Raw genomic sequence first — 56,926 nt, forward strand, 5'->3', positions numbered from 1 at the left:
CACCGGGCGGGCGTCGAGATCGTGGTACGCAGCTGCCCTCAGGCGGGCCGATCCGTACCACGATCTACTGGGACGATCCCGATCGAAGTGTCGATCATGGGATCGTCGCGGTCGCCCGGGATGCACCGTCGGCCGACCTTGATCAACTCAAGCTGACTGGCGTTGGGTCCGGACCGTTGCTCCCGCGACCTCAGCCTCCGCGCTAGGCGACCGCAACCCACCCGGCCCCGACAGGCCCGCCCGAGGCGTCAGGTGGCACTGGCCGTCGGTCAAGGACCGAGTCTCTGCTCAGCGGTACTGGAAGTACGTTATGGCGGCCTCATAACGTACTTCCAGTACCGCTGAGCGAGCCCACCCTTGGAATAGATCATCTAGGGGTAGGGGCTTGTTTGCCCCGGTCCGTGCCAGCTGTGGACCGCTCGCTCCCGCGGGCACCGCTGCGGCCGGCGGCGAGCTGGCGCTCGCCGAGATCCCCGGCCTCCACTGCCGGCTCCGCGACACAAGCCCACCCGGCGCCACCCCCGCGTCGAAGTCGCGGTCATGCCCGCGGTGGGTGCGTGGAAGCTGTGCGGCCGCACGCACAAACGGGGCAGCTCGAGAGCTCCCCGAACACACGTCCGCCCCCGGCCGCCGGCGCGGTGGCGGGGTGTCGTGGACACACGGACCGCCAGGTGGCCACCGGCTCCCCGCGGGGGCCGGGGTGAGATCGCCGGCCGCGGAGCCGCCAGCGGCCGAAGCCACCCGTGATCAGGTGCGTAGCGACCGGAAGCCGGCGCGGACCTCGTCGGCGAACAGGTCCGGCTGCTCCCAGGCCGCGAAGTGCCCACCCCGGTCGAGCTTGTTGTAGTGCACGAGGTGGGGATAGGCCTGCTCCGCCCAGCTGCGCGGGGCCTGGTAGAGCTCGTCCGGAAAGGCGCTGACCGCGGCGGGTACCGAGACGTTCTTGGCGCCGAAGAAGCTGAACTTGTTCTCCCAGTAGAGGCGGGCCGCGGAGATCCCGGTGTTGGTCAGCCAAAAGAGCGTGATGTTGTCGAGGATGTCGTCCCGGCTGAGCCCTTCCTCTTCGCCACCGAAGGCGCGGGCGATCAGGTCGTAGCTGCGGGCGTCGTGGTCGAGCATGAAGCTGGCCAGGCCGACGGGTGAGTCGGTCAGGCCGTACAGCGTCTGCGGGCGCGAGCCCATGATGCCCGCGTAGCCGACGTGCGTGTATACGAAGGCGAGCTGGTCCCAGGCCCGCCGCTCCTCGGCCGTGAGGTTGGACGGCGGCGCCTCGCCGGCCTGGATCGCCTTGTCGACGTCGGGCGGCACCGCGCCGGGCATGTTGGTGTGGATGCCGATCAGCTCCGGCGGCGCCGGCTCGGCGGGTGCGGGCGCGTCACGGCCACCCGCCATCACGTCCGTGATGATCGCGCCCCAGTCTCCGCCCTGCGCGACGAAGCGCGAGTACCCGAGGCGGCCCATCAGCTCCACCCAGGCCCGCGCGATGTGCGGAGGGTCCCAACCGGTGGTGGTCGGCTTGCCGGAGAAGCCGTAACCGGGCAGCGACGGGATCACCAGGTCGAAAGCGTCCGACGCGCTCGCGCCGTACGCGGTCGGGTTGGTCAGCCGGTCGACGATCTTCAGCTGCTCGATGACGGACCCGGGCCACCCGTGCGTGACGATCAGCGGCAGCGCGCCGCCGTGCTGGGACCGGACGTGGATGAAGTGGATGTCCAGCCCGTCGATCTCCGTGATGAACTGTGGCATCGCGTTCAGCCGGGACTCGACCGCGCGCCAGTCGTAGTCGTTGGCCCAGTAGCGGACCAGCTCCTTCATCGTCTCCAACTGCACGCCCTGCGACTGGTCGGCGACGGTCTCCCGTTCCGGCAGGCGGCTGTCCGCGACCCGAGCGCGCAGATCCTGGAGGTCCGCCTCGGGGACCGCCACGGTGAACGGCCGGATTCCGTCGCCACCCACCGGGACCTTGCTCTTGGCAGCCATGTGGGTCTCCCTCTCGTTGGCTCTCGCCACTCACGCTGCCCGTCCGCCGGGTGAGGCGCAGCCGCCCGGTCCGGGTGATATCCCCCCGCGCTGGAGGACCTCCCGGAAGTGATCAAAGCTCCCCTCAAGCCGTTAGAACGACGTGAGGGGAGCTTTGATCACAGGGGCTGGACGAGGCCGGTGCGGACGGCGTAGAGGGCGGCCTGCGTGCGGTCCTGCAGGTCGAGCTTGCCGAGGATCGCGCTCACGTGCGTCTTGACGGTCTTTTCCGACACCGCCAGCGCCTTGGCTATCTCGCGGTTGGAGCGGCCGCGCGCCACCTCGATCAGCACCTCGCGCTCGCGCGCGGTGAGCGGGGCCGTGGCCGGCGGCGCGTCACCCGCCGCGAGCAGCCGCGCCACGTCGGGGTGGAGGAGCACATGACCAGCGTGTACGGCACGGATCGCGGCGGCCAGCGCGGGCGGGTCGACATCCTTGTACACGTAGCCGGAGGCGCCCGCGCGGACGGCCGGGAGGACCGCGGTCGGCTCGGTGAAGCTGGTGATCACCAGTACCCGCGGCGGGTCGTCCAGGTCACGCAGCCCGTGCAGCGCGGCGACCCCGTCGGTGCCGGGCATGCGTAGGTCGAGCAGGACCAGGTCGGGGCGGAGCCGCTCGGCCTCGGTCACGCAGGCGGCGCCGTCCTCGGCCTCGCCCACCACCGTGATGCCCTCCTGCACGTCCAGGAACGTGCGCAGCCCCTGCCGCACGACCGGGTGGTCGTCGACGACAAGTACGCGGATCGGCTCAGCCACCGGTGGGCACCTCCAGCCGTACGCTCGTGCCGGCCCCCGGCGCCGACGTGACCTCGAGGACGCCGCCCACCGCCGCGGCCCGTTCGCGCATCGACGCGAGGCCCAGCCGGCGCGCCGCCCGCACCGGTGCGGCGGTGTTGAAGCCGCGGCCGTCGTCCTCCACCCGCAGCACCACCTTGCCGCCCTCGGCGCGCAGGTCGACGGTCACCGACGAGGGGGCGCCGTGCCGCAGCGCGTTGTGCAACGCCTCCTGCGCGGTGCGGTAGACCGCCTCCTCCCGGGCGGCGGTCAGGCGGGGCACGCAGGAGCCGGCGAAGCGGACCGACGCCGCGTGCACCCGGTCGAGCAGCTCGGCCTGCTTGCGCAGCGCCACGTCGAGCCCGTCGCCGGAGAGGTCCACCGGGCGCAGACCGTCCACGATGGAGCGCAGCTCGCCGGCGGCGTCCGCGGCCAGCCGGCGTACCGTCGCCAGCTGCACGGCGGCTGCGGCCGGGTCGCGGTCGACGACCGTCGCGGCGGCGTCGGCGGTAAGCCGCAGGCTGAAGAGCTTCTGGGCGACCGCGTCGTGCAGCTCCCGGGCGATCCGGTTGCGTTCCTCCACGATGGACAGCTCCCGGCTGCGCTCGTAGAGCCGGGCGTTGACCAGCGCGATCGCGGCGTGCGCGGCGAGCAGCCGGAGCAGCTCCTCGTCGTCCGCGGTGAAGCCGCCGGGCTCGGTCTTGTTGGCCAGGAAGAGCTCGCCGAGGATCTCGTCGCCGTCGACGATCGGCATGCCGAGGAAGTCTTCGAGCACCGGGTGCGCCCGCGGCCACCAGCCGAAGCGGGGATGCTCCCGGATGTCGGCCATCCGCACCGCGTGCGGGGAGCGGAGCATCTCGCCGAGCACCCCGTGCTGGCGCGGCAGCGGCCCGATCGCCCGCCACTGCTCGTCGCTGACCCCGTCGGCCAGGAACTCGGCGAAGCCGCCGTCGCTGTCCGGCACGCCGAGCGCGGCGTACCGGGCGCCGAGCAGGCGGCGGGCCGAGGTGAGGATCGTCCGCAGCACCTCGCGCACGGACAGGTGCGCGGTGACGGCCAGCACGGCCGCGCTCACCTCGCGCAGCTCACCGCGATCGCACACACTCTCAGGCTACCCACGGTGACGCTGTTTCGGATCGGGCCGTGGTCCTAGGACCAAAGACCGAGGCCCGGCCCGGCCAGGGCCCGATGGCAGGGGAGCCCTCGCTACCTAGCGTCGACTCTGTGCCTACCAAAACCATGCCTGTCGCAATCATCACCGGCGCCTCGCGGGGGCTCGGGCTGGCGCTCGCCCACGGACTGGCCGAGGCCGGCTGGGACCTCGTGCTCGACGGCCGGGACCCGGCCACGCTCGCCGAGGCCGCCGCCGGCGTACCGCGGGACGTGACCGCCCTGCCCGGCGACGTCACCGACCCGGCGCACCGGGTGGCCCTGGTCGCCGCCGCGGACCGGCTGGGCGGCGCCGACCTGCTCGTCAACAACGCGGGCATCCTCGGCCCCAGCCCGCAGCCGCGGCTGGCCGACTACCCGCTGGACGCGCTCCGCGAGGTGTACGAGGTGAACGTCGTCGCCCCGCTCGCGCTGGCCCAGCTCGCCCTGCCCGGCCTGCGGGTACACGCCGGCGCGGTGGTGAACGTGACCTCGGACGCGGCCGTCGAGGCGTACGAGGGGTGGGGCGGCTACGGCTCGGCGAAGGCCGCGGTCGAGCAGGCCAGCCGCGTCCTCGCCGCCGAGGAGCCGGCGGTACGGGTGTGGTGGGTCGACCCCGGTGACCTGCGCACCCGGATGCACCAGGAGGCGTTTCCGGGCGAGGACATCAGCGACCGCCCGGAGCCGCGGACGGTGGTACCGGCGTTCCGGCGGCTGGTCGAGAACCGGCCGCCGTCCGGGCGGGTCCGCCTCACGGACCTGCTGACCGGGGCGCCGGCATGAGCGTGCGGGAGTTCACGCTCCCGGCCGAGCTGGAGGCGCACGAGCCGCCGGAGGCGCGCGGCCTGGCCCGGGACGGGGTACGGCTGCTCGCCGGTGAGGTGTCCACCGGCGCGACCGCCCATCGCCGGTTTACCGACCTGCCGCGCCTGCTCCGGGCCGGGGACGTGCTCGTGGTGAACACCTCGGGCACGCTCCCCGCGGCGGTACCGGTCGTGGGCACCGCGCTCACCGTCCACTTCAGCACCGAACTCGACCGCGGCGAGTGGCTCGTCGAGCTGCGCGAGGCGGCGGGCAAGGCGAACCGGCCGTACGACGGGGGCGTCGCCGGGCAGCGGTATCCGTTGCCCGGCGGCGGGTCGGTCCGCCTGCGCGAGGAGTACTCGCGGGGTCGACTCTGGACGGCCACTGTGGACACCCATGGGCCGGTGCCGGGGTACCTGCGGGTGTACGGGCGGCCGATCCGGTACGGGTACGTGCCCCGGGCCTGGCCGCTGTCGTACTACCAGACGGTCTTCGCCACCGAGCCAGGGAGCGCGGAGATGCCGAGCGCGGCCCGGCCGTTCAGCGATCGGGTGGTCACCCGGCTCGTCGCGGCCGGCGTGCTGCTCGTACCCGTGCTCCTGCACACCGGTGTGGCGTCGCCGGAAGCGCACGAACGCCCGTACCCGGAGAGGTTTGTCGTGCCGGAGACCACCGCGCGGCTCGTCACCCAGGCCAAGGCGGGCGGTGGCCGAGTGATCGCGGTCGGCACGACCGCGGTCCGCGCGCTGGAGACGGCGGCCACCGGGAACGGCGTGGTGGCCGCGGCGCGCGGCTGGACCGAGCTGGTGGTCACGCCGGAACGCGGTGTGCGCGTGGTGGACGGCCTGCTCACCGGCTTTCACGAGCCGCGCGCGTCGCACCTCGATCTACTGGAGACGGTCGCCGGGCGGCCGCTGCTGGACCGGATGTACGCCGAGGCGATCGGGTCGCGCTACCTGTGGCACGAGTTCGGCGACGTCAATCTCATCCTGCCGTAAATGCGTTGCCCGGCCGGGCCTTTACTCGGAGCATCGATGCCATGACCGTGCTCGAGGCTGTGTCGCTGACGAAGCGGTTCGGCCCCGTGACGGCCGTCGACGGGGTCAGTTTCAGCGTCGGCGAGGGGGAGATCGTGGGGCTGCTGGGGCCGAACGGCGCCGGCAAGACCACCACACTGCACATGGTGCTCGGCCTGACGACGCCGGACACCGGCACGGTCCGGATGTTCGGGCGCGATCTGGCCCGGCACCGAGCCTGGACGCTGTCCCGGGTCAACTTCGCGGCCAGCTACGTGAGCCTGCCCTGGGTGCTGCGCGTCGACGAGCTGCTCGACGTCTTCGCCCACATGTACGGGTTGCGTAACCCGCGCCGCCAGGTGGCCGAGGTGACCGAGCTGCTCGACCTCGGCGAGCTGCGCGACCGGCGCTACGGGCAGCTCTCGTCCGGGCAGCAGACCCGGGTGCAGCTGGCGAAGGCGCTGCTCAACGAGCCGGGGCTGCTGGTGCTCGACGAGCCGACGGCCAACCTCGACCCGGACGTCGGCGACCGGATCCGCGAGCTGCTGCTGCGCGAGGCCCACCGCACCGGGCGGGCCATGCTGATCACGTCGCACAACATGCCGGAGGTGGAGCGGATGTGCAGCCGCATCCACTTCGTGTCCGGCGGCCGGATCGTCGCGACCGGCAGCGCGGTGGAGCTGGCCGGGGCGTACGGGGTCGACGATCTGGAGGCGGTCTTCCTGAGGGTGGCGCGGGGATGAGTTCGTTGGTTCTGGACGGGGCCGCGGCGCGGCGGCGGCGGATCGCGAGCGTGCTCCGGCGAGACTTCTTCGCGTTGCGCCGCGACCCGCCGCGCATGGTCGACATGGCGTTCTGGCCCACGACCGAGCTGGTGCTCTGGGGCCTGGTCTCGATGTACATGCAGCAGAACCGCGTGCACATCGCGGTGGCCATGCTGCTCGGGGCGGTGCTGCTGTGGCAGGTGATGCACCGGTCCCAGGGCGAGCTGGCGTTCGGCTTCCTCTTCGACGTGTGGAGCCGCAACCTGCTCAACGTCTTCGTCTCGCCGCTGTCCACTCTGGAGTACGTCGCGGGCCTCGTGCTCGCCAGCGTGGTCAAGGTGACGGCGACGATCGGCGTGATGGCGACGCTCGCCTTCGTCTTCTACGGCTTCGGCCTGCTCACGATCGGCCCCGGGCTCGTACCGTTCATGGCGGTGCTGATGGTCATGGGCTGGGCGCTCGGCGTCGTGGCGATCGCCGCCGTGATCCGGTTCGGGCAGAGCGCACAGATCGTCGCGTTCATCCTGGTGTTCGTGTTCCAGCCGTTCGCGGCGGTCTTCTACCCGCTGTCGGTCCTGCCCGGCCCGGCCCAGGCGGTCGCCGCGCTGGTGCCGGCGAGCCACGTCTTCGAGGGCATGCGCGCGGTCCTGACCGGCGGCGGCGTCGGGTGGGGCGGGCTGGCCGTGGCCGCGCTGCTCGACGTGGCGTACGTGGCGGGCGCGCTCGCCTTCCTGCTGTACGCGCTCCGCTACGCCCGCCTGAAGGGCAAGCTGTCGCGGTTCGGCTCGTAGCGCGCCGGCTCACTCCTGGTCTCCTCGTGGCCGGTGCGGGTGGCGAGGGTCGCAGGCAGCCGGCTCAGATCCCTCGGCCTCTCCGGTGGAGGGCGGCCAGCACGTTCTCGACCTTGACGGCGCCGCTCATCGCGGCGAGGGCGATCGCCGCGCGCGGCTCCTTCCAGTTGGCGCGCATCGCCTCGCGGGTCCAGCGCCACGCGTCGCTCCGGTTGCCGCTCGCCGCCGACCAGCAGGCGAGCTGCCCGTACACCCGGGCGGCACCGGGCGGGCTGCCGTGGATCTCCGGGTGGCGCTCCATCATCCAGTGCAGCGAGGAGATCTTCGTGTCGTACTCGTAGGCGTAGTGGGAGGTCCGGCCCCAGAGCACGCGTACCAGCGGCTCGTCCACGTGCACGATCGGCGATCGGCGGGCGGCCCGGAAGAGCAGGTCCCAGTCCTCGTTCTGGCTGCCCGGCGCGTCCTCGGCGACCAGGCCGAGCTGGGCGGAGTTGACCAGCGTGCCGCGCCGGACGAGAAAGCTCGACGAGTGCAGCATCGCCATCCGCGACCGGGCCAGCTGCTCGACCGTCACCCGGTCGCAGCCGGCCAGCCGGGGCGTACACCGGTCGCGAAACTCCACCTCGATCGCGCAGGTGGCGAAGTCGCCGGCGCCGAGCGCCGCCACCTGCCGGCTCAGCTTCCAGGGTGCCCAGCGGTCGTCGTCGTCGCAGAACGCCACCAGGTCGCTGTCGAGCGCGAGGATCCCGGTGTTGCGGGCGCCGGCGAGGCCGGGCGTGCGCCAGTTCGCGACCACCATCACGGGTACGCCGTCGGTGCTGGCCAGCAGCAGGTCCGGCTGGCTCTGGTCGAAGACCACGACGATCCGCAGCGGCCCGGGGTAGTCCTGCTCGCGCACGCTCCGGATGGCCCGGCGCAGCAGCTCGGGGCGGTTGCGGGTCGGGATCACCACCCCGACCGAGGGCATCACGGCAGCCTCCGGCTGCGCAGCGGGTACCCGTAGGCGCGCAGCAGCGGCGCGCAGACCGTGCCGACCAGCCGGCGCTGGGCCGGCGCGAACGCGTCGCGCCACGCGTCGTCCCGGCGCAGCGGCACCCGCCCGACCGTAAACCGCATCGGGTTGCCGGCCGCGCTGTGCCCGAAGCGCAGCTCGGCCTCCTCGCCGTCGATGAACTTCAGGTCCGACACCGCGACGTCCAGCCCGGCGAACGCGGCGAGGTCGAGCAGCCCGGTCCGCGGGTCGTTGACGAACTCCTCGTACCGGATCCGCCGCACCGGGACACCGCGGCGGCGCAGGAGGCCGAACGCGGCGTTGTGGGCGTTCCAGAGAAGGGCGGAACGCGCCGGCGAGTAGCGCGTCATCTCCGCCGGCACCTCGGCCTCCGGACGCACCACGGTCTTGGTCCAGGAGTACGCGACGCCGCGCGCGTCCCGCACGACGTGCACCACCCGCAGGTCGAGACCGGGCCACCAGCGCAGGCAGTGGGCGAGCGCGCTGTGCTTGGAGGAGTCGACCACCACCTCGGCGCCCGAAACGGCGGCCGCGGCCTCGTAGATCGAGGCGTAGTAGCCGGCGTACTCCTCGATCAGCGCGACGTGATCCTCGGGTAGCCGGCTCGCGGCGAGGCGCGGGATGTAGCGGGTCCGCTCGACGGCGCGCTGGAGGGCGAGCACGCGGTACACGTCCACCTGGTGCCAGCCGCCGAACGCCCGTTCACCCACCGCGTCCCAGAACTCGCACGCCGAGAACCGGGCCCCGCAGCCGCACCGCTCGTCGTCGCGTACGTCGCGCTGCCACAGGTGCACGACCTCGCCCAGCGCGCACACCCCGGGCAGCTCGCCGAGGAGGCGTTCGACCAGCGTCGTTCCGCTGCGCCCCAGGCCGCCCAGAAACAGCACCCGTGCCACTTTCCCCACCTTCGCTCGTTCTGTCCTAATAACGAGCGATCAAGTTATAGGACCCCTATGCCGGAACGAATAGTGCTTGACGGTGTCTCCGTGGACGCCATCACCGAGTCGGAGGTGGTGGCGACGGTCCGGGCTGCCCTGGACCGGGGCGAAGGCGGCCGCATCGTCACCCCGAACGTCGACATCCTGCGCCGCGCCCGCCAGCATCCCGAGGTACGCGGCTATCTGGACGACGCCACTCTGGTCGTCGCCGACGGCGCACCGCTGGTGTGGGCCAGCCGCCTGGGCGGTACCCCGCTGCCAGAGCGGGTGACCGGATCGGACCTGATCTGGTCGCTCTCGAAGGGGCTGGGGCAGGACGGCCGCTCGGTGTACCTGCTCGGCGGCGAGCCCGAGGACCCGGGCTGGGTGGATGGCGCCGGCCGGGCCGCCGACCGCCTGGCCGCCGAGTGCCCCGGCCTGCGCGTCGCGGGGTGGCGCAGCCCGGAGTACGGCTTCGAGGACGACCCGCACCTGCTCGGGTCCGTCTGCCGCGACGTGGTCGAGGCCAAGCCCGACCTGGTCTACGTCGGCGTCGGCTTCCCGAAGCAGGAGTGGCTGGTGTCGCTGCTCCGCCCTGAACTCCCGTTCACCTGGTTCCTCGGCTGCGGCGCGGCGATCAACTTCGTCGCCGGGGACCGGGAGCGGGCGCCAGGGTGGATGCAGAAGTCCGGGCTGGAGTGGGCCCACCGGCTGGGCAACGAGCCCAGGCGCCTGGCGAAGCGCTACCTGCGCCACGACGCCCCGTACGCGCTCCGCCTCCTAGCCACGAAGGCCGTCCGCCGCTAGCAGACCGCAGGGGAGATGAAAGCCGGACTCTATTCCGATACCTCTGCTCGAATCGGAAGGAAGGCGCTGATAATCGCACGGTTGACCCGGACGAACCGTCCGCGACTCCCAACCCTCCTTATCAGGCCCATCGACGTCAGTTCATTGATGTCTCGGCTCACCGTCTTTTGCTGTTTTCCGGCGTATTCTTCGGCGAGGCGCGGGCTGATATGCCTAACTTCGTTGAGGGCGATTTGCTTGTCTGGGGGAAAATCCAAGACAAGATGCTTTTGTCGCCGCTTTGCGGGTGTTTCTTGTGTGCGGAACACGTCGTGGATGAAATTTTCCCACGTCACGTGCATCTGTTGTTCCCGAATGTAGTCGATTTGATCTCGCAGTTCGTCGACGAAACCTTCAATCGCATACTTGATGAAGTCTTGCACCGGGAAGTCGCCTTGGCTGGTACTCCCAAGGACCTGATAGTAGCGATCTCTGGTCTTGTTGTAGTGGTTGGACAGTAGCTGAGCTGCCGGCATCGGCACTCCGGCCTGAATCAAGAGTTGAAACTCGATGAGCCGTGCCGTTCGACCGTTTCCGTCCGCGAAAGGGTGTAGCCATGCGATGTATAGATGCGCAAGAATCGCGCGAAGAATTGCGACTACAAAGCCCATGTTTCTTGCTGAACCGGGATCGAAATCCTTGTCGATCCATTCGCAGAACCGGTCCATCAGGAAGGGCAGGTCCTCTGCCGGCGCACCTCGATAGTTTGCGACGACGACGGAGTGATTCCGCAAAGCGCCGGGCGTAACTTCACCGCTCAAGGGAAGCCCGTTTAGTATCCTTCCATTAAACTCAGATATGCGCTCCGGAGTTAAGACAAGGGGCTTTCCGGCGATAACGTCATCGATGATTTCGTTGCAAATTTCGAGAATGTTGTCAACCTCACGGCCCAAGTACTCGCGTGACGGTGGAAGCGGGAGATCACCGCTGACGCGCGCCAGTACCTCTCCCTCGGACAACGTATTTCCCTCAATGCTGGTCGTGCCGTGAATTCCTTTGCTCAAATAGATCCTGTTCATCTTTTCGGCGATGTCGGGTCGTAGCGGTACGCCAGCGATGTGCTCACACTTTGACTCGGCCTCTCCGAGGAGCATCCAAGTGGTGTAGTCCAGCCTCTTGAGCTGGAAGCTGAAGTTGATCCAGGGATGGGTGCGCTCGAACAGCCGGTTCATTGTCTCCTCCATCGACCACCAAGTCATGGCATCCTACCTGGAAGAACAAAGATCATGTCCCCCCGATCTCGGCGGTCATAGCAGGGGTCACTGTCCCGTAGACTGTCCGCTGGTTTGTCCTGGCGAAGGCGTGAGGCACGAACGGGTGCGGTGCCGTGACGGAGGAGTCACGAACTGCCGCGCGGCAGCGGATTCACGGTTGCCGGCTGGCGCCGCCAACTACGGCAGTTTGTGCGCCCGGCTCATCCTGGGCAACGTGTCAAGATTTATTCGTATTTGTGGAGATGTTCTTCAAGATTGGCGTGTTCGACGAAGTGCGCTACCTCGGGTTGAACCAGCTGTCGTTGCTCAGCTCGACGAACGCCGCGAACGCTGGCGGGTCGTTCGCCAGGCGGAAGTGGCCGGTCGGGCCCTTGTCGTCGTCGGACTCGAAGTAGGAGACGGCCTTGATCTGGGGGTTGGCCTTGAAGGTGCGGGCGGCGTCCCGCAGCCACTCCACCCGCGCCGCCGAGCCCCACGCCCGGGCCACGCCGAACTCGCCTACGATGATGGGTTTGTCGCGCGCGGCGGCCCAGCGCAGGAACGGGGCCATCAGCTCGCCGATCGGGCGCAGGTCACTGCCCGCGTACACGTCGACGCAGGTCCAGTCGACCACGTCGTCGCCGGGGTAGAAGGCGGGCGCCTCGCCGCGCTCGAAGCCCTTCGCGGTCGGGCACCAGACCCACGAGGCGTTGCGCACACGTTCCTCGTCGAAGATCCGGCGCACGTACCGCCAGGCGGCGATGTAGTCCTCCGCCGACCACATCGTGGCCCGCAGGTTCGGCCGGTCCATCTCCCAGCGGAAGCGGAGCAGCACCGGCACGCGGGCCGCGCGCACCCGGCGGGCCTGCGCCCGGATCAGGTCGTCGTGCCGGCCCGACGTGATCGACCGCGTGTCGCCGGAGGCCCAGCTCAGCATGATGGTCAGGCCCTGCTTGATGAACTCCCGGTCCGACTCGGTGCCGAAGTCCTCGTCGAAGCGCCGGTACGTGTTCACGATGTCCAGCCGGCGCCCCAGGTCGCGCTGCAGGCCCTCGATCGCCGCGAGCCGGCCGGGCTGGCTGTAGCTGTCCGGCTTCACCCACGCGCCCAGCAGCGCGCCCTTGGCCGGCGGGACGACCGGGCCGGCGGCGTACGGGCCGCTGTGGGTCGCGGACACCGTCGGGGGTGGGGGTGGGGGCGCCGGTTGCGGCCCGCCGCACCCCGCCAGCGCGAGCAGCGCCAGCAGCATCGCCCTCCTCACCATGAGCGGGCCAGACCCAGCCGGTGGCGCATCCGCCACGCACCGGCCCCGTAGCCGGCGAAGGCCAGGGCCGCCGCCGTGGTCACGGCCGCCGGGCCGGTTCCGGCCGTCGCCGCGACTATTTGCGGGAGTACGCCGAAACAGGTGACCGCCAGGCCGGCTGCGGCTACCGTTCCGGGCCCGAACGGGTGAATGCCCAGCGCATTCCCGACCTGGACGAGCGGCGCGATGTTGTTGACCAGCACCGCGGCGGCCAGCCCGATCGCGGCACCCACCGCGCCGAACGGGGGGATCAGCGCGAGGTCGAGCACGACCATGACGGCGAGGGCGGCGGTGACGTTGCCGAGGTTCCAGCGGGTGCGCCCGGCCATCGACAGCACCATGTCGACCATGCCGCAGCCGGTGGCGACGAGCATCGCGCTGGCGAGCACGACGACCACCGGGCCGCCGGACTGGTACTCGTCGCCGAAGAGGCCGAGGTAGACCGGCGCGTACGTGATGACCATCAGGTAGAGCGGCCAGGTGACCAGCACCAGCCAGCCGGTCGCGATCTGGTAGAGGTGGTTCGCGGTGAGCCGGTCCCCGGTGGCGAGTGCCTCGGCCAGCCTGGGCTGCACGCTCTGCGAGATGCCCTGGTTGGCGAGCTGGCCGAGCACGACGAAGCGGCCGGCGACCGCGTACACGGCGGCCGCGGCGAGCCCGCCGAGCGCGGCGACCAGCAGCACGTCGACCCGCTGGAGGGCGAGCTGGGCGACGCTGGCGACCGAGCGCGGCCCGGTGTACCGCCAGAACTGCGCCCGCAGCGCCAGGTACATCTTGTGGCCCGGCCGCCGGGCCGGCGTGGGCATGGAGAGGTAGGCGCGGCGCAGCGCGTACCCGGCGAGGAGCGCGACCGGCAGGTACGGCCCGACCCAGGCGGCCGCGTACGGCCCGGGGGTCGAGACGGCGGCGACGGCCAGCGCGCCGATGGTCAGCACCTGCAGGGCCGGGCGGGCCAGCCGTTCCAGCATGAGGGTCGGGCGGAGCTGGCGGTACCCGCGGGTGCCGGCCAGCGCGGCGTCGGAGAACGCGGCCAGCGGCAGGAAGAGCGCGAGGGAGTCCAGCGGTGCCGGCGCGACGAACCACAGCAGCGCGGCCAGGGCGACCGAGGCGGCGGCGACCGGGATCAGCGCGATCCGCAGGCAGGCGCCGAGCAGGTGGGTCCGCTCCTGCGTGCGCAGCCGCGCCACCCAGTACACCAGCCCGGTCTGGGTGCCGAGCCGCACCACGGCGCCGGCCAGCACGAAGCCGGCGGTGGCGGCGAAGAACGTCCCGGCCGAGGCGGCGCCGAGGGCCCGGGCGACCAGCAGGGTGACCACGACGCCGGCGGCCCCGCTGAACCCGGCGGCGGCGATCCCGGCGAGCCCGCGCCGGGCCATCCCCTCGACCGGGCGCTGGGGTCTGGGCGGGGCGAGCGTGGTCATCGGCGCCAGCCCGGGGCGCGGCCCAGCCAGGTGGCGAGCGCGGCGTCGTACGGCTCGTAGTATGCGGCGAGCTCGCGGCGGAGCCCCGGGTCCATGCCGGACGGGCGGGGGCGCGCGTTGTGCCGGGCGAACGGCGGGTCGCCCAGGTGCGGCAGCCCGAGGAAGTCGAGGACCTCGCCGTACACGGTGGACGGTTCGGTGAAGAACCGCTCGCTCTCCACCACGTGGATCCGCCCCCGGTCGATGTGGGCGGCCATCCGCGCCAGGTACGTGGCGTACTCGCCGCGGCCCCGGTACGCGTGGTGCTGGTGGGCGAAGCTGTACGCGCGCGGGTCGCCGCGGAGCCGCTCCTCGGCGCCGTGGAGCCGGGCCGGTTCCAGCGCCAGCGCCTCGGCGAACGACGTCTCCGGCTCGAAGCCGCGGGCGACCTCGTGCGCGTGCTGGGAGTACGCCCGCTCGACCGGGTCGCGGACCAGCGCGATCAGCCGCACGTCCGGCAGGTCGCGGGCGATCCGGGGGGCCGCCTGCGGGTGGTAGAGGTAGTACGGGCTGGACTCGAACGCCTGCGCCGGCACCCCGAAGCGCTGCTCGACCTTGACGGCCGTACGGTGCAGCGGGAAGTGGCCGCGATACCACGCGGTCCCGCGGTGGTACGAGGTGTCGAAGTAGTGCACGCCCTTGTGCAGCACCGCCTTGAGCACGACCGGGTGAGCGGCGAGCGCCCGGTAGAGCGAGGTCGTGCCGCAGCGCTGGCCGCCGCAGATGAGGAACGACGGCAGCATCCGCGCCGGCGCGGTGATCCGGCCGTACGACCGCGATCCGAAGTGGACGACGCGCTTGACCGGGGCGGGTACCCGTTCCCGCGCGGTCACGAGAGCCCCTCCACCCGGCGGACGAGCACCGGCAGCAGCCAGGTGCCGAGCACGCCCAGCCGGGCGCCGGCCTCGGCCTGGCGGTCGGCGAGGTAGCGGGCGGCGAGGTCGACCAGGTAGAGCAGGGCGGTCAGCCGGGCCGCGGCGCCGGTCACGCCGAACGGTTCGAGCAGCGCCGGCGCCGCCGCCAGCGTGGCCTCCACCGCCGCCTCGGCGTCCGATGTGGACTGGATCCGGCGCTGCAGCTCGTAGTGCACCGCGTCGAAGCCGAGCGGCACCCCCATGGTGAACCGCTCCCAGTCCCAGATCAGCAGCGTGCCGGCGAGCGATGCCATGTTCCACGGCGCCCAGTCGCCGTGCCACGCGCCGTACCGCAGGTCGACGTCCCCACCCCGCTCGACCAGCGACCGGGCGGCGGCGCCCAGCGCGGCGCCCTCCGGCCGGTCGGCGACCTCGTCCAGCCGTTCCCGCAGCTCGTTCCAGTACGGGCTGGTGGCCAGCCAGCTCCGGGACGTGCCGCAGCAGCCGGCGACCGCGCGCATGGCGGCGGCGAGCCGGTCCGGCGGGAGCGGCGCCCGCGGCAGCCACACCGGCAGCGCCGACTGGACCAGCACCTGGTGCCCCCGCCACTCGCCGGCGTTCAGCACCCGGGGCACGGTCACGTCGGGCAGGCCCACGTGGGAGAGGGCGGTGAGCGCGGTCGTCTCGGCCCGGACCAGGCGGCGGGTCAGCGGTCCGGTGCCGAGCTTGGCGAAGCCGAGCGTCTCCCCGTCCGGCGCGATCAGCTGGAGCACCGGCTTGCGGTTGGCCCGCGCCGGTCCGATGTGGACGCTGACGGCCAGGTCGGCGCCGAGCGCGTCGCGCAGGTAGCCGTCGATCGTGTCACCGGCCGGCCCGCAGACGCGTACCCGATGCCGGAGCAGGACCCCGGCGGCGCCCGGCGTGCGGAGGACCGCGACCACCGCGTCCCGCTTGAGGCGGGCGATCCGCGACTGCGGCTCGGCGTAGCGGCGGACGGCCGCGGCCGCGACCCGGCGGGAGCGGGTGGGTACCAGCAGCCGCGGCCGCCGGGAGTCCGGCACGACGATGTACTCGGCGACGATCGGCGCCTTGCCGGACCGGTTTTCTGGAGCGGGCCCTCGGGGAGCGCTCGCGCGAGCCGATGACCCGCGCGGGAGCGAGGTCGTGCAGGGCTCGGGATAGAGCAGCCGCAGCACCTCGTCCAGGTACTGGGCGCGCAGGGCCGCGTCACCCGCGGTCAGCCGCGCGGGTGCCGTTCTAACGGGACTCACACTCGTTCCTCCACAAGAGGGCATATGCCAGGAACATGAATGCGAGGGGTGTGACCAGCGTGTTGTACCAGAGCATCGCCGCGAAGCCGCCGAAGATCGCGCAGCTCGCGGCGATGCCGACCGGGCTGCGGTCGCGGCGGAAGCGCCACAGCCCGTACGTGAAGAAGCCCAGGTAGCTGGCGGTGCCGACCAGGCCGTGGGCGAAGAGGAGCTGCCAGAGCTGGCCGTTGCCGCCGACGGTGAAGTTGCCGCAGCGCTCGCAGGCCGCGCTCTCGCCCACGGTGATCGAGTTGCGCCCGCCCATCGTGGTCCGCGTCGACCCGAACCCGACCACCGGCGACTCGGCCATCCCGGTGACCGCCCGCTCCATCAGGAACGAGCGGACGCCGTTGGACTTGCCGTCGTCCAGCCGAGCGCCGACGACACCGCCCAGCGGGGTGAGCGCGAGCGCGGCGGCCAGCGCGGCCGCGGCGACCGCCAGCCCGCCGATCGCCCAGACCCGGCCGGCGGCGGCGAGGCGGACGGCCACGTACACCGCGGCGACGCCGAGGCCGATCCAGAGGCCGCGGTTGAGGGAGTGCACCACCGGTACGACCGAGACCGCGAGGCAGGCCAGCGCGAGCATCCTGGTGCGGGGCTGGGCCGGGTAGCCCCACGCCCAGGCGACGAACCAGACCACGAGCAGGCAGAAGTTGTTGCCCCAGGTGTTGGTGTACCCCCAGGGCGCGGCGGGCCGCGGGTGCGAGTCGCGGACCACGTCCATGATCTGCGCCGCGTACGGGTGCACCAGCGACTGCACGAAGCCCTTGTTGCGTACGTGCGAGGGGAGCAGCAGCTCGACCGGCGAGGTGAACTCGAAGTGGCCGGCGAAGACGCCGAGCAGCCCGCCGGCCACGGTGATCGCGAAGAGCCAGGCGAGGAGGCGGACCAGCCGGCGGCGGGAGAGTTCGGCCTCGCCGAGGTTGCCGGCGTAGACCAGCAGCACGGTCAGCGCGGCGTACTGGATCACCCGGTACGCCGCGCCGACGATCCGGCTGCCGGCGTGCTCGTCGACCGCGCCGGCGGGTTCGGCGCCGAGTACGGCCACCCCGATCAGGACCGTGGCGAGGAACACCGCCCAGAGCGCGAAGCCGGGCGGGAGGCGTACCGGACGGCCGGAGACGTGCGCCCGGAGCAGCAGGACGGCCATGGGTACCGCGACGAGCGGGAAGATCAGTACGCCGAGGCCGAGCGCCCACCACAGTGGATAGAGCAGCAGCACCCCGGCCAGCGGCCAGGCGGGCAGCGCCTTGCGGGTGGGGGCGTGCGGCACCGCCGGGGCCGCCAGCAACGCGGTCATCTGCGCGGGCCCAGCCCCGGAGGTAGCCGGATCACGGCGGTGGACGCGTCCAGGTCGACCTCGGACAGGCCGGCGGAGCTGAGGTCCGCCCGTCCCTTGGGCGTGGTGGCTTCCTTGGCCGGTGCGGCTTCCTTCGCCGGGGTGGCCTCTCCGGTCGGGGCGCCTTCCCTGGCCGGTACGACCTCCTTGGCGGGGATGGCCTCCTTGACCGGGACGACCTCCTTGACCGGTGCGGCTTCCTTGGCCGGGACGGCCTCTCCGGTCAGGTCGGCCGGGAGTTCGAGGACGGCGGTGGGAGCCGCCGACAGGGCCCGCTGCGGGGCCGGGTCGGGGTCGGGCGCTGGTGGGACGCCGGCGATCCGGGGCACCACGACCGCACCCAGCAGCGGCGTACCGACCCGGCGCAGCTGCTCGGCCGCGTCGCTCACGTCCGGCCGCCGGGTGCGGCGCAGCTCGACCGCGATGATGGCGGCATCGGCGAGGCTGGCGAGGCTCTGCGCGTCGGCGCTGCTGGACGTGGCGGGCGCCTCGATCACCACGTACCCGGGGCGGGCACTGAGCAGGTCCAGCGCGTCGCGCAACCCTTGCGACTGCATCAGCCCCGCGGCGCTGGCGGTACCGCCGTTGGTGATCACCCGCAGCGACGGGATCCGCGGCGCGTGCTGTACGGCCCTGGCGAGCCCCACCCGGCCGGCGAGCACGTCCGACAGGCCCGGCGTGGGCGCGACGCCGAAGATCGAGGCGAGCGGCGCGGCGTCCGCGACGCTGTCCGGCAGGTGGGCGCCGACCAGGACCACGTCGCTGCCGGTACGGGCGAGCGCCGCGGCGAGGTTGGCCGCGACAAGCGTGGAGGCGACGCCCCGGCTGGCCCCGGCCACCACGACCACCTTGTCGTCCGGGCCGAGGCTGGCGACCACTTCGTTGCGCAGCCGGTTGAACGTCCGGCCGCCCTCGCCGTGCGCCGGCAGCACTCCGTCGAGCCGGGCCTCCTCGCCCCGCGCGAGCTCGGCCAGCACGGGTACCCGGGTGCGCCGGGTGACGTCGGCCGCGGCCCGTACCACGCGGTCGAGGCGCTCGCGCAGCAGCGCCGCGCCGAGGCCGAGCAGCAGGCCGACCATGGCGCCGGTGGCGAGGTTGAGCATCGGGTCCGGCTTGATCGGCGCTTCGGGCAGCCGGGCGTCGCTGATGATCTTTCCGCCGGTCACCGTGGCGGTGGTCAGGTCGTTCAGCTTGCCGCTGAGGCTGTTGAGCTGGTTTTGCATGGTGGCCCGCTGGCTCTCCAGGTTGGGGCGGAGCGGGCTGCTGCTGGAGAGGTCGGCGAGGCGCCCGTTCACCTGGGTGAGTGACCGGCTGAGCTGCTTGACCTTGGTGTTGAGGGCGGTGATCTGCGCGTTCAGCTCGGCCTTCGCGCTCTCCTCGCGGTTGCGCAGGTAGGCCTCGGCGAACGCGTGCGAGCCGGCCTGCGCCGACTGCGGGTCGCCGGCGGTGAACGTGACGACGAGGACGGCGGTGTTCGCCGGCACCTCGACCGCGACCTGGTGAACCAGCTCGTCCGGTGCGGCGCGGAGCAGCTCGGCGGCGCCCACGGCCACGGCGGTGGAGCGGACGAGCTGGGCCTCGGTGTCCAGGTTGATGTCGCCCTTGGTCCGCCCGCCGACCACGTTCGTGTCCTGGCCGGCCGGCTGCACCAGTACCGAGGTGGCCGACTTGTACACCTTCGGCTGGACGTGCGTGACGAGGACCGCGCCGCCGACGCCGGCCAGCACGAGGGTGAGCACCACCCACCAGTGCCGCCGGAGCATGCCGAGGTAGTCGGAGACGTCGGTGGAGGAGTCCATGGGCGGGGCGGGACCTTTCGGCAGTTTGGGGTCTCAAGGCTCAACGGCCGGCCGCCCTGGTTTGTAACTGGCGGGCCCGTTCCGCCATATCTGAATAAAACCCATGAAACGGGCTAAAGCCATATAGCGTATCGGTAGGTGTAAGCCGCCACGGCGGCACCACCCCACACACCTGCCACGCGGCACGGGAGGTCCTTTCCCATGGCCAAAGCACACGTATCAGGCGTCACCGGGATCGCGGTTGGCGCCGTAACCATCGCGGTAATGGCTGGCAACGCCGGGAGCCCCCTGGGGCGAGCACCCGACAGGTGGATTGCCGCCAGCGAGGACACGTACATGACCACGAGCGACCCGCACCGCGGCGGGGGTACCGGCACCGAGCTCGTGGCCGGCGGCATCGGCGGCGGTGCCGCGGTGACCTACCTGAAGTTCACCGTCGAGGATCTGCGCGGGGGCAAGGCGCCGACCCGGGCCGAGGTGCGGCTGAGCCGGCGCTCGGGAAAGCTGCCCAGCCGCATCGAGCTGACCCAGGTGCCCGCGACCGGCTGGCTGGAGCGCACGCTCGACGCCACCTCCGCGCCCCCGCTCGGCGTGGTCGTCGCGAGCGCCACCCCACGGCCGTACGACGACAGAGTGAGCTTCGACGTGAGCCGGGTGATCCAGCGCCCGGGCACGTACGCGTTCGCGGTGACCGTGCCGGCCGGCGACGGCCACGCGACCTTCTGGGCCAAGGACGGCGAGCGGTCGAAGGACGAGCGGGCCCGGCCCTCGCTGTGGCTCTCCTGGATCGGCAAGCCCACGCCGTGGTGGACCGTACCCTCTCCGGTGCTGCCGTCGCTGCCCGGCGGCGTACCGTGGCCGCCAGCCTGGCCGCCCGGGACCACCTCGCCATCGCCGACGGTCTCGCCTTCGCCCACTCCCACGGTCTCGCCCTCCCCGACGACGTCGCTTTCGCCCACGACGTCGCCTTCTCCGACGACGTCCCCTTCGCCCACGACGTCCCCTTCGCCCACGACGTCGCCTTCACCCACGACGTCGCCGTCACCGACGGATTCGCCTTCGCCCACGGCGTCGCCGTCACCCACGACCACGCCGCCGGACCCGGACCCGGTCTGTGCCACCGACCAGAAGCTGGTGCCGAGCTGCGGGGTGCTGTGGGGTGTGGCGCCCGGCGCGCACACGGACACGCCGCGCATCGAGGCGCTCGCCGACTTCGAGCGGAAGACCGCGCGCCGGCAGGCGATCTACCACGGGTACCACCGGGGCACGGACAACTTCCCGACCGCGGACGAGGTCGAGATCGCCCGTGACCGGGTGCTCTTTCTCAACTGGAAGCCGCTGGGCGCCACCTGGGCCGAGATCGCGAAGGGCGACCCGGACACGGAGGCGTACCTGGACAAGCTCGCCAACCGGTTGAAGAGCCGGCTCACCGAGCCGTTCTTCTTCACGATCCACCACGAGCCGGAGAACGACGTCGACCCGCGCGCTGGCTCCGGCCGGACCGCGACCGACTACGCGGCGATGGTGCGGCGGGTGGTCGGCGGGCTCCGCGAGCGGGGAGTGTCCAATCTGGTCTCGGTGATGAACTACATGGCGTACGTGCCGTGGAACACCCAGCCCTGGTTCGAGGATCTCTACCCGGGCGACGACGTGATCGACTGGATCGCCTGGGACGCCTACGCGTACAGCGAACCCGGCAAGTACGGCTTCGGCGACTTCGCCGAGATGATCAACCGCCGGTCGAGCAGCAAGCCGTCCTGGCCCGGGTTCTACAACTGGGCCGCCGAGCGGTTCCCCGACAAGCCGCTGATGCTCGGCGAGTGGGGTGTCTGGCACCACGACAGCAACCCGGGGCACCGGGCCGAGTTCTACCGCTCGGTCGGCCGGCAGATGCCGCTCTTTCCCCGGGTCAAGGCGCTGGTGTACTTCGACACCCCGGGCGACCAGCGCGACCGTGACTCCCGAGTGGACCGTACGCCGGACGGGCTGGCCGCCTACACGGCGCTCGGACAGGAGCCGACCTTCCAGGTGCTGGTCAGGCCGGCTGGAGACGCGGCTCCACCCACCCCGTCTCGGTGAGGTGGTGCAGCACCGCCTGCACCGCCTCCTCGATCGGCATCTCGCTGGTGTCGAGGACCAGGTCGGCGTCGGTGGGCACCTCGTACGGATCGTCGATCCCGGTCATCCCGGTGAGCTGACCGGCGCGGGCCTTCGCGTACAGGCCCTTGCGGTCGCGCTGCTCGCAGACGGCGAGCGGGGTCGAGACGTACACGAGGATGAAGCCGGCACCCGCCTCCAGGGCCATCGCGCGCGCGATGGCCCTGGCCTTCGCGTACGGCGCGATCGGGCAGCACAGCGCCATCCCGCGGTGGCGGGCCACTTCGGCGGCGACCCAGCCGATGCGGCGCACGTTGGTGTCGCGGTCTGCTTTGCCGAAGCCGAGCCCCTTGGTCAGCTCGCGCCGCACCACGTCGCCGTCGAGGAGGGTGACCGTGCGGTCGCCGCTCTCCCGCAGCGCGTCGGAGACGCCCCGGGCGATGGTCGACTTGCCCGAGCCGGAGAGGCCGGTGAAGAAGACGACCAGCCCGCGGTGGCGGCGCGGCGGCCGGGCCCGGGACAGCTCCTTGGCGACCGCCGGCGGGGTGTGCCACTCCGGCAGCGGGAAGCCGCGGTCGAGCAGGTCTTCGATCTCCTCCGGGCGCAGCGCCAGCCGGCGGTTGCGCGGGGGGATGTCGTCGCGCCAGCGCCACTGGCCGTCGCGGTTGTCGTAGGCGAGCTCGCGCGGCACCAGCACACGCGGGCCGCCGCCGGAGAGCATCTCGCCGGTGGAGAGCAGGTGGGTCACCCCGTACGCCGCGGCGACCCGGGCGCGCAGCAGCGCGTCGCGGATCTCGTCGCCGCGCCGGGCCAGCGGCACCGCGACCAGCGTGGCCGGGGGCATCCGGTCGCGGGCGGCGAACACGGCCCGGACCAGCACCTCGGGGGGCAGCCCGTCGGGGCCCTGGTCGGCGACCGGGATGAGGATCAGCAGGTGGGCCGCGAGGGTGCGGGCGGCGTGCGCGATCTGCGCCAACTGTGGACGGTGCAGCGGCCGGTCGGCGATCACACCGAGGACACGGCCGGGCGGCAGCAGCGACTTGACCTCTTCGGGCGTGCGGCGCAGCCGCTGGAACGGGCCGTGCCCGCCGTCGCCCAGCCGCCGCACGGCACCGCCCACGCCGTAGCGCCCGTCGCGGGTCGGCCAGGCGTCGGTCACGTCGACGGCGGCCACCGGTGCGCCCTCGAAGTCGGTCAGCACGAGCGCCCGCTGGAGCGGGTTTTCCAGGTCGAGGTCGGAGACCAGCTCGCCGGGGACCTCCAAGGTCACCGGCACCGGCCACGGCGTGCCGTCGGCGAGGCGCCCGCGCCGGGTCAGGCCGGCCAGGTCGGACCGGCCGAGGAAGCCGCCGAGCGGCGTGTAGGCCCCGGAGAGGAGCAGCTCGAGGTCGGCCAGCTCAAACGAGCGCGGCGTATAGGCCGGCGCGTCGCGCAGCACCTCGTCGGGCATCACCCACCCGTTGCTCATCCCACCCCCAACGGCGAACCGGCTCACAGTTTCTCAGCCGCCCGCTCATCGGTCGAGAGTGCCACGGCTCCCCGGTGTCTGCTACCGGTCGCAGAGAAGATACCGGTAGAGGGGTTCGGCCCTGGTGCCCGTGCCCACTGTTACCACCGATCGGTCAGTATGACGACCATACGGTGTAGCAAAATGACCGGATGGCCCCCGGGTGCCACGTCTACATCCCGGGACATAGGCCCGTCGGGTGAGACCCTGAGAGCAGGTCCAGGGTTACGCCTGATACCTCCCGACACGCTCGGTTACCTACGCTGACCGCGTGACCCTCATAGCGACCGAATCGCTCACCAAGACCTATGGAGGCCGGGTGACGGCGCTGTCTGACCTGACGGTCAGCGTCGATCCCGGCATCGTCGGGCTGGTCGGAGCCAACGGCGCGGGCAAGTCCACGTTGATCAAAATCCTCTTGGGCCTGCTCGCCCCTACCAGTGGTCGGGTGCGCGTGCTCGACCTCGATCCCACCGTCGACGCGGCCGCCGTGCGGGCCCGGGTCGGCTACATGCCGGAGCACGAGTCGCTCTCGCCGGACCTCTCCGCCGCCGAGTTCGTCACCCACCTGGGGCGGATGAGTGGCCTGCCGCGTACGGCGGCCCGCGAGCGCGCCTCCGAGGCGCTCCGCCACGTCGGCCTGTACGAGGAGCGCTACCGCCAGATCGGTGGCTACTCGACCGGCATGAAGCAGCGGGTGAAGCTCGCCCAGGCGCTCGTGCACGACCCCGACCTGCTGCTGCTGGACGAGCCGACCAACGGCCTCGACCCGGCCGGCCGGGACGCCATGCTCGCGCTGATCCACCGGATCGGCACCGAGTTCGGCATCTCGGTGGTGGTCTGCTCGCACCTGCTCGGCGAGGTGGAGCGGATCTGCGACTCGCTGATCGCCATCGACGGCGGGCGGCTGCTGCGCTCGGACAACATCTCCGCGATGACCACCACCACCGACGTACTGGCGGTGGAGGTGAGCGAGGGCATCGACGAGCTCGCCGCCCGGCTCGACCTGCTCGGCCTCAGCGTGCGGCGGGACGGCCGGCTGCTGCTCGTACCGCTGGAGGACGACGCCACGTACGACCGCATCCTGAGCGCGGTGGCCGAGCTCGACCTGCCGCTGCACCGCCTCGACCAGCGGCGCCACCGCGTCGCCGAGCTCTTCGCGACCCGGGAGGTGACCCATGTCTGAGGCCGCGGGTGTCATCCACGACATCGGCTACCAGCGCTACGCCGGGCCACGGCTCGGCCGCGGGTACGTGTTCACCTCGCTGTACGTGCACAGCCTGCGGACCGCGTTCGGCCTGGGCCGCAGCGCGAAGGCCAAGATCTTCCCCTGGTTCGTGCTCGGCGTGGTCTTCCTGACCGGCGTCATCCTCGCCGCGGTGCGCACCCAGGTCCCGGACGCGGGCGTCACCTACACCGCGTTCGTCGACATGATGGCCTGGCTCGTGGTCTTCTTCGTGGCCGTCGTCGCGCCCGAGCTCGTCTCCCGCGACCTCCGGGCCGGCGTACTGCCGCTCTACTTCTCCCGGCCTTTGCGCCGCAGTGACTACCCGTACGCCAAGCTGGCCGCCCTCGCCACCGCGGTCTGGCTGCTGCTCGGCGCGCCGCAGATCGTGATGTTCCTGATCGCCGCGTTCTCGGTCGACAACATGAGCCAGTTCTGGACCGAGGTCGGCGACGTCGGGCCCGGGCTGTTCTACGCGGCGCTCTGGGCCGCCGTCTTCGCCGGGATCGGCCTGCTGATCGCGTCGCTGACCGGCAAGCGGGCGTTCGCGGCCGGCGGGATCGTCGCGGTGTTCCTGATGACCACGCCGGTCGTCGGGGTGCTCTCGGTCATGCCGTCGCAGACCATGAACGAGCTGGCGTTGCTCTTCAGCCCCTCCAGCCTCGTCTTCGGCGTCGGCGTCTGGCTCTTCGGCTCCCCGGACGGAAATGACAACATCGGCCCGTTCGGCCCCCTCTACCTGGCGGTGACGATCGGCCTCGTGGCCGGCTGCGTCGCCCTCCTGCAGGCCCGCTACCGGAAGGTCGCTTCGTCATGAGTGAGCGCAGCGAACGAATCATTAGACGCGGCGTTTTGGGAGCCCCGTGGCCGCCCGCAGCGAAGCGAGGACGGTCATGAGTGATGTTTCGCTTTTGGGCGTCTCGCGCTGGTACGGCAACGTGGTGGCCGTCAACGACGTCACGATGACGCTCCGTCCCGGGGTGACCGGCCTGCTCGGCCCGAACGGTGCCGGCAAGACCACCGTCCTGCACATGATGGCCGGCTTCCTCGCCCCGTCGCGCGGCACGGTCACCATCGACGGCGAACCGACCTGGCGCAACCCGGCCGTCTACAAGCGACTCGGCCTGGTCAGCGAGCGGGAGGCGGTGCACGACTTCCTGACCGCGCGCGAGTTCCTGCAGGTCAGCGCCCGCCTGCACCGCCTGCCCGACCCGGAGGCGGCCGCCCAGCGGGCCCTGGAGCTGGTCGAGATGACCGGCGCCCAGGACCGCCGCATCGGCACGTACTCCAAGGGCATGCGCCAGCGCACCCGCGTCGCCGGCGCCCTCGTGCACGACCCGCAGGTGCTGCTGCTGGACGAGCCGTTCAACGGCATGGACCCGCGCCAGCGGCTGCACATGATGGAGCTGCTGCACCGGCTCGGCACGGCCGGCCGCACGATCCTCTTCAGCTCGCACATCCTCGAAGAGGTCGAGCAGGTCTCCGGCACCGTGCAGGTGATCGTCGCCGGTCGGCTCGCCGCCTCCGGTGACTACCGCGCGATCCGCCGCCTCATGTCCAACCGCCCGCACGTCTTCGCCATCCACTCGACGGACGACCGCCGGCTCGCCGTCGCCCTGATGGGGCAGGGGTCGGTGACCGGTGTGGAGATCGACCGCGCCGGCCTGACCGTCCGCGCCGGCGACTACGGCAGCTTCACCCGCGCACTACCCAAGATCGCGCTCGCCGAGGGCATCCGCGTACGGCAGTTGCTCCCCTCGGACGAGAGTCTGGAGAGCGTCTTCTCTTACCTGGTGGAGGCATAGGTGGTACCCCAGACGATCGCATGGATCACCGCCCGCGGACTCTTCGGCCGCCGCCGGTTCCTCCTGCTCATCCCGCTGCCACTGCTGGTGGTCGGCCTGGCCGTCCTGAGCCGCGGCTTCGGGGTGGCCCCGGAAAACTGGGCCCAGCCCGTCCTCGTCGGACTCGGGCTCGCCGTGGTGCTCCCGGTCATCGCCCTGATCGTGGGGACGGGCGTGCTCGGCTCGGAGATCGACGACGGCACGATCGTGCACATCCTCACCAAGCCGCTGCCGAGGTGGCAGATCGTGCTCCCCAAGCTGGTCGTGGCCACCGCGGTCACCACGGTGACGGTCTCCATCTCGCTCTACGTGGCCGGGGTGCTGGCCCACTCGGTCCGCCTCGGCCTGGGGCTGGCGCTGGCCGGGCTGGTGGGCTCCCTCGTGTACTCGGCGCTGTTTCTGGCGATGAGCCTGCTCACCCGCCGCCCGGTCCTGCTCGGCCTGGTGTACGTGCTGGTGTGGGAGGGCCTGCTGGGCAATTTCGTCTCCGGTACGCGGGTGCTCTCCGTCCAGCAGTACGTGCTGACGATCGCCGACAAGATCGCCCCGACGGGGTTGCTCCAGTCGAAGGTCTCCCTGCCGGTAGCCATCATCATGTCCGCCATCTTCGCGGTCGGCTTCACGGTGCTGGCAATCGACCGACTCCGATCCTTCTCGGTCGCGGGCGAGACCTCGTAGGAGCGCCCCGCTGTCTGCGTGACCTGGCCGGCCCTCGCTCGTACGAGCGAGGGCTTGCCTATGTGGACGCTGTCAGCCGGTGTTGCGCATGCCGGCCGCGATGCCGTTGACGGTCGTCAGCAGCGCCCGCTCCAGCGCCGTGCCGTCTCCCGGCGCCCGCCGGGCCCCCGGAGCCGTCGCCACCGCCCGGGCCGCCGCGCCGGAGTCGCGGTACTGCCGGAGCAGGGCCACCTGCAAGTGGTGCAACGGCTCCAGGTAGGTGTCGCGCACGGCGAGGGTCCGCTCCAGCACCGGCTGCCGGTCGAGCGGCTCCGACTCGCCGGTGATGGCGAGCACCTCGCGGACCGTCAGCGCGTACTCCGCTTCGATCCTCGCGAAGATGGTGTGCAGCTCCTCCGGGACGAGCGTTTCCACGTAGCGGCGGGCGATCTTCAGGTCGGTCTTGTAGAGCATCATCTCCACGTTGGACAGGAACGTCCGGAAGAACTGCCAGTTGCCGTGCATCTCGGCCAGCACCTCGGCGAGCCCGGCCTCCCGGGCGGCGGCCAGGCCGGTGCCCACGCCGTACCAGCCGGGGACGATCTGGCGCGACTGGGTCCAGCCGAACACCCACGGGATGGCGCGCAGCCCACTCAGGCCGGCGCCGGTGTTGGGGCGCTTGGCCGGGCGGGAGCCGATGTTGAGCGCGCCCAGCAGCTCGGTGGGGGTGGAGGCCCAGAAGTACGCCGGCAGGTCCGGGTTTTCGACCAGCTCGCGGTATGCCTTGTAGGCCGCCGCCGAGGTCGTGTCCATCGCGGCGTCCCAGCGGTTCAGGGCATCGGTGGAGACGCGCGAGGTGGTGTGCAGCAGCGTCGCCTGGAGGACGGCGGCGACGGTGAGCTCCAGGTTTTCCCGGGCGAGCGCCGGGATCGTGTACTTGTCGGAGATGACCTCGCCCTGCTCGGTGACCTTGATGGCGCCGTCGAGGGTGTTGTAGGGCTGGGCCAGGATGGCCTCGTGCGTGGGGCCGCCGCCCCGGCCGACGGTGCCGCCTCGGCCGTGGAAGAGCCGCAGCCGTACCCCGTGGCGGGCGGCGACGTCGCGGAGGGCGCGCTGGGCCCGGTGGATGGACCACTGTGAGGTGGTGATGCCGGCTTCCTTGTTGGAGTCGGAGTAGCCGAGCATGACCTCCTGCACGTCGCCGCGGGCCGCGACCAGCGCCCGGTATGCCGGCAGCGCCAGCATCTCGTCGAGCAGCTCGCCACCCGCGTCGAGCTCGGCGGGCGTCTCGAGCAGCGGCACGAAGCCGATGCGGGCCCGGTGGCTGTGCACGTCGATCAGGCCGGCCTCGCGGGCCAGCACCGCCGCGGCCAGCACGTCGTCGACGCCGAGGGTCATCGAGATGATGTACGACTCGATGACCTCCGGGCCGAACCGCTGCTGTGCCTCCCGGATGGTCGTGAAGACCTCGAACGTCCGCCGCGCCGACTCGGTCAGCGGAGTGTCCAGCGTGGACAGCGGGCGGCGGCCGGTGAGCTCGTCGGAGAGGAGCTTGGTGCGCTCGGCGCGGGAGAGGGTGTTGTAGTCGGCGACCTCGCCGATCCGCGCGTACATCTGGGCGAGCACCGCGTGGTGCGCCTCGGCGTGCTCGCGGACGTCCATCGTGGCCAGGTGGAGGCCGAACGCGGCCACCGTGCGGATCACCGAGGCGAGCCGCCCCACGGCGGTGAGCTGGCCGGAGTTGCGGGCGAGCGAGGCGCGCAGCAGTTCGAGGTCGGCGAGGAGCTCGTCGGAGCCGCGGTAGTCGCGCCCCGGCACGTGCGCCGTGCCCTGGCCCAGCCGGCGCCGCGTGTTGGCCAGCTTTGCCTTGACGCAGCGAGCCTTGAGCCGGTACGGCTCCTCCGCGTTGGTACGCCGGAAGCGCTGCGGCACCTCGGGCAGCGCGTCGAGATCCTTGGCCAGGCTGGCGGAGAGGTCGAGGGAGACGCCGCGCAGCCGGCGTGACACCGAGACCTCGTTGATCAGCGCGTCCATGGCCGCCTCGGTGGCCTGGATGCCGTGCTCGTGCTGGATCATGAGAACGTCGCGGGTGACCCGCGGTGTCACGAACGGGTTGCCGTCGCGGTCGCCGCCGATCCACGTGCCGAAGGTGAGCGGCCGCGCCGTCGGCGCCGTCTCCACGCCCAGCGTGCGGAGCGTGTCGGCGAGGTCGTCGAGCACCTGGGGCGCCGCCTCGGCGTAGATGTCACGCAGGTAGTAGACGGCGTTGCGGGCCTCGTCGGTCGGGTCGGGGCGGTCGAGGCGCAACTCGTCGGTCTGCCACAGCAGGTCGATCAGCTCGGCCAGGCGGCGCTCGGTCTGCGGGGACTCGGTCGCCCCGTACAGGATCGCGGCGGCCGACTCGGCGTCGAGCTCGTCGGCGACGGCGCGGAGCTTGGAGAGGATCGAGCGGCGGGCCGCCTCGGTGGGGTGCGCGGTGAACACCGGCCGCACCGCCAACCGCCGCGCGGCGGCCGCGATCTCGTCGGTCGGTACGCCCCGCTCGGCGATCAGCTTGGCCGCCTGGTCCAGCCACCCGCCCTGGGTGGCCCGCTGGCGCCGCAGGTCGCGGGCGCGGTGCACCTGCTCGGTGATGTTGGCCAGGTGGAAGTAGGTGGAGAAGGCGCGGGCCAGCTGGGTGCCCGTCGTGATGTCCATCGTGCCCAGCCGGGTGGCCGCCCGCTCGGCGTCCGTGCGGACCAGCGCACGGATCTCCTCGACCAGGTCGAGCAGCGGCGGCCCTTCCTGGCGCGCGAGGGTCTGGCCGAGAAGCGTGCCGAGGCGGCGGATGTCGGCGCGCAGCGCCACATTGGGGTCGTCGACGCCAGGACGGGACTCGGCCTGCTCGGTCACCGTGCGCTCCTTACGTGAGTACGAAGGACGGCGCTGTCCGACAACAGGATGTTACCGACGCCACGTTGCCGCCTGCTCAAACTGGTGAGTCATGTCTCAGAGTCCGAGCAGCCCGGGCTCGGCGCACGCGCACACAGCAGGTCAGCCTCAGCCCTTCGAGGGGACGTGGCTCGCGGCGGTGCGGATCATGGCGAGCACGTCGGCACCCGTCAAACAATGGCAAGATCGCAAAACAGCAGGGCGTATCGATTGCCTGTGGTGGAGCGAATTTCTGACGGCATTTGTGCTGAATCGATAGGTGGCCCGTGTGTCTGTAGGATCCACTCCGGTCCGCGCTGGAGTCGGCGTAAGGAAATTCGCAAGCAGTGATCTAGGAAATGACTGGCCGTGGTGAAAGGGATGGAGTGGCAGTAGTCAAGCCCAACCCGTGCTTTCTGGACGCTCAGATATCGTGTGGTGCGCCCGGTGGTCGACGGCGTTGACGTAACCAGAGGGGAGATCGGCTATACGAGTGGGACTCTCTGCACGGCCACATTGAGGTATACAACAAACAGGGCAGGCATCTTGGTGTACTTGACGCTGTAACTGGTGCTATGGTTGGGCCGCCAGTAAAGGGAAGGAGGATCGATGTCTAGCCATAGGACATTCGTGGACGCCTGTCTCGCCGGTGAGGCGCTGTTGTCGGAGATCGACAGCTTCGTAGAAGCGTGGCACGAGGATGACTCGGTCACGTGCGAGCTTCCCGAATATCTCGGCATGTCCTCCGACGATTACCGGCTTTGGGTCGAGCGCCCGGAGTCTTTGAGGTTTATTCTCGCCGCGCACAAGAATCGAACGCCCGTCACCGAACTCCTGGTCAAGCGGGCAGGCCTCAGGGCCGCCGCGAGGGGCGAGGAGAAAGGCGAGGCGGTGCAGGTCCTCAGGTGGTTGATCGAGACTGGCAGAGTGGATGAAAGATACGCCTGAGAGGCGATTGGCAAATCGAATAGTCGAGCTGCACGACATCGGGCCGCCAGTCGATATTGCGAGGCTTGCCGAAGACTACGCGGATCTGGCCATGGTTGACTGGCCCTACAATTGCGACGGACTTACCGTTGGGTTGACGAGTGGATCGCGACCGCAGATCTTCATCAAGTCGTCCAGCAACAAGCCACGCGAACGCTTCACGGTAGGTCATGAACTCGGGCATGTCCTTCTCCCGTGGCACATAGAGGAATTGCATGTAATCCCGAGTTGAGCGATGGGACGACTTTTCATGGCGGGCTTCGCGAAAAAGAGGCGTCCACGTTCGCGTCCCACGTCTTGGTACCTGACCGATTCTTGTTGCCCATGTGCTCGGGAGATGTGGATGTGCCTGCTGTGATCAAGGCCATGGAGACGGCTGACATCTCCGCCGCCGCCAGCCTGATCGCGCTGGTCAGAGCACTTCGGCCCGGGTTCGCCTTTGTGCTTGAGCGTGATCGCATCTTCACGTCGTGGGGCACCAACCTGCCGACCGCACAATACGACCACTCGCGAGACAATCGGGCATGGGTGGTGGCCGCAAACCGTCACGGCAGAGTCCGTCTTCGTGGTAAGCCTCTGCGTTGGTTCGTACGAACTCCTTCAGGAGCCGGACTTCGAACTCTTTCTGCACAGGCGGGCCATCAGCCACGGGACCCAGTAGGGAGCCTCCGCCGCCTTGGCCTTGCCGTTCGAGCGCGGGACGACGCCTCCGGTCGCCGGCTCGGCACCCCGGCGGGCCGCCCGCGACAACGCGAACCGCGCCTGCGGGAGAGCTAGGCTTGGGGTGTCACCCCCCGTCCGGTTCGGGCGCGGGGCCTTCGTGCGTGCCCGTAACGGGGAGGTCCTCCCATGAAGCTCGCCGGTCTGCTGCCCGCCGCTCTCGGCGACCCGGCGCTGGCCCGCGTCCGCGATCGGGCTCGTGGCGCCGGGGCCGATGGGCTCGACCTCACCGCGCCCGCTGCCCTTCGGCCGTTCGTCGTGGCGGCGGTCGCGGCGGACGAGGCCGGTGGTGGGGCGCGCAAGCCGGTCCTCGCCGTCACCGCGACCAGCCGTGAGGCGGACGACCTGGCGTTCGCGTTGGGCAGCCTGATCCCGGCGGACGAGGTGGCGGTCTTCCACTCCTGGGAGACGCTGCCCCACGAGCGGCTGTCACCACGTTCGGACACGGTCGGGCGGCGGCTGGCGGTGTTGCGGCGGCTGGCGCATCCGGTGGGAAGCCCGCTGCGGGTGGTCGTCGCCCCGGTGCGGTCGGTCCTGCAGCCGATGCTCAAAGGGCTGGGCGACCTGGAGCCGGTCGAGCTGCGGCCCGGGGGTGAGGCCGAACTGGAGGACGTGGTGCGGCGGCTCACCGACATGGCGTACGCGCGGGTGGACCTGGTGACCAAGCGCGGTGAGTTCGCGGTCCGCGGTGGGATCCTCGACATCTTCCCGCCGACCGACGAGCATCCGTCGCGGGTGGAGTTCTGGGGCGACGAGGTCGAGGAGATCCGCACGTTCGCGGTCGCCGACCAGCGCACGATTGCGGCGGAAGAGGATCCGTCGCGTCGGAGCGAAGCGACGCCGCGGGTATTACAGGCACCTCCGTGCCGCGAGCTGCTGCTCACCCCACGGGTCCGGGAGAGGGCAGCCGAGCTGGCCCTGAAGCACCCGGAGCTGGAGGAGATCCTCGAAAAGCTGGCCGAGGGGATCCCGGTCGAGGGCATGGAGTCGCTCGCGCCGGCCCTGCTCGACGGTACCGACAGCATGGAGCTGCTGGTCGACGTGATGCCGGCGGATACCCACGTGCTGCTCTGCGACCCGGAGCGGATCCGCACCCGGGCGCACGACCTGGTCCGTACCTCGGCTGAGTTTTTGGAGGCCAGCTGGGCCGCGGCCGCCGTCGGCGGCCAAGCCCCCGTCGACCTCGGCGCCGCCGCTTTCCGGACGTTGGCCGACGTACGCGCGGAGGCCGCCACCCGGGGGTTGCCCTGGTGGAGCGTCTCGCCGTTCGGGCTGTCGGAGGCCGCTGCCCCCGAGGAGGCGGCGCCCTGGGAGGACCCGCTCCCCGAGGTGACGGTGACCCCGGACGCCGGCGACGCGATCACGGTTGCCGCCCAGGCGGTGCCGCTCTACCACGGCGAGACCGCGCGGGTGGTCGACGACCTCAAGCGGTGGTCCGGCGACGGCTGGGCGGTGGCGCTGGTCTTCGAGGGGCACGGGCCGGCGCAGCGGGCGGTCGAGGTGCTGCACGACGCCGGGGTCGGCGCCACGATGGTCGAGTCGATCGACGCGCCGCCCACGTCCGGGCAGCTGCTGGTGAGCTGCGGGGCGCTCAACCACGGCTTCCTCGACGAGGTCTCCCGGCTCGCGGTGATCACCGGCAACGACATCACCGGCGGCCGCGGCGCCTCGACCCGCGACATGCGCAAGATGCCGAGCCGGCGGCGTAACACGATCGACCCGCTGGAGCTGCGGGCCGGTGACTTCGTGGTGCACGAGCAGCACGGCATCGGCAAGTACGTCGAGCTGGTGCAGCGCACCGTCAACGGCGCCTCCCGGGAGTACCTGGTCATCGAGTACGCGCCGAGCAAGCGCGGCCAGCCCGGCGACCGCCTCTTCGTCCCGACCGACCAGCTCGACCAGCTCTCCCGGTACGTGGGTGGGGAGAATCCGGCGCTGCACAAGATGGGCGGCGCGGAGTGGCAGAAGGCGAAGGCGCGCGCCCGCAAGGCGGTCCGCGAGATCGCCGCCCAGCTCATCCAGCTCTACGCCGCCCGCAAGGCGTCCAAGGGGCACGCGTTCGGGCCGGACACGCCGTGGCAGCGGGAGCTGGAGGACGCGTTCCCGTACACCGAGACGCCCGACCAGCTCGCCGCCATCGAGGAGGTCAAGCACGACATGGAGCAGCCGATCCCGATGGACCGGCTGATCTGCGGCGACGTGGGCTACGGCAAGACCGAGATCGCGGTACGCGCGGCGTTCAAGGCGGTGCAGGACGGTAAGCAGGTGGCCGTGCTCGTGCCCACCACGCTCCTCGCCCAGCAGCACTTCAACACGTTCACCGAGCGGATGGGGCAGTTTCCGCTGGAGATCCGGCAGCTGTCCCGCTTCCAGACGCCGCGCGAGGCCGAGCAGACGCTGACCAAAGCGGCGGAGGGCAGCGCCGACATCGTGATCGGCACGCACCGGCTGCTGCAGACCTCCACCCGGTTCAAAAACCTCGGCATGGTGATCGTCGACGAGGAGCAGCGCTTCGGCGTGGAGCACAAGGAGTACCTGAAGCAGCTCCGCACCGCCGTCGACGTGCTCACGATGTCGGCCACCCCGATCCCGCGCACGCTGGAGATGGCGATCACCGGCATCCGGGAGATGTCGACGATCGCCACACCGCCGGAGGAGCGGCACCCGGTGCTCACGTTCGTGGGGGCGTACGACGACAAGCAGGTCGCCGCCGCCATCCACCGCGAGCTGCTCCGCGACGGCCAGGTCTTCTACCTGCACAACCGGGTCGAGTCGATCGACCGGGCGGCGCGCCGGATCCGCGAGCTGGTGCCCGAGGCGCGGGTCGCGGTGGCGCACGGCCAGATGGGCGAAGACGCCCTGGAGAAGGTGATGGTCGGCTTCTGGGAAAAGGAGTACGACGTTCTGGTCTGCACCACGATCGTCGAGTCGGGCATCGACATCCCGAACGCCAACACGCTGATCGTGGAGCGGGCCGACCTGCTCGGCCTCGCCCAGCTGCACCAGATCCGGGGCCGGGTGGGGCGCGGCCGCGAGCGGGCGTACGCGTACTTCCTCTACCCCCGCGACAAACCGCTCACCGAGCACGCGCACGAGCGGCTCGCCACGATCGCGCAGCACACCGAGCTCGGCGCCGGCATGTACGTGGCGATGAAGGACCTGGAGATCCGCGGCGCCGGCAACCTGCTCGGCGGCGAGCAGTCCGGGCACATCGAGGGCGTCGGCTTCGACCTGTACGTGCGGATGGTCGGCGAGGCGGTGCAGCAGTTCAAGGGGGAGCGGCCGGCCGAGGAAGAGGCCGACGTCAAGATCGACCTGCCGGTCGACGCGCACCTGCCGCACGACTACATCGGGGTCGAGCGGCTGCGCCTGGAGATGTACCGCAAGCTGGCCTCCGCCCGCACCCCGGCCGAGCTGGACGAGGCGGTCGTGGAGATGCGCGACCGGTACGGCGAGCCACCCGCGGCCGTGGCCAACCTCGTGGCCGTGGCCCGCTTCCGGATCACCGCCCGCTCGTACGGCCTCACCGACGTCTCCGTGCAGGGCAAGCACGTGCGCTTCGCCCCGCTGGCGCTGCCCGACTCCAAGCAGCTGCGGCTCAAGCGCTACCACCCGGACGCGGTGTACAAGCACGCGACCGAGCAGGTGAGCGTGCCCCGGCCGGCGACGAGGCGGGTCGGCGGCGAGCTGCTGCGCGACCAGGCGTTGCTGGAGTGGTGCGCGCAGTTGCTCAAGGACGTGCTCGGCGACCCCGTACCGGCTGCCGCGCGCCCGTGATCGAAGCGGGGCCCCCGGGGAAACGTGGAGCGCAGCGGAGCGTTTCTTGGGGTGCGTTCCTGCGGCCTTACCCTGCGCGGACCGCGATCTCACCCCGCCCCCTGCGGGGAGCTCTGGAGCTGCCCCGTCTGTGCTCCCCCTGGGTTGGGCTTGTGGCGCGGAGCCGCAGCGGAGGCCGGGTGTCTCGGCGAGCGCCAAGCTCGCCGCCGGCCGTAGCGGTGCCCGCGGGAAAGCACCCCAGGAAAACGCTCCGCTGCGCTCCATGTTTCCCCCGGAGACCCCGCGCATCCGGTCCACGGCTGAGGCTGAACCCCTTGCGAGACCGAGCCGGACACGCGAAACCGGGGGTGCGGGGTGATCGCGGTATTTCGGTGCCCCTCTGGGGGCACTTATGTACCACGATCTGATTCCACGATCCGATGTCGATCATCGGTCAGGCATCGGCGTTCCGGTGCGCCATGTCCCCACAGCAAGCTCTATGGAGCGACTTGACAGGGAGCTTCGATCACCGCGCCCCCACGCGGACCCCGCCGGACCTGGCACAGCGACGCGTGAGAGAGTGTCGGCCATGAACCGTGGTCGCCGGCTGGCATCCATCCTCGTCGTCGCCTCGCTGGGCCTGGGCAGCCTCGCCGGCTGCCAGACCGAGACCGGTAAGGCCGCGTTCGTGGGCGACACGACGATCAGCGAGGACCGGGTCTCCGAGGTGTTCGACGACGCGGTGGCGAAGACGCCCAAGCAGGAGCCCGCTCCAGAGGCGTCCGCGTCGCCGGCGCCCGCCGCCGAGCTGCCGGTCACCCGCCAGGAGGTCGTCGACCTGCTGGTGAGCCTTGAGCTGGCCCGGCGGGTGGTCAAGGAAAAGAACATGCCGCCGGCCAAGGAGCCCACCGAGCCGGCCGAGATCGCCCAGGCGCTGGCCGTGGCGGGCGACAGTGAGTACGTGAAGCTGTGGGCCGAGTGGCTCGACCTGCAGACGGTGATCACCGAAAACACGCCCCGCGCCCAGCTCACCGACGCGGGGATCATGAAGGTGTACGACGCGCTGGCCAAGACCGGCGCGATCCAGGCCGGCCTACCGGTGGAGCAGGTGCGGGAGCAGTTCGGGGCGGCGATCTTCGCCGAGGCCGCGATCCTCGTGTCGACCTCGCTCGGTGCCGAGGCGGAGGCGACCGACACCAAGGTCAACCCGAAGTACGACCCGGTCAGCGCCCCGATGGCGGTCGGCACGCAGCAGGGTCCGGTCTTCTACAACCTGCCGTACATCACCTCTGACCTGGTGACCGACGTCTCTCTATGACCGCCCGGCTGGTTCTGCTCGTCACCTCGCCCCGCCTGCCGGCCGGCCTGCTGACGGCGGAGGCCTGGGACCTCGTACGCGCGCACCCGGTGCTCGCCGCCGCGGAGAGTGAGCTTGCCTCGGCGGTACGGCACGCGGGTGGCTCGGTCACGATCGTCAGCGGCACCGACGCGCTGCTGGCGGCGGCCGGCCCGGACGGTACCGCGGTGTGGCTGGCCGGCCCGACCGGCGACGAGGCGTTCGCCCGCGAGCTCGGCCTGCGGCTGACCCGCGAGCCGGGGCGGGCCGAGCTGGAGCTGATGTACGGCTCCTGGGACCCACCCGGCGCCCGCCTGCTCGACGCGGTCACCGTGATGGACCGGCTGATGTCGCCGGGTGGCGACCCGTGGAAGCGGCAGCAGACCCACGCGACGCTCGCGCAGTTCCTGCTGGAGGAGTGCTACGAGGCGTACGACGCGATCGAGGCCGGCGACCTCCACGCGCTCCGCGAGGAGCTTGGCGACGTACTGCTCCAGGTCGTGCTGCACGCCCGGATCGCTGAGGAGCTGCCCGAAGACGAGCGGTGGTCGGTCGACGACGTCGCCGGTGACCTGGTGGCCAAGCTGATCCGGCGCAACCCGCACGTCTTCGCCGGCGCCGCGGTGGCCGACGTCGACGAGATCGTGGCGAACTGGGAGCAGATCAAGCGGGCCGAAAAGTCTCGCGAGTCCGCCATCGACGGCATCGCGCTCGCCCAGCCGGCCCTCTCGCTGGCCACGAAGATCATGCAGCGGGCCGAGCGGGCCGGGCTGGACGTGCCGCTGCCTCAGGCCGGGGACGATCTCGGCGCGGCGCTGCTCGCCACCGTCGCCGACGCGCGCTCGCGCGGGCTGGACGCCGAGGCGGCACTCCGGCGGGCGGCACTCTCGTACGCCGAGTCGGTGCGCGCGGCCGAGTCCGGTTCGCGCCGCCCGCCAGAGACGGGCTGAGCGCCCAGCGCCGCCTCGGCACCCGCTGGCGAGGCGCCCGCCGCCTCGGCACCTGTCGCCTCGGCGTCCGCTGGCTCGGCGCCTGCCGGTGAGGCGTCCGCTGGCTCGGCGCCTGCCGGTGAGGCACCCGTCGGTGAGGCGCCTGCCGGCGAGGGCGGCTGAGTGACCGGGGCCGGCGACGGGGAGCGAGCGGTCAGGCCCACGGCCAGGCCGAGCGCCACCACCAGTACACCCGCGGTCTGGCCGGGGTCGGGGAGGCGGCCGGCCTGGATCGCGGCGGTGACCAGCGTCGCCACCGGCATCAGGCCGACGATCATGCCGGCCCGCTCCACGCCGAGCCGCTGCAGCCCGGTGAACCAGGCCAGGAACGCCACCACCGTCATCAGCAGCGCCAGGTAGCCGAGCGTGGCCGCCTCGACCGCCGTGGGCAGCCGCCACCGCGCCACCTCGCCGGCCGCGACGCCGCCGGCCAGGAGCAGTGGTACGGCCAGGCCGCAGCTGTACGCGGCCACCCGGATCGCGCCCAGCCGGGGCAGCACCGCGGCGGCTAGCAGCGAGAAGAGCACCTCGCCGACGAGCGCGCCGAGCGAGGCGAGCACCCCGATCGCGTCGGCCTTGCCGGAGCCCTGCACGAGCGCCGTACCGCCGACGACGACGGTGGCCGCCACCACGATCCGGGCGGCCGGGCGGGCGCCGCGCAGCAGCGGGGCGAGCAGCGCGAGGCCGAGCGGGGCGGCGCCGATCACCGTACCGACGACGGCCGCGTCCGCGTGCGGCAGCGCCACGAGGATGCAGGCGTTGAACCCGGCCAGCCCGGTCGCCGCCAGCACGGTGAGAATGCCCAGCTCGCGCCGGGTCGGCCGGATACCGCCCGGACCAGCGAAAAGCCGGCCACCGCCCGAAGAGCGGCCGATGGCCGAAGGCCCGCCGATGAGCGAAGAGCGGTCTCCGGCCGAAGACCAGCCACCGGCCGAAGGCCGACCGATGGGCGAAGAGTGGCCGATGGGGGAGAGGCGGACGATCAGGGCGAGGATCAGCGCGGCCAGCCCGTACCGGAGGGCCTGGCCGGTGAGCGTGGGGTAGTCGAGGATGAGCTGGCTCAGCGACACCGAGCTCCCGACGATCACCATGCCCGCGACACAGAGCAGCGCACCAACCTTCATGAAGGCGACGCTATGGTGGCAGTGGTCCGCTAGACAGGGCCACTTGAGCGCGGCATCAGGGGACCATTGTGAGGGGAGGAGGACCACGTTGTGGGAGGCGCTGGTCCAGCTCGACCGCGGCCGGCCCGGCCTGGCCGACCAGCTCATCGACGCACTCCGCCAGGCGGTCGCCGACGGGCGCCTGGCACCCGGCACCCACCTTCCGTCGACCCGCGCGCTGGCGGCAGACCTGAAGCTCTCCCGCGGCGTGGTGGTCGAGGCGTACGAGCAACTGGTCGCCGAGGGCCGCCTGCTGTCCCGGCAGGGCGCCGGTACCGTCGTCGCGCCGTTGATCAGGGAGCCGGTGGAGCGGCGCGCCGCCGACACGCCCGACAAAGTCCCTGATCGACCGCGGACGCTGCTGCGGCCGGGAGTGCCGGATCTGGGGATGTTTCCGCGGGCGGCCTGGCGGCGGGTCTACGAGCGGACACTCACGCGGATGGCGGATTCCGTTTTAGATTACGGCGAACCGTCCGGGGCTTGGCGGCTGCGCGCGGAGTTGGCGAGCTACCTGGGGCGGGTACGCGGGGCACGGCTCGAACCGGGCGCGGTGATCGTGACGACAGGGGCGGCCCAGGGGTTCGCGGTACTGGCGGCGGCGCTGCGGGCCGGCGGCGCCACGGCGATCGGGTTCGAGGAGCCGGGCAGCTACGGGGTGCGCGGCCACCTGGAGAGCCACGGGCTGCGGCTGGTACCCGTACCGGTCGACGGCGACGGGCTCGACGTGGCCGCGCTGGACCGCTCGGGCGCGCCCGCGGTCTTCGTCACGCCGGCCCACCAGTTCCCGACCGGTGTGGTGCTCGCACCAGCCCGGCGGGCGGCGCTCGTCGAGTGGGCGCGGCGTACCGGCGGGCTGATCGTCGAGGACGACTACGACGCCGAGTTCCGCTACGACCGCGACCCGGTCGGCTGCCTGCAGGGCCTCGCCCCGGACGCGGTCGCGTACATCGGCTCGGTCAGCAAGGCCCTCGCTCCGGCGCTGCGGCTCGGCTGGCTGGCCGTACCCGCTGAATGGCGGGAAGCGGTGGCCGAGCGAAAGGCGTGGGCCGACCTCGGCGGACCTGTTCTCGAACAGCTCGCGTTCGCCGAACTGCTGGCCGGCGGCGGGTACGACCGGCACCTGCGCCGGACCCGCCTGGAGCACCGGCGCCGGCGGGACGCGCTGGTCACGGCCCTGCGGCGGCACCTGCCCGGGCTGCGGATCTCCGGCGTGGCGGCCGGCCTGCACCTGGTGGTCGAGCTGCCGGACGGGGTGGACGACGAGGCGCTGGCCGAGCGGGCGCGGGCGGCCGGGCTGGGCCCGCTGCCGCTGTCCCGCATGCGCCTGGGCAGCGGCGGCCCGCCCGGCCTGGTACTCGGCTACGCGGCGAACCCGCCCGGGGAGCTCGAAACCGCGGTTTCGCTTCTGGGAAAGCTGGTTACCGCATCGCGGGCCCGCGATGCGGTAACCAGCGTCGGGGATTGAGCGCTAGCGTCTGCCTATGGCGCAGTTCGTACCGCTCGCTGAGCGCATCGTCGACGCAGTCCTGGAGAGCAACCCGGCCCTCGCCTCCTATGTGGGCGATCACCGCTTCGACGACCGGTTGCCCGACCTGTCGGCCAGCGGCGTGACCGCCCAGGTGGCGATGCTGCGCGACGCCGGCAACGCGCTCGCCGAGGTCGACGCCGACGCTCTCCACCCGTCCGAGCAGGTCGACCACGCGGTCCTGACCGCGCTCGTCGAGCGCGGCCTTTTCGAGGCCACCGAGGTGCGCGGGCACGAGTGGGACCCGCTCGAGCACAACCCGGCCCCGCTGCTCTACCACCTCATCGCCCGCCCGTTCGCCCCGGTCGAGGAGCGGCTGGCCAGCCTCGCCGGCCGCCTCGACGCCGTGCCCGACGCGCTGGCCACCGCCCGCGCCACGCTGCGCGACATGCCCCGGGTACACGTGGAGACGGCCGCCGGGCAGTTCGCCGGCGCGGCCGCGCTGGTCCGCGACGAGGTGCCCGCCATGCTCGCCTCGGCGCCCGGGATGCGGGCCACAGTGGAGCCGGCGGCCGAGACCGCCGTGGCCGAGCTGGACGGGTTCGCCAAGTGGCTCCGCTCCAAGGTGGACGGCGCCGACCGCGACCCGCGGCTGGGGCGGCGGCTGTGGGAGGCGCGGCTGTGGCACACGCTCGACACCGAGCTGCCCGCCGCGCAGGTGCTCGCCCGCGCGCAGGCCAACCTGGAGCGGGTGACCGAGGAGATCCGCGCGGCGGCCGCCGAGCTGGTCGGCGGGGCGGCGGACGACGCGACGGTACGCCGGGCGCTCGACCAGCTCGCCGCCGAGCGCCCGGACGAGGAGTCCATCGTGGACCTCGCCAAGGTGACGCTCGGCGAGACCACCGACTTCGTCCGCGCGCACGACCTCGTCGGGCTCCTCGACGACCCGTGCGAGATCCTGCCGATGCCCGAGTTCGCGCGCGGCGTCGCGGTGGCGTACTGCGACGCGCCCGGCCCGCTGGAGTCGGCCGAGCTGCCGACGTTCTACTGCATCGCACCGGCGCCCGCGGACTGGCCGGCCGAGCGGGTCGAGTCGTTCTACCGCGAGTACAACGACCACATGATCCGCAACCTGACCGTGCACGAGGCGATGCCCGGCCACTTCCTGCAGCTCGCCCACGCCCGGCGCTTCCGGGGTACGACCCGGGTGCGGGCGATCGGCATGTCCGGCCCGTTCGTGGAGGGCTGGGCCGTGTACGCCGAGGAGCTGATGGCCGGCCTCGGCTTCGGCGGGCTGCCGATCCGCCTGCAGCAGCTCAAGATGCAGCTGCGGATGAGCATCAACGCGATCCTCGACCAGCTCGTGCACTGCGAGGAGCTGCCCGAGGCGGACGCGATGGCGCTGATGACCGGGCCGGGCTTTCAGGAGGAGGGCGAAGCGGCCGGCAAGTGGCGCCGGGCCCTGCTCACCTCGACGCAGCTCTCCACCTACTTCGTCGGGTACACCGAGGTCGCCGACATCGCGGCCGCCCGCCCGGCCGGCACCGCGCCGCGCGACTGGCACGACGCGATGCTGGCGCACGGCTCGCCCCCACCCCGCCACCTGCGCGCCCTGCTCGGCCTCTGACGAAACCGCTAGGCCCGTTTGAGCTACCGCGGCGCCCGTCGGTGATGGTTGTGATCGAAGCTCCCCTCAAGTCGTTAGAACGACTTCAGGGGAGCTTCGATCACAGACGTGGGGAAGGTGCTACGTGCCGGTGCGCTTGTCGATGACCTTGGCGCCGGCGGGGAGGGTGAAGGCGGCGGGGTCGGCCACGTCGCGGTAGCGGGTCAGGGCGATGTCGACCTGGCTGCCGTCCACCGCGCCGGAAAAGCTGCCCAGCACGCCGTCGGTCGTGATGCAGGCGTCGAACGCGGAGGCCCGGTCGTCGCGGACGCCGCGCACCGCCACGCACGTCGCCGGCCGCCCGGCGATCGTGGTGCCGCTCTGCTCGATCGTCGCGTCGGTGTCCAGGGCCGCCGTCGTGAGCAGGCCGATCACTACGGTCGGGGCGATCAGCCCGTGCGCGCCGGCGTCCCGGAAGGCGGCGACGGCCGGCTCGTTGTTGGGGGTGGGCGCGGCGGTCAGCGTGCACGTCATGGTGCTACCCGAGCGGCGGCAGTCGGTCACCGCCTCGTCGGTGACGGTCAGCTTGCCGTCCGGATACACGTACGCCGAGCGGAACGGCGACTGGGCCTGGGCGATCATGGCGGTGCCCCCGCCGGGCAGCTGGTACTCCGCCGAGTAGGTCAGCTCGCCCGATCCGTCGAGCTGGCTGGCCAGCTCGTTGACCAGGTCGGCCCGGTCCATCACCTGGCCCGAGTCGCCGCAGCCGGGGAGTGCCGCCGTCAGAGTCACCCACGCCAGCACGAAAGGGATGAGGCGGGAGCGAGGCATGGGGGCCAGGGTACTGAGTCTGGCGCGCCGCTGAGCCCACCTGCCGGCCCACCTCGCTGCATCACTAGGCTTCTGACCGAAGCCTCGGCCGCAATGCGGCGGCCCGTGAGAAATCTAGGCGAGGAGCGTCACAGTGGCCACCATCGAGGGAATCGTCGCGCGGGAGATTCTCGACTCGCGGGGCAACCCCACCGTCGAAGTCGAGATCGGGCTCGACGACGGCACGATCGCGCGCGCGGCCGTACCGTCCGGCGCCTCCACCGGCGCGTTCGAGGCGGTCGAGCTGCGCGACGGCGACAGCGACCGGTACAAGGGCAAGGGCGTCGAGAAGGCCGTCGCCAACATCGAGGACCGCATCGTCCCCGAGCTGATCGGCTACGAGGCGAGCGAGCAGCGCGCCATCGACCAGAAGATGCTCGACCTGGACGGCACGCCAAACAAGTCCGACCTCGGGGCCAACGCGATCCTCGGCGTCTCGCTCGCGGTGGCGAAGGCGGCGGCCGCGAGCGCCGAGCTGAGCCTCTTCCGGTACGTCGGCGGCCCCAACGCGCACGTGCTGCCGGTGCCGATGATGAACATCCTGAACGGTGGGGCGCACGCCGACTCCAATGTCGACGTGCAGGAGTTCATGATCGCTCCGATCGGCGCGCCGACCTTCCGCGAGGCGCTGCGCGCGGGCGCGGAGGTCTACCACGCGCTCAAGTCGGTGCTCAAGAAGAAGGGCCTCTCCACCGGGCTCGGCGACGAGGGCGGCTTCGCGCCCGACCTGCCCACCAACGCGGCCGCGCTCGACCTGATCGGCGAGGCGGTGCAGGCCGCCGGGCTGCGGCTGGGCACCGACATCGTGCTCGCGCTCGACGTGGCGGCGACCGAGTTCTACAAGGACGGCGCGTACGTCTTCGAGGGCTCGCCCAAGCCGACCGACGAGATGATCAATTACTACGCCAAGCTCGTCGACTCGTACCCGATCGTGTCCATCGAGGACCCGCTGGCCGAGGATGACTGGGCCGGCTGGTCGGCGTTCACGGCGGCGCTCGGCGACAAGATCCAGATCGTCGGCGACGACCTCTTCGTGACCAACCCCGAGCGGATCAGCCGCGGCATCGCGGAAAAGTCGGCCAACGCCGTGCTCGTCAAGGTCAACCAGATCGGCTCGCTGACCGAGACGCTCGACGCGGTCGACCTGTCCCACCGTGCCGGCTTCAAGTGCATGATGAGCCACCGCTCCGGCGAGACCGAAGACACCACGATCGCCGACCTCGCGGTGGCCACCGGCACCGGCCAGATCAAGACCGGCGCGCCGGCCCGGTCCGACCGGGTGGCCAAGTACAACCAGCTGCTCCGCATCGAAGAGGAGCTGGACGACGCGGCGCGGTACGCCGGGGCCGCGGCCTTCCCGAGGTACCATCTGTCCTAGTTGATCTAGGGCTGACCGCCGTGTGACCGGGTCCGGCACGCTGGCTGATCGGGCCCGGGATCGCGGGGAGGACGTGATGACGCAGAGGCTCACGCCGGGCGGGCAGGGTCCCGCCCGGCGCCCGGGACGGCGGAGCCGGGCCGCGCCACCGCGGACCGGGCGCCCGGTGGCCCGGGGCGCCGAGGTCAAGGAGAGCGCCGACAGCGGCCGCTCCGCCAACCGCCCGGCCGCCCGCCGCGCGCCGGTCCGCCGCACCAACGCGCCGCAGCCGCGCCGCTTCACCGGGCGGGCCACGGTGCTGCTGGTAGTGCTGATCGCCCTCGCGCTCGGCTACACGTACCCGGTGCGGGTCTACCTGAGCCAGCAGTCCGACATCGCCCGGATGGAGCAGGCACAGGCCGAGCAGCGCCAGCGGATCAGCGAGCTGAGCCAGCAGGCGGCGCTCTGGAAGGATAGGAAGTACATCGAGATCCAGGCCCGCAAGCGGTTCTACATGGTGTACCCCGGCGAGGTGCCGCTGGTGGTGCTCACCGACCCCGAGGGCGCGGCGCGCGACGCCGGCAAGCCGGCGGACGCCGGCAAGAGCCAGCCCGCCGACCCCTGGTACGACACGCTGTGGTCCTCGATCCAGGCCGCGGATGCGGAGAGCGACCGGTGACTGAACCTGCCACGCGGGCCGACCTCGACGCGGTGGCCGCCCAGCTCGGCCGCACGCCCCGCGGCACCCGGGCGGTCGCGTACCGCTGCCCGTGCGGCCTGCCCGCCGTGGTCGAGACGCGGCCGCGGCTGGCGGACGGCACGCCGTTCCCGACGCTGTACTACCTCACCTGCCCGCGCGCCACGGCGGCGTGCAGCCGGCTGGAGTCCGCCGGGCTGATGAAGGAGATGGAGGCGCGGCTCGCCACCGATCCCGACCTGGCCAAGCGGTACCGGGCGGCGCACGAGGACTACCTGACCCGCCGCGAGGCGATCGAGCACGTGCCGGAGATCGAGGGCACCTCGGCGGGCGGCATGCCCGGGCGGGTCAAGTGCCTGCACGTACACATGGGGCACGCGCTGGCGGTCGGGCTGGGCGTCAACCCGTTCGGCGACGAGGTGGTCGAGCGGGTCGGTGCCTGGTGGGCGGATGGACCATGCGTGACGTCGTGATCCGCCGGGCCCGTACGGCCGACGTGCGGGCCATCCGGGACCTGATCGACACCTACAGCGGGGAACGCCGGCTGCTGAGCAAGGCGACCGTCACGCTCTACGAGGACGTACAGGAGTTCTGGGTCGCCACCCGCGGCCCCGACGGCACGGTCGTGGGGTGCGGCGCGCTGCACGTGATGTGGGAAGACCTGGCCGAGATCCGCACGGTCGCGGTGCACCCCTCCGCGCGCGGCCTGAAGATCGGCCACGGCATCGTCACCGAGCTGATCGGTACCGCCCGCGAGCTGGGTGTCGCGCGGGTGTTCGTGCTGACGTTCGAGACGGGCTTCTTCAGCTCGTTCGGCTTCGTGGAGATCGACGGCGCACCCGTGCCACCGCCCGTCTACGAGCAGCTGCTCCGCTCGTACGACGAGGGCGTCGCCGAGTTCCTCGGCCTCGAACGGGTCAAGCCCAACACCCTCGGCAACACCCGCATGCTGCTCCATCTGTAGCGGATTGAGCTACCGCTAATTCGATCAAGCTGTGATCTGAGTTTCTACCGTTCGCGTTCACAGCCCGTCCGCCCGGGCCACGATCACCCGCAGCCTCACGCTCCGGGCGGTGCTCACGCTCCGGGCGGCGCTAGGTCTCGGCGGAGCTTGCGGACGAAGCGGCGGAAGTGCGGGTCGAAGGTCTCGCCGGCGGCCGCGATCTCCTCCGGCGTCCACCAGCGGGCCTCGCGAAACTCGTCGCTCTCCGGCACCGCCCAGCCGCGGTCGCTGGCCGCCACCCACCAGATGCTCACGTCGGTGTGCCCGGCGTCGAGGCCCACGGTCCGCGTGGCGGTGAGGAAGACCGGCCACACCTCCACCGCGACGCCCAACTCTTCGCGCGCCTCGCGCCGGGCCGTGGCGGCGGGGTGCTCGTCCGGGTCGACATGGCCACCGGGTGGCAGCCACAGGCCGGCGTTCACGTGGTCGACCAGCAGGATGTCGCCGTCGGGAGTGACCGGCACCACGTACGACACCAGGTGCCGCGGCGGCGTCGCCGGCTTGGCGCGGCGGAAGACGTCGTCGGTCCGCTCCAGCCAGCGCAGCGTCTCTCGCTGGTGGGTCGCCTCCAGGTCGTCCAGGGGTGGGAGAGCGGCGACGATCTCGTGGACGGCGATGACCGGCGGGCGCATCCGGATAGGGTCTCACCCATGACGAGGGTGGCGGCGATCGACTGCGGGACCAACTCGATCCGGCTGCTGGTCGCCGACATCGACGAGACGCTCTCCGACGTCGTACGGCGGATGGAGATCGTCCGGCTGGGCCAGGGCGTCGACCGCACCGGCCGGCTGGCGCTGGAGGCGATCGAGCGCACCCGGGTGGCCCTCGCCTCGTACGCGGCGCAGATCCACGCGCTCGGCGCCACCCAGGTTCGGATGTGCGCCACCTCGGCGACCCGAGACGCGGCCAACGCGGCCGACTTCCGCGCCATGGTGGTCGACACGCTGGGCGTCGAGCCGGAGGTGGTGACCGGCGACGAGGAGGCGCGGCTCTCGTTCACCGGCGCGGTGCGCGGTCTGACCGCCGAGCCGCCGTACCTGGTGGTGGACATCGGCGGCGGCTCCACCGAGTTCGTGGTCGGCGGGTCCACGGTGGAGGGTGCGATCTCGGTCGACATCGGCTGCGTGCGGATGACCGAGCGGCACCTGCACAGCGACCCGCCCACAGCCGCCGAGGTCGCCGCCGCCACCGACGACATCACCGCCACGGTCGACCGGGCGCTGTCCGCCGTACCCGGCCGGGAGGCCAGGACCCTGGTGGGGCTGGCCGGCTCGGTGACGACGGTCGCGGCGATCGCGCTCGACCTGCCCGGATACGACCCGGGGCGGATCCATCACGCCGTCGTGTCCTACGACGAGGTGGCCAAGGTCACCGGCGACCTGCTCGCGATGCCCACCGCCCGGCGCCTGGAGATCCCGGTGATGCACCCGGGCCGCGCGGACGTGATCGGCGCCGGCGCGCTGGTGCTGCGCGTCATCATGGAGCGCGCCGCCATGCCCGCGGTCGTCGCCAGCGAACATGACATCCTCGACGGCATAGCGTGGAGCCTGTAGTTGTAGCGACAGTATGAGAGCAGTATGGTTTTCATATGGTGACCACGGTGAACCTGCCCGACGAGCTACACGCCGCGCTTAAGCGAGTCGCTGACGATGAGCACCGGTCGATGAACGCGACCATCCTCGTCGCCGTGGAACGGTACGTGGCCGACCGCAGCCACCGCTCGCGGGTCCGCGAGCTCGCCACCGACGTTGCTCGTCGTCACGCCGAGTTGCTGGATCGTCTGGGCAAGTGACCGAGTATCTGGACATTGACGATCTCATCGAAATCGCGGCGATCGTGCTGGGAACGCCGCCGCTCGTCCGCGACTACGGATTACTATCCTCGGCCGCGTCGCGGCCGGGGACGATCGCTTTTGGCCATGAGGCATACCCGGATCTCTGGGGTAAGGCGGGTGCGCTGCTCCACTCCCTGTGCATGAACCACGCGCTCGTTGACGGAAACAAACGCCTCGCGTGGGCGTCGACCGTGGTGTTCCTCGGGCTCAACAACGTCGCCGTGCGGGATGTGGATGTCGACGTGGCCGAGGAGTTCGTTCTGGCGGTGGCCGGCGGGGCCTTGTCGGAGGTTCCGGACATCGCACGCGAGCTGCGCAAGCTGTACCTGTAAGGCGGGTGTTCAGCCGGTGCGGCGGAGCTCGGCGCGGGACTGCTCGCGCGGCTCGGACTCGTCGCGTGACCACCACCACGCGTAGCTGATCGCGCCCGGCTGCGGCAGGCGCAGGATGATGCGCGCCACCAGCGGCCCCTCGTACGCCGTGAACTCGCCCGGCTTGGTCTGCGTGAAGCGCACCACCCCGGGCAGCTCCAGGCAGGCCACGTGCAGCTCGAGCCGGCCCGCCTCGCCGGCCACCAGCACCGTGTGCTCGACGTGCTGCAGGCCGTTGTGGTCGTTGGTGGCCTCGTAGTCGAGGGTGACCGCGCGGCCGCGGACGACCGACGACACCGCCATCCGGGCCACGAAGGGCCCGCTCTCGGGGCCGTCGCCGCGCCCACGGTAGACGCCGCTGGCATTTGCCAAGCGCCCCAACACATCCTCGGCCTGCACGGCGACACACTAGCCTCTCGCGGCACTACTGCGGTCTTGACACTACTCTGGAGTGCGGAGTAGTTTCCGTCCGTGGATACCACGCAGTTGCTCAAGGGTGTGCTGGATCTCGCGGTCCTCGCCGTCCTCAAAGAGGAGGATGGGTACGGCTACGACATCCTGCGCCGCCTCCGCGCGGCCGGTCTCGGCGACGTCGGCGACGCCTCGGTCTACGGCACGCTGCGCCGGCTCTTCCAGGCTGGCTGCCTGACGGCGTACGTGGTGCCGAGCGAGGAGGGCCCACACCGCAAGTACTACGCGCTGAACGAGATCGGTCGCGACCAGTTGCAGCGCTCCGGCAAGGTGTGGCGCACGTTCGCATCCACTATGGACACTCTGCTCGCGGATCGGGGGATGGTGGCGTGAACGAGGTCGCCGACTACGTGGCACAGGTGCGCACCGCGCTCGCCGACCTGCCACCAGCCATCCGTGACGAGCTGCTCGACGACCTCCCGGAGCACCTGGCCGAGGTCGCCGCCGAGGGCGAGGGGTCGCTCACCGAGCGGCTGGGGCCGCCCACCGCCTACGCCGCCGAGCTTCGGGCCGCCGCCGGCGCCCCCGCGGGCCGTGGCCGGATGCCGGCCATGGACGCCCGGCTGCACGACGTCGTGGTCCAGGCCCGCGCCCGGCTCCAGGCCGCCGACGCCAAGACCGGACCCCTCATCGGGTACGAGAAGACGAGTGACTTCCTTCGCCTACTGCGACCCGCATGGTGGGTCCTCCGTGGCTACCTCGCGGCGATGGCGGTCGCCTATCTGTTGAGCAATGGCCCGATCGGGTTGCTGCCCCGCTTCGAGATGGGCGACAGCACGGTGGCCGGTGTGGTGGCGCTGGTGCTCTTCGTGATCGTGTCGATCTGGCTCGGTCGCCGGGGAAGCCGCCTGCCCCGGGTGCCCCGGCTGGTCCTCTGGGCCGGCATCGCCCTGCTGATGCTGCCGGCGGCGGTCAGCCTCTTCGAGGCCGACGAGGACGCGGTGCGCGAGCCATATCAAGGCGTCTCCGAGACTTACAACGACGTCGGCTCGGTCTACGTCTACGACGAGCAGGGCCGCCCGCTGGTCAACGCGCGCGTCTTCGACCAGTTCGGCAATCTGGTCCAGCCCGGCGTCTGGTGGTGTCCCAACGAAGGTGGCGGGATGACCACGGAAGTCTTCCCGACATGCGCCAACCCGCAACCCGTCAACTGGCAACCCGCCTACGTCCCGCCCCCGCCGGCGCGGGGCATCCCGCAGAGCCCGAGCCCGGCACCGGAGCCGACCGCGTCGCCGGAGCCCGCGCCGGCTCCGACCGGCACGCCACAGCCCTCGGCCACCCCTACGCCGGCGCCGACCGCGACCGGATAGGCGCGGTCCGTGACCGGGGTGGCGGTGGACGGGGCGGCTCGCTAGGTTGCCACCGGCCGACTCGTGCACACCTTGGAGGACCCGCCGTGACCGACCAGCAAGCCGCGCCACCGGCCGAGGAAGAGGGCGTCGCGCCAGCACCGGAGAAGAGGGGCGGCGCGAGCAAGGTGATCATCGGTGTCGTGGGCGTGCTCGCGATCGTGGTCCTCGCGGTGGTCGCCGTCGTCGTGGTGCGCAACGTGCTCTCCGTCGACGACCCGACGCAGGACGCCAAGGCCGACGACTGCCTCGCCAACCTGCCGCAGGCCACGGCCGGCCAGGAGACCAGCGTCACCGACGCCAAGGTGGTGGCCTGCGACTCGGCCGACGCCAAGTACGCGGTGGTGGGCCGGGTCGACGACGTCTCGGCGGCGCAGGCCTCGGTCGACGAGGTCTGCGCGGCGTACGCGGAGACGACGATGCGCTTCTACGCGATTCCGGCCGGCGGCCAGGGTTACGTGCTCTGCCTGAAGCCCGCCTGATCATCTTTCCCCAGCGACAGCGGGGCGTACACAGCGCGACAGGGAGGTGTACGCCACGCCGCCGTTGTCTTTCCCCAGCCCGGTACGGCATGGCAGGCTACGCGCACCGCAAGAACGCCACTGTGCGACCAGCCAACGATGACTGACCGGCAGGAGGACGGCCCATGGGCGAGATGGTTAGCTACCAGAGCAATGGCGGGAGCAGTGAGGGATATCTCGCCCTGCCGTCCGCCCCGGGCGCTTCAGCCGTCGTGGTGATCCAGGAGTACTGGGGGCTGGTGCCGCACATCATCTCGCTCACCGAGCGGTTCGCCGAGGCGGGTTTCGTGGCGCTGGCGCCCGACCTCTACCACGGCAAGCACACCACTGAGCCGGACGAGGCCGGCAAGCTCATCATGGGCCTCGCGATGGACCAGGCCGCCAAAGACATCGCCGGCGCCGCGGCGTACCTCGCCGGGCGGCCGGAGACCGGCGGCAAGGTGGGAGCGGTCGGCTTCTGCGCCGGCGGCAGCCTCGCGCTCTGGTCGGCCACGCTCTCGACCGAGATCGTGGCTACGGTCGGCTTCTACCCGGTGCTCCCCTGGGAGCGGATGCGCCCGGACTGGTCGGGCTACGCCGGAAAGTCGGCGGCCATCCACTGCTCCGAGGCCGACGGCACCTCGGCGGCCGAGGGTGTGCAGCTGGCCCGGCGCTCGGTCGAGGCGGCCGGCGGCGACTGCGTCCTGTACGACTACCCCGGCACCAAGCACGCCTTCTTCAACGACGACCGGCCCGAGGTCTTCGACCGGGAGGCGGCCGCCACCTCGTGGGCCCGCACGCTCGACTTCTTCCGTACCAAGCTTGGCTGACCGCCATAAGCCGAGTAACCCGTACCCCCGATGAGGTGGCCGACCACGCGCGGCGGTCGGCCACGCTCGCGGACCTCGACGCCGCCGTCTCGGACTGCTTCGCCTGCCCGCGGCTGGTGAGCTGGCGCGAGGAGGTCGCCGCGACAAAGCGGGCGTCCTTTCGCGACCAGGTGTACTGGGGCCGGCCGGTGCCCGGCTTCGGCGCGGGCGACGCCCGGCTCGCGATCCTCGGCCTGGCGCCCGCCGCCCACGGTGGCAACCGCACCGGCCGGATCTTCACCGGCGACCGCTCCGGCGACGTGCTCTTCGCCGCGCTGCACCGGGCCGGCCTCGCCAACCAGGCCACCAGCGTCTCCCGCGACGACGGGCTGGCGCTGCGCGACACCCGCATCTTCGCCGCCGTGCGCTGCGCGCCGCCGGACAACAAACCCACCCCCGGCGAACGGGACACCTGCGCGCCGTGGCTGCACCGCGAGGTCGAGCTGGTCAAACCCACGCTGCGGGTGGTGGTCGCGCTGGGCGCGTTCGCCTGGGCCGCGTGGTGGCCGACCATGGCCGTCGGGTACGGGGTGCGCCCGCCCACGCCCCGCCCGGCGTTCGGGCACGGGGCCCGGTGGAGCGGCGACGGCGTGCCGACGCTGCTCGGTTGTTACCACGTCAGCCAGCAGAACACCTTTACCGGGCGGCTCACACCCGCGATGCTGGACGATGTGTTCGCCGCCGCGAAGCACCTCGCGGGGTTGGCCTGAGACCGGGCGGTACGGTTACAGGCACGCCCGACGATTGACATTCCGGACATAACGCTGAGATGACTCCTGGTTCGCTGCGCAGATGGTGGCCACTGGCCGCGGTCGTCCTGCTGCTCGCCCTCGCGGCCGTCGCCGCCGCGCACTCCTCGCCGCAGATCGGGCGGGTCGACGAGCCGCCGGTCGACGCCCCCGCGCGCCAGTTCGAGGAGCGGGAGGTGCCGCCGACTCCCCAGCCCGGTGACATCGTCGCCGCCGACCCGACCGAGGTGCCCGGCTGGCTCGGCACGGTCGCGCTGGTCATCGGCGCCGCCGTCCTCGCCGTACTCCTCGGGGTGATGGTCTGGACCCTCGCCCGTGAGGTGGGGCGCCGGCGCTGGCGCGGCAAGATGCCACCGCGCCAGCTGAGCCGCACCGCGAGCGCCGAGGAGGTCGTCGCCGCGCTCGACGCCGGCCTCGTCGACCTCTCGGACGCCGACCTCGACCCGCGGCGCGCGGTGATCGCCTGCTGGCTGCGGCTGGAGCAGGCGGCGGCCGCGGCCGGCACCCCGCGCCAGGCTGCCGACACCCCCACCGACCTGGTCACCCGGCTGCTCGGCGAGCACAACGTCAGCCGGGACGTGCTGGCCCGCTTCGCCGACGTCTACCGCGAGGCGCGGTATGCCACGCACACCGTCGACGAGCGGATGCGCGAGCAGGCCCGCGCCGCCCTCCAGCGCCTCCGCGCCGAGCTGACCACGGAGGTGGCCCGGCCGTGAGTGAGCGGAGTGAGCGAACCATTGGGTTCAGGGCGGTTGGAGCCTCGCGGCCGCCCGCAGCGAAGCGAGGACGGCCGTGAGCGAGCGGAGTGAGCGAACCATTGGGTTCAGGGCGGTTGGAGCCTCGCGGCCGCCCGCAGCGAAGCGAGGACGGCCGTGAGCGAAGCGAGCATCGACGACCTGCTCGGCCACGAGGAGGAGCCGCCGCCGCGGCGGCCCAAGCGGATGGCGACCGACGCCGGCTGGTGGATCCGTACGCTGCTGACGGCCGGGGGGCTCGCGGCGGTCGCCGTGTTCGGCATGCGGATGGCCGGGCTGACGCTGGCGATCCCGCTCGCGTTCGCCGGCTGCCTCGCCCTGCTCCTGCTCCGCCGGGTGGTCGCGCTGGTCTCCGCGCCGCCGCTGGTCAAGGCGGGCCTGCGCCGCGCCCGGGACGAGGAGAGCGGCATGTACAACTGGGCCGCCAGCCAGGACGCGCTCCGCCTCGCGGTGCACCGCTGGGAGGTGCCGCTGGGCTGGTCGCGCCGCGAAGACGCCGAGCGCTACCTGCGTACCGTGCCGAAGATGCTCCGCGAGCTCACCGACGAGCGGCTGCGGCAGCGCCATGGCCTTACCATCGCCAGCGACCCGAAGAGCGCCCGAGTGCTCCTGGGTGAAGAGTTGTGGACCCTCCTGACCACCCCGGTCAAGCGCCCGCTGGCGCCGCGCGAGCTGGCGGCGTCCGTCTCCCGACTGGAGAAGCTATGAGTGAGCAAGTCCAACCGGTGCCGGTGTACGAGGTGGGCCGCCTCGCCCACGCCGTGCTGGACACGGTCGGCACGGTGGTGGTGGGCAAGCGCGGCGCCTTGGAGCTGGTGCTCTCCGGCATCCTCGCCGGCGGCCACGTGCTCCTCGAAGACTTCCCCGGGCTGGGCAAGACGCTGACCGCGCGCTCGTTCGCGCAGGCGCTGGGGCTCGACTTCCGGCGGCTGCAGTTCACGCCCGACCTGCTGCCCGCCGACGTCACCGGCTCCTTCCTGTACGACCAGCGCAGCTCCGACTTCACGTTCCGCGCCGGGCCGGTCTTCACCAACCTGCTGCTCGCCGACGAGATCAACCGCACGCCCCCGAAGACCCAGGCCGCCCTGCTGGAGGCGATGCAGGAAAAGCAGGTCTCGGTCGAGGGCGTCACGTACCGGCTCGACGAGCCCTTCCACGTGCTCGCCACCGCCAACCCGATCGAGTACGAGGGCACCTACCCGCTGCCCGAGGCGCAGCTGGACCGGTTCCTGCTGCGGGTCTCGTTCGGCTACCCGGCCCGCGAAGAGGAGTGGGACGTGCTGCGCCGCCGCATGTCCCGCCGCCGCGAGGAGGCCGAGCTCCAGGCCGTGGTCGATCCCCGTACGCTGCGCGGGATGCAGGCCGCCCTGGAAGACATCGCGGTCGAAGACTCGATCGGGCGGTACATCGTGGACCTGACCGCCGCCACCCGCGAGCATCCCTCGGTGCTCGTCGGCGCCTCCCCGCGCGGCTCGCTGGCGCTGCTGCTGCTCGCCCGGGCCCGGGCCGCGCTCGCCGGGCGCGACTTCGTGATCCCGGAAGACGTCAAGGAGGTGGCCGCGCCGGCCCTGGCCCACCGCATCACCCTCCGCCCCGAGATGTGGCTGCGCCGCGTCGATCCGTCCTTTGTGGTCGGTGAGGTGCTGGAGAAGGTACCGGCGCCGGCGAGCGGGGCCCTCCCCACGTACGCGGCCGGCTTCGGCGGGCCCGAGCCGGGCGCGCGGATCACCGAGTCGCTCGAGCCCGGCCGGTGACCGTCCTCCGGCCCGCCGTGCCGGAGGTAGAGGCGAGCGGCGAGTTCCTCGACAGCCAGCCCGAGTGGGCGCCCACCCGGGCGCTCGGACGGGCCGTGCTGGTGACCGGGCTGCTGCTGATCGCCGGGGTGCTGGCCGGCCGGGTCGACCTGGTGGTGCTGGCCATCCCGTTCGCGCTGGGCACCGCCGTGGCGCTGCACCGCCGGCCCCGGGAGCGGCCGCGGATCGCGCTCGACGTCGACGAGGGCTACCTCGTGGAGGGCGCCGAGGCCCTGGCCGCGGTGACCGTCGGCAACCCGGACCCACCCGCGTACGACCTGGTGGTGGTCCGCACCCGCATCCCGCGCTGGCTGCGGATCAAGGACGGTGACCGGCCGGTGGCGCTCACCCTCGCGCCGGGCGCGGTCGACCAGGTGGAGCTGCGCGGCACGGCGCTGCGGTGGGGCCGCCACCCCCTCGGCCCGGCCGCCGCGCGGGCCGCCGCGTGTGACGGGCTGCTGGTCAGCCGGCCGGGCGTCGCCTACGAGCAGGACGTCAAGGTGTACCCGGTGACCGAGCCCTTCGACGCCGACGAGGCCATGCCGCGCGCGGCCGGGCTGGTCGGCGGCCACCGGTCGCGGCGCCCGGGCGAGGGTGGCGAGCTGGCCGGGGTACGCGTCTTCCAGCCCGGCGACCGCCTGCGCCGCATCGACTGGCGGGTCTCGCTCCGGGCCCGGCAGCTGCACGTGGCCGCCACCCTCTCCGACCGCGACGCCGAGGTGGTGCTGCTGCTCGACGTCCTCGCCGAGGCGGGCGGATCCGGCGGCGTCGGGGGTACCGCCTCCGTGCTCGACACCACCGTGCGGGCAGCCGCCGCGATCGCCGAGCACTACCTGCACCGCGGCGACCGGGTCTCCCTGCTGGAGTACGGCACCTCCGCCCGCCGCCTGCGCCCCGCCACCGGCCGCCGGCAGTACCTGACCGTGCTGGAGTGGCTCCTCGACGTCGAGGCCCAACCTTCCCCGTACGAGCCGTACGAGCAGGTCTTCGGCCTGCACCTGCTCTCCTCGGACGCGCTCGTGGTGGTCTTCACCCCGCTGGTCGACGGGCGCTCGGCGGAGATGCTCGCCCGGCTGGCCCGCGCCGGCCGGTTCGTGCTGGCGGTCGACACGCTGCCGGAGGGGGTCACCCCGGACCGCCGCAGCGACTGGACCGACGTGGCTCACCGGCTCTGGCGGCTGGAGCGCGACAACACGATCGGTCAGCTGCGCGAGCACGGGGTACCGGTGGTCCGCTGGGCCGGCGCCGGCAGCCTCGACCTGGTCCTGCGCGACGTCGCCCGGATGGCCTCGGCGCCGAAGGGGGCACTGCGGTGATCGCCCGCATCACGTACGTGCTGTCCCGGGCCACCGCCGGGCCGCTGCTGGCCCGCGCGGGCGTCTTCGCGGTCGCGCTGGCCGCGCTCGTGGTCGGGTTCCCGGCGGAGATGCGCGCCGGCTACTTCACCGGCGTACTGGTGATCCTGGCCGGCGCCGCCGCGATCCTCCCGCGCAGCCCGCTGGTCACCCTCGCGATCCTGGTGGCGGTCGCCGGCTGGGTGATCTCCACGATCTGGTACGAGGACCCGGTCGAGCTCTGGCGGCTGATCGCGCTGGCCTCGTTCCTCTACCTGACCCACAGCCTGGCCGCGCTCGCCGCGCTCCTGCCGTACGACGCGCACATCCCGGCCGAGGTTACCGTCCGGTGGCTCTCCCGGGCCCTGGCGGTGGTGCTCGGCGCCGCGGTGCTCACGGTGCTCCTGCTCAGCGCCGCCAACCAGGGTGGCGAGCGCGACCTGCTCCCGGCCGCGCTGGCCGGGCTCGCGGTGGCGGTCGGCGCCACGGGCCTGCTCGCCTGGCTGCTGCGCCGCCGCTGAGCGCCCACCTGCCCAAAGCGGTGATCAAAGCTCCCGTCAAGTCGCTAGAACGACTTGAAGGGAGCTTTGATCACCGCGACTCCGAGAGATCGCGGGGTAGTCGCCGTCACAACCGTCGTATCGGCGGTCACAGATGGCGGCATGGGCCAGGTGTAACGGCGCACACAGGGGAATGATGGAGGTCGTGAGTCCGCAACGGATCCTTGTGGTGGGGGCCGGCCACGTCGGCTTGTACGCGGCCCTGCGGCTGTCCAAGAAGCTCCGGGCCCGCGAGGCCGAGGTGACGGTCGTCGACCCGCAGCCGCACATGACGTACCAGCCGTTCCTGCCGGAGGCGGCGGCGGGAAACATCTCCCCGCGGCACTCCGTGGTGCCGCTGCGCCGCGAGCTGAAGCGCTGCAAGATCGTCTCCGGTGCGGTCACCCGGATCGAGCACAGCCGCAAGACCGCCACCGTGCAGCCGATCATCGGCCCGCCGCTCGAGATCGAGTACGACCAGATCGTCGTGGCGCCCGGCTCGGTCTCCCGCACCCTGCCCATCCCCGGGCTGCGCGAGCACGGCATCGGCTTCAAGACCATCGGTGAGGCCATCTACCTGCGCAACCACGTGCTCGACCGGCTCGACGTGGGGGCCGCCACGACCGACCCGGAGACGCGCCGCCGCGCGCTGACGTTCGTCTTCGTCGGCGGTGGCTACGCGGGCATCGAGGCGCTCGCCGAGATGGAAGACATGGCCCGCGACGCGCTCAGGTACTACCCCGAGCTGACCGTCGCCGACATGCACTGGGTGCTGGTCGAGGCGACCCAGCGGGTGCTGCCCGAGGTCGACCGCGACATGGGGG

52 protein-coding genes and 2 pseudogenes (1 of these 54 cut by a window edge) are annotated in these 56,926 nt (G+C 71.9%); 36 read left to right on the plus strand and 18 right to left on the minus strand.

What is annotated here, in order from left to right:
• Positions 1-747 precede the first annotated feature (747 nt).
• The 3 genes from RB614_RS29475 to RB614_RS29485 all read right to left on the minus strand — a co-directional run bounded on the left by RB614_RS29475 (position 748) and on the right by RB614_RS29485 (position 3,894).
• A complete protein-coding gene (locus tag RB614_RS29475) occupies positions 748-1,980 on the minus strand; it encodes an epoxide hydrolase family protein (protein ID WP_308715939.1) in 1,233 nt (410 codons plus the stop codon).
• A gap of 158 nt (positions 1,981-2,138) precedes the next feature.
• On the minus strand, positions 2,139-2,774 hold the full coding sequence (locus RB614_RS29480) for a response regulator transcription factor (RefSeq protein WP_308715940.1): 636 nt from the start codon (positions 2,772-2,774) through the stop codon (positions 2,139-2,141).
• Positions 2,767-3,894, minus strand: a complete 1,128-nt coding sequence (locus RB614_RS29485) for a GAF domain-containing sensor histidine kinase (RefSeq protein WP_308715941.1) — start codon at positions 3,892-3,894, stop codon at positions 2,767-2,769. Before RB614_RS29485 ends, RB614_RS29480 begins: the two co-directional genes overlap by 8 nt.
• A 137-nt stretch (positions 3,895-4,031) precedes the next feature.
• Between RB614_RS29485 and RB614_RS29490 the strand changes: the two genes are divergently transcribed.
• The 4 genes from RB614_RS29490 to RB614_RS29505 are packed head-to-tail and all read left to right on the plus strand — an operon-like array spanning position 4,032 to position 7,316.
• Positions 4,032-4,724, plus strand: coding sequence for an SDR family NAD(P)-dependent oxidoreductase (locus tag RB614_RS29490; RefSeq protein WP_308715942.1), 693 nt, complete (start codon positions 4,032-4,034; stop codon positions 4,722-4,724).
• A complete protein-coding gene (locus RB614_RS29495) occupies positions 4,721-5,743 on the plus strand; it encodes an S-adenosylmethionine:tRNA ribosyltransferase-isomerase (protein ID WP_308715943.1) in 1,023 nt (340 codons plus the stop codon). Before RB614_RS29490 ends, RB614_RS29495 begins: the two co-directional genes overlap by 4 nt.
• A gap of 41 nt (positions 5,744-5,784) precedes the next feature.
• Positions 5,785-6,504: an ABC transporter ATP-binding protein gene (locus tag RB614_RS29500; RefSeq protein ID WP_308715944.1), complete on the plus strand. Its 720-nt coding sequence runs from the start codon at positions 5,785-5,787 to the stop codon at positions 6,502-6,504.
• Positions 6,501-7,316: an ABC transporter permease gene (locus tag RB614_RS29505; protein WP_308715945.1), complete on the plus strand. Its 816-nt coding sequence runs from the start codon at positions 6,501-6,503 to the stop codon at positions 7,314-7,316. Before RB614_RS29500 ends, RB614_RS29505 begins: the two co-directional genes overlap by 4 nt.
• A 64-nt stretch (positions 7,317-7,380) precedes the next feature.
• Here the strand turns inward: RB614_RS29505 and RB614_RS29510 are convergent, their stop codons facing one another.
• Positions 7,381-8,283 carry a glycosyltransferase family 2 protein gene (locus tag RB614_RS29510; protein WP_308715946.1) on the minus strand — a complete coding sequence of 301 codons (903 nt, stop codon included), beginning with the start codon at positions 8,281-8,283 and terminating at the stop codon, positions 7,381-7,383.
• On the minus strand, positions 8,283-9,224 hold the full coding sequence (locus tag RB614_RS29515; protein WP_308715947.1) for a sulfotransferase: 942 nt from the start codon (positions 9,222-9,224) through the stop codon (positions 8,283-8,285). Before RB614_RS29515 ends, RB614_RS29510 begins: the two co-directional genes overlap by 1 nt.
• A 90-nt stretch (positions 9,225-9,314) precedes the next feature.
• On the opposite strand from RB614_RS29515, the gene RB614_RS29520 reads away from it, so the two are divergent.
• Positions 9,315-10,052 carry a WecB/TagA/CpsF family glycosyltransferase gene (locus tag RB614_RS29520; protein WP_308715948.1) on the plus strand — a complete coding sequence of 246 codons (738 nt, stop codon included), beginning with the start codon at positions 9,315-9,317 and terminating at the stop codon, positions 10,050-10,052.
• A 29-nt stretch (positions 10,053-10,081) separates the two neighbouring features.
• Here RB614_RS29520 and RB614_RS29525 read toward each other — a convergent pair whose 3' ends face one another.
• From RB614_RS29525 to RB614_RS29555, 7 genes are all read right to left on the minus strand, one after another.
• Positions 10,082-11,263 carry a Fic family protein gene (locus RB614_RS29525; protein WP_308715949.1) on the minus strand — a complete coding sequence of 394 codons (1,182 nt, stop codon included), beginning with the start codon at positions 11,261-11,263 and terminating at the stop codon, positions 10,082-10,084.
• Between the two features lie 319 nt (positions 11,264-11,582).
• Entirely contained in the window at positions 11,583-12,533 is a 951-nt protein-coding gene (locus RB614_RS29530; RefSeq protein ID WP_308715950.1) for a glycosyl hydrolase, read from the minus strand.
• Positions 12,534-12,541: 8 nt separating this feature from the next.
• Entirely contained in the window at positions 12,542-14,008 is a 1,467-nt protein-coding gene (locus tag RB614_RS29535; RefSeq protein WP_308715951.1) for a lipopolysaccharide biosynthesis protein, read from the minus strand.
• Positions 14,005-14,880, minus strand: coding sequence for a sulfotransferase (locus tag RB614_RS29540; RefSeq protein WP_308715952.1), 876 nt, complete (start codon positions 14,878-14,880; stop codon positions 14,005-14,007). Before RB614_RS29540 ends, RB614_RS29535 begins: the two co-directional genes overlap by 4 nt.
• Positions 14,877-16,172, minus strand: a complete 1,296-nt coding sequence (locus RB614_RS29545; RefSeq protein ID WP_308715953.1) for a hypothetical protein — start codon at positions 16,170-16,172, stop codon at positions 14,877-14,879. Before RB614_RS29545 ends, RB614_RS29540 begins: the two co-directional genes overlap by 4 nt.
• Entirely contained in the window at positions 16,159-17,511 is a 1,353-nt protein-coding gene (locus tag RB614_RS29550; protein ID WP_308715954.1) for a hypothetical protein, read from the minus strand. The genes RB614_RS29545 and RB614_RS29550 overlap by 14 nt, the downstream gene beginning before the upstream one ends.
• Positions 17,508-19,349: a Wzz/FepE/Etk N-terminal domain-containing protein gene (locus RB614_RS29555; RefSeq protein ID WP_308715955.1), complete on the minus strand. Its 1,842-nt coding sequence runs from the start codon at positions 19,347-19,349 to the stop codon at positions 17,508-17,510. The genes RB614_RS29550 and RB614_RS29555 overlap by 4 nt, the downstream gene beginning before the upstream one ends.
• A gap of 264 nt (positions 19,350-19,613) precedes the next feature.
• Between RB614_RS29555 and RB614_RS29560 the strand changes: the two genes are divergently transcribed.
• The gene (locus RB614_RS29560; RefSeq protein WP_428983131.1) at positions 19,614-21,428 is read left to right on the plus strand and encodes a CBM96 family carbohydrate-binding protein; all 1,815 of its coding nucleotides are present in this window, start codon (positions 19,614-19,616) and stop codon (positions 21,426-21,428) included.
• On the opposite strand, the gene cysC is transcribed toward RB614_RS29560, so the two are convergent.
• On the minus strand, positions 21,385-22,914 hold the full coding sequence (gene cysC, locus RB614_RS29565) for an adenylyl-sulfate kinase (protein ID WP_308715957.1): 1,530 nt from the start codon (positions 22,912-22,914) through the stop codon (positions 21,385-21,387). The genes RB614_RS29560 and cysC overlap by 44 nt on opposite strands.
• Positions 22,915-23,224: 310 nt before the next feature.
• Here cysC and RB614_RS29570 point away from each other — a divergent pair, with 310 nt between their 5' ends.
• The 4 genes from RB614_RS29570 (at position 23,225) to RB614_RS29585 (ending at position 26,700) form a co-directional block, all read left to right on the plus strand.
• Complete coding sequence (locus RB614_RS29570; RefSeq protein ID WP_308715958.1) at positions 23,225-24,139, plus strand: ABC transporter ATP-binding protein; 915 nt, start codon at positions 23,225-23,227, stop codon at positions 24,137-24,139.
• Entirely contained in the window at positions 24,132-24,995 is an 864-nt protein-coding gene (locus tag RB614_RS29575) for an ABC transporter permease (protein ID WP_308715959.1), read from the plus strand. Before RB614_RS29570 ends, RB614_RS29575 begins: the two co-directional genes overlap by 8 nt.
• 76 nt (positions 24,996-25,071) lie before the next feature.
• Positions 25,072-25,983 (plus strand): ABC transporter ATP-binding protein, encoded by a 912-nt coding sequence (locus RB614_RS29580; RefSeq protein WP_308715960.1) that lies wholly within the window; start codon positions 25,072-25,074, stop codon positions 25,981-25,983.
• Positions 25,984-26,700, plus strand: coding sequence for an ABC transporter permease subunit (locus RB614_RS29585; protein ID WP_308715961.1), 717 nt, complete (start codon positions 25,984-25,986; stop codon positions 26,698-26,700).
• 72 nt (positions 26,701-26,772) lie between these two features.
• On the opposite strand, the gene ppc is transcribed toward RB614_RS29585, so the two are convergent.
• The gene (gene ppc / locus RB614_RS29590) at positions 26,773-29,571 is read right to left on the minus strand and encodes a phosphoenolpyruvate carboxylase (RefSeq protein WP_308715962.1); all 2,799 of its coding nucleotides are present in this window, start codon (positions 29,569-29,571) and stop codon (positions 26,773-26,775) included.
• Between the two features lie 506 nt (positions 29,572-30,077).
• Here ppc and RB614_RS44375 point away from each other — a divergent pair.
• From RB614_RS44375 to RB614_RS29610, 6 genes and pseudogenes are all read left to right on the plus strand, one after another.
• Positions 30,078-30,206: pseudogene (locus RB614_RS44375) on the plus strand (colicin E3/pyocin S6 family cytotoxin); the annotation flags it as partial.
• A complete protein-coding gene (locus RB614_RS29595; protein WP_308715963.1) occupies positions 30,199-30,537 on the plus strand; it encodes a hypothetical protein in 339 nt (112 codons plus the stop codon). The pseudogene RB614_RS44375 and the gene RB614_RS29595, both read left to right, overlap by 8 nt.
• A 91-nt stretch (positions 30,538-30,628) precedes the next feature.
• Entirely contained in the window at positions 30,629-30,808 is a 180-nt protein-coding gene (locus tag RB614_RS44380) for an ImmA/IrrE family metallo-endopeptidase (RefSeq protein WP_428983137.1), read from the plus strand.
• Between the two features lie 617 nt (positions 30,809-31,425).
• The gene (mfd, locus tag RB614_RS29600) at positions 31,426-35,073 is read left to right on the plus strand and encodes a transcription-repair coupling factor (protein WP_308715964.1); all 3,648 of its coding nucleotides are present in this window, start codon (positions 31,426-31,428) and stop codon (positions 35,071-35,073) included.
• Between the two features lie 568 nt (positions 35,074-35,641).
• Positions 35,642-36,370, plus strand: coding sequence for a hypothetical protein (locus RB614_RS29605; protein WP_308715965.1), 729 nt, complete (start codon positions 35,642-35,644; stop codon positions 36,368-36,370).
• Positions 36,367-37,338, plus strand: coding sequence for a nucleoside triphosphate pyrophosphohydrolase (locus RB614_RS29610; protein WP_308715966.1), 972 nt, complete (start codon positions 36,367-36,369; stop codon positions 37,336-37,338). Before RB614_RS29605 ends, RB614_RS29610 begins: the two co-directional genes overlap by 4 nt.
• A gap of 212 nt (positions 37,339-37,550) precedes the next feature.
• On the opposite strand, the pseudogene RB614_RS29615 reads toward RB614_RS29610, so the two are convergent.
• Positions 37,551-38,648, minus strand: a pseudogene (locus tag RB614_RS29615) (DMT family transporter); the annotation flags it as partial.
• Here RB614_RS29615 and pdxR point away from each other — a divergent pair.
• Together pdxR and RB614_RS29625 are read left to right on the plus strand one after the other, a co-directional pair.
• Positions 38,590-40,005 (plus strand): MocR-like pyridoxine biosynthesis transcription factor PdxR, encoded by a 1,416-nt coding sequence (gene pdxR, locus RB614_RS29620; protein ID WP_308715967.1) that lies wholly within the window; start codon positions 38,590-38,592, stop codon positions 40,003-40,005. The pseudogene RB614_RS29615 and the gene pdxR overlap by 59 nt on opposite strands.
• A gap of 16 nt (positions 40,006-40,021) precedes the next feature.
• Positions 40,022-41,632: a DUF885 domain-containing protein gene (locus RB614_RS29625; RefSeq protein ID WP_308715968.1), complete on the plus strand. Its 1,611-nt coding sequence runs from the start codon at positions 40,022-40,024 to the stop codon at positions 41,630-41,632.
• 120 nt (positions 41,633-41,752) lie between these two features.
• Here the strand turns inward: RB614_RS29625 and RB614_RS29630 are convergent, their stop codons facing one another.
• Positions 41,753-42,442 (minus strand): hypothetical protein, encoded by a 690-nt coding sequence (locus tag RB614_RS29630; protein ID WP_308715969.1) that lies wholly within the window; start codon positions 42,440-42,442, stop codon positions 41,753-41,755.
• Positions 42,443-42,575: 133 nt separating this feature from the next.
• On the opposite strand from RB614_RS29630, the gene eno reads away from it, so the two are divergent.
• The 4 genes from eno (at position 42,576) to RB614_RS29650 (ending at position 45,499) form a co-directional block, all read left to right on the plus strand.
• Positions 42,576-43,859, plus strand: coding sequence for a phosphopyruvate hydratase (eno, locus tag RB614_RS29635; protein ID WP_308715970.1), 1,284 nt, complete (start codon positions 42,576-42,578; stop codon positions 43,857-43,859).
• 76 nt (positions 43,860-43,935) lie between these two features.
• Positions 43,936-44,517, plus strand: a complete 582-nt coding sequence (locus RB614_RS29640) for an FtsB family cell division protein (RefSeq protein ID WP_308715971.1) — start codon at positions 43,936-43,938, stop codon at positions 44,515-44,517.
• Complete coding sequence (locus RB614_RS29645) at positions 44,475-45,008, plus strand: DUF501 domain-containing protein (RefSeq protein WP_428983132.1); 534 nt, start codon at positions 44,475-44,477, stop codon at positions 45,006-45,008. The genes RB614_RS29640 and RB614_RS29645 overlap by 43 nt, the downstream gene beginning before the upstream one ends.
• Positions 44,993-45,499 carry an amino-acid N-acetyltransferase gene (locus RB614_RS29650; RefSeq protein ID WP_308715973.1) on the plus strand — a complete coding sequence of 169 codons (507 nt, stop codon included), beginning with the start codon at positions 44,993-44,995 and terminating at the stop codon, positions 45,497-45,499. The genes RB614_RS29645 and RB614_RS29650 overlap by 16 nt, the downstream gene beginning before the upstream one ends.
• Positions 45,500-45,612: 113 nt before the next feature.
• Here the strand turns inward: RB614_RS29650 and RB614_RS29655 are convergent, their stop codons facing one another.
• Positions 45,613-46,170, minus strand: a complete 558-nt coding sequence (locus RB614_RS29655) for an NUDIX domain-containing protein (RefSeq protein WP_308715974.1) — start codon at positions 46,168-46,170, stop codon at positions 45,613-45,615.
• An 18-nt stretch (positions 46,171-46,188) separates the two neighbouring features.
• Between RB614_RS29655 and RB614_RS29660 the strand changes: the two genes are divergently transcribed.
• From RB614_RS29660 to RB614_RS29670, 3 genes are read left to right on the plus strand one after another with little or no spacing between them, the layout of a single operon-like run.
• The gene (locus tag RB614_RS29660) at positions 46,189-47,091 is read left to right on the plus strand and encodes a Ppx/GppA phosphatase family protein (RefSeq protein ID WP_308715975.1); all 903 of its coding nucleotides are present in this window, start codon (positions 46,189-46,191) and stop codon (positions 47,089-47,091) included.
• A gap of 35 nt (positions 47,092-47,126) precedes the next feature.
• Positions 47,127-47,330, plus strand: coding sequence for a FitA-like ribbon-helix-helix domain-containing protein (locus tag RB614_RS29665; protein ID WP_308715976.1), 204 nt, complete (start codon positions 47,127-47,129; stop codon positions 47,328-47,330).
• Positions 47,327-47,704 (plus strand): type II toxin-antitoxin system death-on-curing family toxin, encoded by a 378-nt coding sequence (locus tag RB614_RS29670; RefSeq protein WP_308715977.1) that lies wholly within the window; start codon positions 47,327-47,329, stop codon positions 47,702-47,704. Before RB614_RS29665 ends, RB614_RS29670 begins: the two co-directional genes overlap by 4 nt.
• A gap of 9 nt (positions 47,705-47,713) precedes the next feature.
• On the opposite strand, the gene RB614_RS29675 is transcribed toward RB614_RS29670, so the two are convergent.
• Positions 47,714-48,142 (minus strand): hypothetical protein, encoded by a 429-nt coding sequence (locus RB614_RS29675; RefSeq protein ID WP_308715978.1) that lies wholly within the window; start codon positions 48,140-48,142, stop codon positions 47,714-47,716.
• Positions 48,143-48,214: 72 nt separating this feature from the next.
• Between RB614_RS29675 and RB614_RS29680 the strand changes: the two genes are divergently transcribed.
• The 11 genes from RB614_RS29680 to RB614_RS29730 all read left to right on the plus strand — a co-directional run.
• Positions 48,215-48,547: a PadR family transcriptional regulator gene (locus RB614_RS29680; protein ID WP_308715979.1), complete on the plus strand. Its 333-nt coding sequence runs from the start codon at positions 48,215-48,217 to the stop codon at positions 48,545-48,547.
• Entirely contained in the window at positions 48,544-49,524 is a 981-nt protein-coding gene (locus tag RB614_RS29685; protein ID WP_308715980.1) for an HAAS signaling domain-containing protein, read from the plus strand. The genes RB614_RS29680 and RB614_RS29685 overlap by 4 nt, the downstream gene beginning before the upstream one ends.
• 86 nt (positions 49,525-49,610) lie before the next feature.
• On the plus strand, positions 49,611-50,045 hold the full coding sequence (locus RB614_RS29690) for an LppU/SCO3897 family protein (RefSeq protein WP_308715981.1): 435 nt from the start codon (positions 49,611-49,613) through the stop codon (positions 50,043-50,045).
• A gap of 164 nt (positions 50,046-50,209) precedes the next feature.
• Positions 50,210-50,893 carry a dienelactone hydrolase family protein gene (locus RB614_RS29695; RefSeq protein ID WP_308715982.1) on the plus strand — a complete coding sequence of 228 codons (684 nt, stop codon included), beginning with the start codon at positions 50,210-50,212 and terminating at the stop codon, positions 50,891-50,893.
• Between the two features lie 35 nt (positions 50,894-50,928).
• Positions 50,929-51,642 (plus strand): uracil-DNA glycosylase, encoded by a 714-nt coding sequence (locus RB614_RS29700; RefSeq protein WP_308715983.1) that lies wholly within the window; start codon positions 50,929-50,931, stop codon positions 51,640-51,642.
• Positions 51,643-51,701: 59 nt separating this feature from the next.
• Positions 51,702-52,397 (plus strand): DUF4129 domain-containing protein, encoded by a 696-nt coding sequence (locus RB614_RS29705; RefSeq protein WP_308715984.1) that lies wholly within the window; start codon positions 51,702-51,704, stop codon positions 52,395-52,397.
• A 156-nt stretch (positions 52,398-52,553) separates the two neighbouring features.
• Positions 52,554-53,144 (plus strand): hypothetical protein, encoded by a 591-nt coding sequence (locus tag RB614_RS29710; RefSeq protein WP_308715985.1) that lies wholly within the window; start codon positions 52,554-52,556, stop codon positions 53,142-53,144.
• A complete protein-coding gene (locus RB614_RS29715) occupies positions 53,141-54,190 on the plus strand; it encodes an AAA family ATPase (protein WP_308715986.1) in 1,050 nt (349 codons plus the stop codon). The genes RB614_RS29710 and RB614_RS29715 overlap by 4 nt, the downstream gene beginning before the upstream one ends.
• Positions 54,191-54,207: 17 nt before the next feature.
• Entirely contained in the window at positions 54,208-55,545 is a 1,338-nt protein-coding gene (locus RB614_RS29720) for a DUF58 domain-containing protein (RefSeq protein WP_308716039.1), read from the plus strand.
• Complete coding sequence (locus RB614_RS29725; RefSeq protein WP_308715987.1) at positions 55,542-56,084, plus strand: hypothetical protein; 543 nt, start codon at positions 55,542-55,544, stop codon at positions 56,082-56,084. The genes RB614_RS29720 and RB614_RS29725 overlap by 4 nt, the downstream gene beginning before the upstream one ends.
• Positions 56,085-56,268: 184 nt before the next feature.
• A protein-coding gene (locus RB614_RS29730) for an NAD(P)/FAD-dependent oxidoreductase (protein WP_308715988.1) crosses the window boundary here: on the plus strand, positions 56,269-56,926 show its 5' end (the start). Its footprint extends 683 nt past the window's final position; the window shows 658 of its 1,341 coding nt (coding positions 1-658); its start codon is at positions 56,269-56,271; the stop codon falls past the right edge of the window.

The sequence above is a fragment of the Phytohabitans maris genome, from assembly GCF_031085175.1.
GTDB lineage: Bacteria > Actinomycetota > Actinomycetes > Mycobacteriales > Micromonosporaceae > Phytohabitans > Phytohabitans maris.

What these genes read in the sequence shown, in the direction of transcription:
- RB614_RS29475 (WP_308715939.1), bottom strand. Translation starts at nt 1,980, where the DNA reads ATGGCTGCCAAGAGCAAGGTCCCGGTGGGTGGCGACGGAATCCGGCCG.
- RB614_RS29490 (WP_308715942.1), top strand. Translation starts at nt 4,032, where the DNA reads ATGCCTGTCGCAATCATCACCGGCGCCTCGCGGGGGCTCGGGCTGGCG.
- RB614_RS29495 (WP_308715943.1), top strand. Translation starts at nt 4,721, where the DNA reads ATGAGCGTGCGGGAGTTCACGCTCCCGGCCGAGCTGGAGGCGCACGAG.
- RB614_RS29500 (WP_308715944.1), top strand. Translation starts at nt 5,785, where the DNA reads ATGACCGTGCTCGAGGCTGTGTCGCTGACGAAGCGGTTCGGCCCCGTG.
- RB614_RS29505 (WP_308715945.1), top strand. Translation starts at nt 6,501, where the DNA reads ATGAGTTCGTTGGTTCTGGACGGGGCCGCGGCGCGGCGGCGGCGGATC.
- RB614_RS29510 (WP_308715946.1), bottom strand. Translation starts at nt 8,283, where the DNA reads ATGCCCTCGGTCGGGGTGGTGATCCCGACCCGCAACCGCCCCGAGCTG.
- RB614_RS29525 (WP_308715949.1), bottom strand. Translation starts at nt 11,263, where the DNA reads ATGAACCGGCTGTTCGAGCGCACCCATCCCTGGATCAACTTCAGCTTC.
- RB614_RS29530 (WP_308715950.1), bottom strand. Translation starts at nt 12,533, where the DNA reads ATGCTGCTGGCGCTGCTCGCGCTGGCGGGGTGCGGCGGGCCGCAACCG.
- RB614_RS29535 (WP_308715951.1), bottom strand. Translation starts at nt 14,008, where the DNA reads ATGACCACGCTCGCCCCGCCCAGACCCCAGCGCCCGGTCGAGGGGATG.
- RB614_RS29550 (WP_308715954.1), bottom strand. Translation starts at nt 17,511, where the DNA reads ATGACCGCGTTGCTGGCGGCCCCGGCGGTGCCGCACGCCCCCACCCGC.
- RB614_RS29555 (WP_308715955.1), bottom strand. Translation starts at nt 19,349, where the DNA reads ATGGACTCCTCCACCGACGTCTCCGACTACCTCGGCATGCTCCGGCGG.
- RB614_RS29560 (WP_428983131.1), top strand. Translation starts at nt 19,614, where the DNA reads ATGGCTGGCAACGCCGGGAGCCCCCTGGGGCGAGCACCCGACAGGTGG.
- cysC (WP_308715957.1), bottom strand. Translation starts at nt 22,914, where the DNA reads ATGAGCAACGGGTGGGTGATGCCCGACGAGGTGCTGCGCGACGCGCCG.
- RB614_RS29575 (WP_308715959.1), top strand. Translation starts at nt 24,132, where the DNA reads ATGTCTGAGGCCGCGGGTGTCATCCACGACATCGGCTACCAGCGCTAC.
- RB614_RS29580 (WP_308715960.1), top strand. Translation starts at nt 25,072, where the DNA reads ATGAGTGATGTTTCGCTTTTGGGCGTCTCGCGCTGGTACGGCAACGTG.
- RB614_RS29595 (WP_308715963.1), top strand. Translation starts at nt 30,199, where the DNA reads ATGTCTAGCCATAGGACATTCGTGGACGCCTGTCTCGCCGGTGAGGCG.
- RB614_RS44380 (WP_428983137.1), top strand. Translation starts at nt 30,629, where the DNA reads ATGGTTGACTGGCCCTACAATTGCGACGGACTTACCGTTGGGTTGACG.
- mfd (WP_308715964.1), top strand. Translation starts at nt 31,426, where the DNA reads ATGAAGCTCGCCGGTCTGCTGCCCGCCGCTCTCGGCGACCCGGCGCTG.
- RB614_RS29605 (WP_308715965.1), top strand. Translation starts at nt 35,642, where the DNA reads ATGAACCGTGGTCGCCGGCTGGCATCCATCCTCGTCGTCGCCTCGCTG.
- RB614_RS29610 (WP_308715966.1), top strand. Translation starts at nt 36,367, where the DNA reads ATGACCGCCCGGCTGGTTCTGCTCGTCACCTCGCCCCGCCTGCCGGCC.
- RB614_RS29625 (WP_308715968.1), top strand. Translation starts at nt 40,022, where the DNA reads ATGGCGCAGTTCGTACCGCTCGCTGAGCGCATCGTCGACGCAGTCCTG.
- RB614_RS29630 (WP_308715969.1), bottom strand. Translation starts at nt 42,442, where the DNA reads ATGCCTCGCTCCCGCCTCATCCCTTTCGTGCTGGCGTGGGTGACTCTG.
- RB614_RS29640 (WP_308715971.1), top strand. Translation starts at nt 43,936, where the DNA reads ATGACGCAGAGGCTCACGCCGGGCGGGCAGGGTCCCGCCCGGCGCCCG.
- RB614_RS29650 (WP_308715973.1), top strand. Translation starts at nt 44,993, where the DNA reads ATGCGTGACGTCGTGATCCGCCGGGCCCGTACGGCCGACGTGCGGGCC.
- RB614_RS29655 (WP_308715974.1), bottom strand. Translation starts at nt 46,170, where the DNA reads ATGCGCCCGCCGGTCATCGCCGTCCACGAGATCGTCGCCGCTCTCCCA.
- RB614_RS29660 (WP_308715975.1), top strand. Translation starts at nt 46,189, where the DNA reads ATGACGAGGGTGGCGGCGATCGACTGCGGGACCAACTCGATCCGGCTG.
- RB614_RS29665 (WP_308715976.1), top strand. Translation starts at nt 47,127, where the DNA reads ATGGTGACCACGGTGAACCTGCCCGACGAGCTACACGCCGCGCTTAAG.
- RB614_RS29695 (WP_308715982.1), top strand. Translation starts at nt 50,210, where the DNA reads ATGGGCGAGATGGTTAGCTACCAGAGCAATGGCGGGAGCAGTGAGGGA.
- RB614_RS29705 (WP_308715984.1), top strand. Translation starts at nt 51,702, where the DNA reads ATGACTCCTGGTTCGCTGCGCAGATGGTGGCCACTGGCCGCGGTCGTC.
- RB614_RS29715 (WP_308715986.1), top strand. Translation starts at nt 53,141, where the DNA reads ATGAGTGAGCAAGTCCAACCGGTGCCGGTGTACGAGGTGGGCCGCCTC.